Annotated in this window: 47 protein-coding genes and 1 pseudogene (2 of these 48 cut by a window edge); 24 read left to right on the top strand and 24 right to left on the bottom strand. The window is 63.8% G+C overall.

The genetic code is table 11. The features are described from left to right. The 6 genes from AC07X9_RS00825 to AC07X9_RS00800 form a co-directional block, all read left to right on the top strand. A protein-coding gene (locus AC07X9_RS00825; protein WP_017181799.1) for an acyl-homoserine-lactone synthase crosses the window boundary here: on the top strand, positions 1–327 show its 3' portion. The gene continues 288 nt to the left of window position 1, outside the view; only the last 327 of its 615 coding nucleotides appear in the window; the start codon falls outside the window, past its left edge; it ends in the stop codon at positions 325–327. A 13-nt stretch (positions 328–340) separates the two neighbouring features. Further along, positions 341–1,222, top strand: coding sequence for a phytanoyl-CoA dioxygenase family protein (locus AC07X9_RS00820; RefSeq protein ID WP_017181798.1), 882 nt, complete (start codon positions 341–343; stop codon positions 1,220–1,222). After that, positions 1,219–1,827: a GntR family transcriptional regulator gene (locus tag AC07X9_RS00815; RefSeq protein WP_017181797.1), complete on the top strand. Its 609-nt coding sequence runs from the start codon at positions 1,219–1,221 to the stop codon at positions 1,825–1,827. The genes AC07X9_RS00820 and AC07X9_RS00815 overlap by 4 nt, the downstream gene beginning before the upstream one ends. A gap of 122 nt (positions 1,828–1,949) precedes the next feature. Further along, positions 1,950–2,069 (top strand): benenodin family lasso peptide, encoded by a 120-nt coding sequence (locus AC07X9_RS00810; RefSeq protein ID WP_017181796.1) that lies wholly within the window; start codon positions 1,950–1,952, stop codon positions 2,067–2,069. A gap of 49 nt (positions 2,070–2,118) precedes the next feature. Continuing rightward, positions 2,119–2,781, top strand: a complete 663-nt coding sequence (locus AC07X9_RS00805; protein ID WP_017181795.1) for a lasso peptide biosynthesis B2 protein — start codon at positions 2,119–2,121, stop codon at positions 2,779–2,781. Continuing rightward, a complete protein-coding gene (locus AC07X9_RS00800; RefSeq protein ID WP_017181794.1) occupies positions 2,781–4,526 on the top strand; it encodes an asparagine synthase-related protein in 1,746 nt (581 codons plus the stop codon). Before AC07X9_RS00805 ends, AC07X9_RS00800 begins: the two co-directional genes overlap by 1 nt. Here AC07X9_RS00800 and AC07X9_RS00795 read toward each other — a convergent pair. The 7 genes from AC07X9_RS00795 to AC07X9_RS00765 form a co-directional block, all read right to left on the bottom strand. Further along, on the bottom strand, positions 4,472–6,598 hold the full coding sequence (locus AC07X9_RS00795) for an Atxe2 family lasso peptide isopeptidase (RefSeq protein ID WP_254908023.1): 2,127 nt from the start codon (positions 6,596–6,598) through the stop codon (positions 4,472–4,474). The two genes, AC07X9_RS00800 and AC07X9_RS00795, sit on opposite strands and share 55 nt — an antisense overlap. A 41-nt stretch (positions 6,599–6,639) precedes the next feature. Continuing rightward, complete coding sequence (locus tag AC07X9_RS00790) at positions 6,640–9,201, bottom strand: TonB-dependent receptor (protein WP_017181792.1); 2,562 nt, start codon at positions 9,199–9,201, stop codon at positions 6,640–6,642. Between the two features lie 74 nt (positions 9,202–9,275). After that, the gene (locus tag AC07X9_RS00785) at positions 9,276–10,289 is read right to left on the bottom strand and encodes a FecR family protein (RefSeq protein ID WP_086485414.1); all 1,014 of its coding nucleotides are present in this window, start codon (positions 10,287–10,289) and stop codon (positions 9,276–9,278) included. Then, positions 10,282–10,860 (bottom strand): RNA polymerase sigma factor, encoded by a 579-nt coding sequence (locus AC07X9_RS00780; RefSeq protein ID WP_037514088.1) that lies wholly within the window; start codon positions 10,858–10,860, stop codon positions 10,282–10,284. The genes AC07X9_RS00785 and AC07X9_RS00780 overlap by 8 nt, the downstream gene beginning before the upstream one ends. Positions 10,861–11,311: 451 nt before the next feature. After that, positions 11,312–12,820, bottom strand: a complete 1,509-nt coding sequence (locus AC07X9_RS00775; RefSeq protein ID WP_241763586.1) for an aldehyde dehydrogenase family protein — start codon at positions 12,818–12,820, stop codon at positions 11,312–11,314. A 68-nt stretch (positions 12,821–12,888) separates the two neighbouring features. After that, on the bottom strand, positions 12,889–15,252 hold the full coding sequence (locus AC07X9_RS00770; RefSeq protein ID WP_017181788.1) for a TonB-dependent receptor: 2,364 nt from the start codon (positions 15,250–15,252) through the stop codon (positions 12,889–12,891). A gap of 90 nt (positions 15,253–15,342) precedes the next feature. Further along, on the bottom strand, positions 15,343–16,644 hold the full coding sequence (locus tag AC07X9_RS00765) for a cytochrome P450 (RefSeq protein WP_086485413.1): 1,302 nt from the start codon (positions 16,642–16,644) through the stop codon (positions 15,343–15,345). A gap of 221 nt (positions 16,645–16,865) precedes the next feature. On the opposite strand from AC07X9_RS00765, the gene AC07X9_RS00760 reads away from it, so the two are divergent. Then, positions 16,866–17,969 (top strand): NAD(P)-dependent alcohol dehydrogenase, encoded by a 1,104-nt coding sequence (locus AC07X9_RS00760; protein ID WP_017181786.1) that lies wholly within the window; start codon positions 16,866–16,868, stop codon positions 17,967–17,969. On the opposite strand, the gene AC07X9_RS00755 is transcribed toward AC07X9_RS00760, so the two are convergent. From AC07X9_RS00755 to AC07X9_RS00740, 4 genes are all read right to left on the bottom strand, one after another. Beyond that, on the bottom strand, positions 17,944–18,687 hold the full coding sequence (locus AC07X9_RS00755; RefSeq protein ID WP_051034284.1) for a MerR family transcriptional regulator: 744 nt from the start codon (positions 18,685–18,687) through the stop codon (positions 17,944–17,946). The genes AC07X9_RS00760 and AC07X9_RS00755 overlap by 26 nt on opposite strands. Positions 18,688–18,758: 71 nt before the next feature. Beyond that, the gene (locus AC07X9_RS00750; protein WP_017181784.1) at positions 18,759–19,802 is read right to left on the bottom strand and encodes a Rieske 2Fe-2S domain-containing protein; all 1,044 of its coding nucleotides are present in this window, start codon (positions 19,800–19,802) and stop codon (positions 18,759–18,761) included. A 145-nt stretch (positions 19,803–19,947) separates the two neighbouring features. Then, positions 19,948–20,727, bottom strand: coding sequence for an SDR family NAD(P)-dependent oxidoreductase (locus AC07X9_RS00745; RefSeq protein ID WP_051034287.1), 780 nt, complete (start codon positions 20,725–20,727; stop codon positions 19,948–19,950). 59 nt (positions 20,728–20,786) lie between these two features. Further along, on the bottom strand, positions 20,787–23,039 hold the full coding sequence (locus tag AC07X9_RS00740; RefSeq protein WP_017181782.1) for a TonB-dependent receptor: 2,253 nt from the start codon (positions 23,037–23,039) through the stop codon (positions 20,787–20,789). Between the two features lie 220 nt (positions 23,040–23,259). Between AC07X9_RS00740 and AC07X9_RS00735 the strand changes: the two genes are divergently transcribed. The 6 genes from AC07X9_RS00735 to AC07X9_RS00710 all read left to right on the top strand — a co-directional run bounded on the left by AC07X9_RS00735 (position 23,260) and on the right by AC07X9_RS00710 (position 30,438). Further along, positions 23,260–24,573 (top strand): Rieske 2Fe-2S domain-containing protein, encoded by a 1,314-nt coding sequence (locus tag AC07X9_RS00735; RefSeq protein ID WP_037514097.1) that lies wholly within the window; start codon positions 23,260–23,262, stop codon positions 24,571–24,573. Between the two features lie 147 nt (positions 24,574–24,720). Then, entirely contained in the window at positions 24,721–25,653 is a 933-nt protein-coding gene (locus AC07X9_RS00730; RefSeq protein ID WP_017181780.1) for a PDR/VanB family oxidoreductase, read from the top strand. 133 nt (positions 25,654–25,786) lie between these two features. Further along, positions 25,787–27,085 carry an MFS transporter gene (locus tag AC07X9_RS00725; protein ID WP_198430255.1) on the top strand — a complete coding sequence of 433 codons (1,299 nt, stop codon included), beginning with the start codon at positions 25,787–25,789 and terminating at the stop codon, positions 27,083–27,085. Then, positions 27,082–28,710, top strand: a complete 1,629-nt coding sequence (locus AC07X9_RS00720) for a GMC family oxidoreductase (RefSeq protein WP_086485412.1) — start codon at positions 27,082–27,084, stop codon at positions 28,708–28,710. Before AC07X9_RS00725 ends, AC07X9_RS00720 begins: the two co-directional genes overlap by 4 nt. An 11-nt stretch (positions 28,711–28,721) precedes the next feature. Next, positions 28,722–30,209, top strand: a complete 1,488-nt coding sequence (locus AC07X9_RS00715; protein WP_017181777.1) for an aldehyde dehydrogenase family protein — start codon at positions 28,722–28,724, stop codon at positions 30,207–30,209. 10 nt (positions 30,210–30,219) lie between these two features. Next, the gene (locus AC07X9_RS00710; RefSeq protein WP_017181776.1) at positions 30,220–30,438 is read left to right on the top strand and encodes a hypothetical protein; all 219 of its coding nucleotides are present in this window, start codon (positions 30,220–30,222) and stop codon (positions 30,436–30,438) included. A gap of 2 nt (positions 30,439–30,440) precedes the next feature. Here AC07X9_RS00710 and AC07X9_RS00705 read toward each other — a convergent pair whose 3' ends face one another. Beyond that, complete coding sequence (locus AC07X9_RS00705; protein WP_017181775.1) at positions 30,441–31,673, bottom strand: LysR family transcriptional regulator; 1,233 nt, start codon at positions 31,671–31,673, stop codon at positions 30,441–30,443. 203 nt (positions 31,674–31,876) lie between these two features. Between AC07X9_RS00705 and AC07X9_RS00700 the strand changes: the two genes are divergently transcribed. The 3 genes and pseudogenes from AC07X9_RS00700 to AC07X9_RS00690 all read left to right on the top strand — a co-directional run. After that, the gene (locus tag AC07X9_RS00700) at positions 31,877–33,016 is read left to right on the top strand and encodes an acyl-CoA dehydrogenase family protein (RefSeq protein WP_017181774.1); all 1,140 of its coding nucleotides are present in this window, start codon (positions 31,877–31,879) and stop codon (positions 33,014–33,016) included. Positions 33,017–33,622: 606 nt separating this feature from the next. After that, complete coding sequence (locus AC07X9_RS00695; protein ID WP_140159548.1) at positions 33,623–34,096, top strand: hypothetical protein; 474 nt, start codon at positions 33,623–33,625, stop codon at positions 34,094–34,096. A 447-nt stretch (positions 34,097–34,543) separates the two neighbouring features. After that, positions 34,544–35,320 (top strand): annotated as a pseudogene (locus tag AC07X9_RS00690) (IS110 family RNA-guided transposase); the annotation flags it as partial. A 364-nt stretch (positions 35,321–35,684) separates the two neighbouring features. Here AC07X9_RS00690 and AC07X9_RS00685 read toward each other — a convergent pair. The 5 genes from AC07X9_RS00685 to AC07X9_RS00665 form a co-directional block, all read right to left on the bottom strand. Beyond that, positions 35,685–36,083, bottom strand: a complete 399-nt coding sequence (locus AC07X9_RS00685) for a VOC family protein (RefSeq protein ID WP_086485411.1) — start codon at positions 36,081–36,083, stop codon at positions 35,685–35,687. 177 nt (positions 36,084–36,260) lie between these two features. After that, positions 36,261–36,989: an IS21-like element helper ATPase IstB gene (gene istB / locus AC07X9_RS00680; protein WP_031304487.1), complete on the bottom strand. Its 729-nt coding sequence runs from the start codon at positions 36,987–36,989 to the stop codon at positions 36,261–36,263. Beyond that, complete coding sequence (gene istA / locus AC07X9_RS00675; protein WP_021238707.1) at positions 36,976–38,490, bottom strand: IS21 family transposase; 1,515 nt, start codon at positions 38,488–38,490, stop codon at positions 36,976–36,978. The genes istB and istA overlap by 14 nt, the downstream gene beginning before the upstream one ends. 585 nt (positions 38,491–39,075) lie before the next feature. Then, on the bottom strand, positions 39,076–40,263 hold the full coding sequence (locus tag AC07X9_RS00670; RefSeq protein ID WP_017182734.1) for a CaiB/BaiF CoA transferase family protein: 1,188 nt from the start codon (positions 40,261–40,263) through the stop codon (positions 39,076–39,078). A 69-nt stretch (positions 40,264–40,332) separates the two neighbouring features. Beyond that, positions 40,333–41,067, bottom strand: coding sequence for a FadR/GntR family transcriptional regulator (locus AC07X9_RS00665; protein WP_017182735.1), 735 nt, complete (start codon positions 41,065–41,067; stop codon positions 40,333–40,335). A 130-nt stretch (positions 41,068–41,197) separates the two neighbouring features. Between AC07X9_RS00665 and AC07X9_RS00660 the strand changes: the two genes are divergently transcribed. The 4 genes from AC07X9_RS00660 to AC07X9_RS00645 all read left to right on the top strand — a co-directional run bounded on the left by AC07X9_RS00660 (position 41,198) and on the right by AC07X9_RS00645 (position 44,582). Further along, a complete protein-coding gene (locus tag AC07X9_RS00660; RefSeq protein ID WP_017182736.1) occupies positions 41,198–41,947 on the top strand; it encodes an electron transfer flavoprotein subunit beta/FixA family protein in 750 nt (249 codons plus the stop codon). Continuing rightward, on the top strand, positions 41,944–42,873 hold the full coding sequence (locus AC07X9_RS00655) for an electron transfer flavoprotein subunit alpha/FixB family protein (RefSeq protein ID WP_017182737.1): 930 nt from the start codon (positions 41,944–41,946) through the stop codon (positions 42,871–42,873). Before AC07X9_RS00660 ends, AC07X9_RS00655 begins: the two co-directional genes overlap by 4 nt. Before the next feature lie 385 nt (positions 42,874–43,258). Beyond that, on the top strand, positions 43,259–43,933 hold the full coding sequence (locus AC07X9_RS00650; protein WP_017182738.1) for a glutathione S-transferase family protein: 675 nt from the start codon (positions 43,259–43,261) through the stop codon (positions 43,931–43,933). A 4-nt stretch (positions 43,934–43,937) separates the two neighbouring features. Further along, entirely contained in the window at positions 43,938–44,582 is a 645-nt protein-coding gene (locus tag AC07X9_RS00645; RefSeq protein ID WP_017182739.1) for a hypothetical protein, read from the top strand. Between the two features lie 68 nt (positions 44,583–44,650). On the opposite strand, the gene ndk is transcribed toward AC07X9_RS00645, so the two are convergent. The 3 genes from ndk to AC07X9_RS00630 form a co-directional block, all read right to left on the bottom strand. After that, on the bottom strand, positions 44,651–45,073 hold the full coding sequence (gene ndk / locus AC07X9_RS00640; protein ID WP_006953431.1) for a nucleoside-diphosphate kinase: 423 nt from the start codon (positions 45,071–45,073) through the stop codon (positions 44,651–44,653). 89 nt (positions 45,074–45,162) lie between these two features. Then, the gene (locus tag AC07X9_RS00635) at positions 45,163–45,600 is read right to left on the bottom strand and encodes a DNA polymerase III subunit chi (protein ID WP_017182740.1); all 438 of its coding nucleotides are present in this window, start codon (positions 45,598–45,600) and stop codon (positions 45,163–45,165) included. A 147-nt stretch (positions 45,601–45,747) separates the two neighbouring features. Beyond that, positions 45,748–47,193 carry a leucyl aminopeptidase gene (locus AC07X9_RS00630; RefSeq protein ID WP_017182741.1) on the bottom strand — a complete coding sequence of 482 codons (1,446 nt, stop codon included), beginning with the start codon at positions 47,191–47,193 and terminating at the stop codon, positions 45,748–45,750. A 268-nt stretch (positions 47,194–47,461) separates the two neighbouring features. Here AC07X9_RS00630 and AC07X9_RS00625 point away from each other — a divergent pair, with 268 nt between their 5' ends. The 4 genes from AC07X9_RS00625 (at position 47,462) to rsmA (ending at position 52,979) form a co-directional block, all read left to right on the top strand. Continuing rightward, positions 47,462–49,642: an LPS-assembly protein LptD gene (locus AC07X9_RS00625; RefSeq protein WP_420876372.1), complete on the top strand. Its 2,181-nt coding sequence runs from the start codon at positions 47,462–47,464 to the stop codon at positions 49,640–49,642. An 86-nt stretch (positions 49,643–49,728) separates the two neighbouring features. Continuing rightward, a complete protein-coding gene (locus AC07X9_RS00620) occupies positions 49,729–51,114 on the top strand; it encodes a peptidylprolyl isomerase (RefSeq protein ID WP_086485409.1) in 1,386 nt (461 codons plus the stop codon). Further along, positions 51,092–52,132, top strand: coding sequence for a 4-hydroxythreonine-4-phosphate dehydrogenase PdxA (gene pdxA / locus AC07X9_RS00615; RefSeq protein WP_017184737.1), 1,041 nt, complete (start codon positions 51,092–51,094; stop codon positions 52,130–52,132). Before AC07X9_RS00620 ends, pdxA begins: the two co-directional genes overlap by 23 nt. Then, complete coding sequence (rsmA, locus tag AC07X9_RS00610; RefSeq protein ID WP_017184736.1) at positions 52,122–52,979, top strand: 16S rRNA (adenine(1518)-N(6)/adenine(1519)-N(6))-dimethyltransferase RsmA; 858 nt, start codon at positions 52,122–52,124, stop codon at positions 52,977–52,979. Before pdxA ends, rsmA begins: the two co-directional genes overlap by 11 nt. Positions 52,980–53,199: 220 nt before the next feature. Here rsmA and AC07X9_RS00605 read toward each other — a convergent pair whose 3' ends face one another. From AC07X9_RS00605 to ftsH, 4 genes are all read right to left on the bottom strand, one after another. Then, the gene (locus AC07X9_RS00605; protein WP_026002692.1) at positions 53,200–53,721 is read right to left on the bottom strand and encodes a tetratricopeptide repeat protein; all 522 of its coding nucleotides are present in this window, start codon (positions 53,719–53,721) and stop codon (positions 53,200–53,202) included. A 91-nt stretch (positions 53,722–53,812) separates the two neighbouring features. Continuing rightward, positions 53,813–54,988, bottom strand: coding sequence for an RsmB/NOP family class I SAM-dependent RNA methyltransferase (locus tag AC07X9_RS00600; RefSeq protein WP_086485408.1), 1,176 nt, complete (start codon positions 54,986–54,988; stop codon positions 53,813–53,815). Between the two features lie 105 nt (positions 54,989–55,093). After that, entirely contained in the window at positions 55,094–56,551 is a 1,458-nt protein-coding gene (guaB, locus tag AC07X9_RS00595) for an IMP dehydrogenase (protein WP_017181109.1), read from the bottom strand. A 181-nt stretch (positions 56,552–56,732) separates the two neighbouring features. After that, positions 56,733–57,671, bottom strand: partial view of an ATP-dependent zinc metalloprotease FtsH gene (gene ftsH / locus AC07X9_RS00590; protein ID WP_026002053.1) — the 3' portion only. 1,011 nt of this gene lie beyond the right edge of the window; the window shows 939 of its 1,950 coding nt (coding positions 1,012–1,950); its start codon lies off the right edge, out of view; it ends in the stop codon at positions 56,733–56,735.

Below are 57,671 nucleotides of genomic sequence, written 5' to 3'. Positions count from 1 at the left end.
GACATCCATGAGATCACCCGCTTCTGCCTGGATCGCCGCCTGCGGGCGGCGGAGCGGCGGCAGGTCCGCGATACGCTGGTGACCGCCCTCGTCGATCATGCCCTGGCACATGGCATCACGGCCTATAGCGCCATTGCCGAGATCGGCTGGTTGCAACAGATCCTTGCCTTTGGCTGGCGCTGCACGCCGCTCGGCCTGCCGCGCATGATCAACGGGACCATGCTCGGCGCGTTGCGCATCGACATTGCGTCGGACACAAAGGCGTTGCTTGCCGAGCGCGGCATTGTTGCGTCGCCGTTGCGTATCCACCAGCGCGTCGCAGCCTGAGGGAGACGCCGCCATGACCGTCTCCATCACTCTCTCCCAAGCGATCGCGCGCCACGCGACCGAACTTAAGACGCACGGCTATTGCCTCGTCCCGGATGCCCTGCCGGCTGCGGCCATCGCGGCGCTCGACGACGATCTGGCCGGGGATTTCGCCCGCACCCCTTTTGGCCAAGGCCATTTCTATGGCGAAACCACGAAGCGCTTCGGTCGGCTCCTGATCAGGTCAGACCATGCCAAGGCGCTGGTCCAGCATGCACTGATACTCGGCATTGTCGAAACGATCCTGGCGCCCTGGTGCGACTGCATCCAGCTGAACACGACCCAGGCGATCGCCATCCATCCCGGTGCTCCAGCTCAGTTGCCCCACCGGGATCAAGATATGTGGCGCGGACCGGTCGGCGAGGTCGAATATCTCGTCAATGTGATGTGGCCGCTGACGCCGTTCACGCCGGACAATGGCGCGACCCTAATATGGCCGCGCAGTCATGGTGCCAGTGCGCTGGACGCCGAACCGCCAGAGGCACCGTTGCCTGCCGAAATGGCGCCAGGCGCGGCGCTTCTCCTGCTGGGCTCCACCCTGCACGGCGCGGGCGCAAATATCACCGGCGCGGTCCGGCGCGGCCTTGTCGTGGGCTATGCGCTCGGCTGGCTCAAGCCTTATGAAAATCCCTGGCTGGCTTATCCCCCGGCGATCGCCCGGACCTTTCCGCCCGCATTGGCAGGGCTGGTCGGCTATCGCCAGCACCGGCCCAATCTCGGCAATTATGAGGGCCAATGTCCCTCCGTTCTTCTGGGCGACCATGGCGGCGCGCCGCTGGGCGCGATCGATGCACTGCGTCCAGACCAGCAGGCGGTGGTCGATGCCCATGCGCATGATCAACAGGCGGCATCATGAATGCGGGCCCGACCGTCGAACGGGTCCATGACGCGCTGCGCCAGCGCATCATGCGCCGCGACTATCGGCCCGGCGACCGTTTGGACCCGGCGGTCCTCGCCGCGCCGCTGTCGTCGAGCGTGACGCCGGTCCGCGACGCGCTCCATCTGCTGACCGGGGAAGGCTTGGTCGAAACGCGCACGAGCGGCGGCTTTTATATTCCCGCCCTGGACGAACCGGCCCTGAAGGATCGCTACGACTGGTCGGCCCAATTGCTGGTGCTTGCGATCCGCGCATGGCCGGGCGTGAGGACCGCGATCATGCCGACCGCCATGGAGGAACTGCCATCGATCGCCGATCGCACCGGCGCGATCTTCCTGGCGATCGCCAGCCGGTCGGCCAATGGCGAGCATGGTCGCGCCATCGACCGGCTCAATGCGCGCCTCCATGCTGTCCGCTCGGTCGAGATGCACATACTCGAGGATATCGAGGCGGAACTCGCGGCGATTGTGTCCGCCACCGGCCTTGGCGAGCGCGACCGGCTGCGACGCCTGATCTTGGTCTATCATCGCCGTCGGCGTCGGGCCGCCGCCGCCATCGTCCGGGCGGTCTATCGGGCCGAATGACCCCGTCGTCCAACCTGCCAGCCAAACAATATCGATATAGAATCGGTATAAAATTCGGATAGCGAAACGGGCTTCCTACACTGCCGGGGCTGCATGTCGCAGCATGACAGAAGGAGTCCATCATGGAACGCGAAGACACTCTGATCGACCTCGGGACCGCAAGCATCGAGACCAAGGGACCGGGCGGCATCGCCGGCGATGTCGGCCTGAACCAGGAACTCACCGGCCTGTCGGACGATTGATGCGGTGGCGCGCGGCTTCGGCCGCGCGCCATTGTGTCGGGCATCTCCCATGGCTGGCTATAGGCTCCGCACCGGCTTGAGCTTCTGCCGGATCGACAATCGAACGCTGTTTCTCGACCTCCCGGCGGACCGCTATTTCGGCCTGGGCGGGCCGTTCGACACAGCGTTCCAGGCGCTGCTCGACACGGGCGCTGCCGATCCCGCGCTGGCGACACTGGTCGAGAGGGGCCTGATCATACCCTGTCCAGAAGGCGGGCTTCCGGGCCCGTGCCCTACCACATCCCCAGGGCCAATCCTGCCACCGCCATCAGAGCCCCCCGCCCGCCCCTCGCTACTGGCCATAGCCATGGCGCTGGTCGCTCGGGTGCATTGGACCTTGCGCGTACGCTATTGCCCACTCGCCGCCAACATCGACCGGCTTGCCCGGCGCAAGGACGCCCCTGCCTTGAGGCCGCGACCGACATCGGCGGCGATCGCACGGCTGGCCGAGGCGCACCGCCGCGCAGGGCTGATCCTGTCCGCGCGCGACCAGTGTCTCCCCACATCCATGGCGCTGATGGCCACCCTGACCGCGCGAGGCGCCAACCCCACCCTGGTGCTGGGCGTCAAGCTCGATCCGTTTCAGGCGCATTGCTGGGTCGAATTGGCAGGCACCGTCCTCAACGACGCGCCCGACCATGTGCGGCCCTTCACCCCGATCAGGCGGGTGTGATGGAAGCCTATCTCATCCTTGCCAGCAGCATGGCGGACCCGGCATCGATCCCGGCCTGGATCAGGGCGGCGATCGCCGACCGGCCAGACCTTGAAATCGTGATCGACGAAGCCGGGCTGCTGGTCGCGACGACGCCGGGCCTCACGCGGGCCAAAATGGCGTGCGAGGGCGAATGGGTGCTGGGGGATATCTTCCAGCGGGGGACCAGCGACCGCGCGCATTTCAAAAGCGGCACGACGACATCGGCGTCCATGCGCCCGCAGGAACTCATGCGGCGCTATTGGGGCCATTATGTCGCAATCCTGCGCGACGGTCCCGCCACCCTGGAGATCGCGCGCGCGCCATTCGGCCGCCTGCCCTGCCTCTACACGCAACGCGATGGCCTGATCCTGATCGCGTCCGACCTCGCGCTTCTCACCTTGGCGGGGTGGATTCCGACCGGCCTCGACTGGAGCGCGATCGCCCATCGGCTGGCGTTCCAGAATATCGCCTCGCCGACGACCTGCCTGTCGGGCGTGACGGACCTGCGGGGCGGCGCCTGCCTGCGGATCGGCGATGGCGCCCTCACGGTGACACAGGCCTGGACGCCGTGGGACCATGGTGGCCGCCGCCATTGGACCGATGATCGCGACGAGGCGGCCGATGCCCTCCGCCGGGCGGTCACGGCGGCCGTCCGCGCGAGCCGTGGCGATGCCGAGCGCGCGCTCCTCATGCTTTCGGGCGGTCTCGATTCTTCGATACTGGCCGCGACGCTCGCCAGCCAGGGCGGCGCCTTCGCATGCTTCAACCTGTCCAGTCAGGGCGGGGTCGGCGACGAACGATCCTATGCCCGCGCGGTGGCGAGCCATCTCGGCGCCTCGATCCTCGAAGCGGAATGGGACGTCGGGCTGGTCGATTTCAGCCGCTCGCATGCGGTGGGATTGCCCAACCCCGTGGGCCGCAGCTTCATGCAGGGCACCAATGCGCTCCTGGCGCAAGCGATTGCGACATCCGGCGCCGATCTGTCGATCGATGGCGGCGCGGGCGACAACGTCTTCTGTGCATTGCAGTCGGTCGCCCCGGTAACCGATGCGCTAGTGCGCGGCGGGCGGCTGCACGAGGCCTGGACGGTAGCGCTCTCGATCGCCTCGCTCGCGCAGGTCGGTGCGGCGACGGTTTTTACACAAGCGATCAAACGGGCCTTCCGATGCTCGCCCGCCTATCGCTGGCATGGCGAAACCCAATATCTGGCGTCGGCGATGGTCAGCGACCAGGCGATCATCGCCGGGCATCCCTGGTTGCAGGCGCCAAAGGGGGCTGAGACCGGGACGGCCGCGCACATCGCGCTGATCGTCGCCGCCCAGACATGGGCCGAAGCCAGCGACCTGCACAGTCCGGTGCGCCATGCCTCGCCACTGGCCACGCAACCGGTCGTGGAGGCGTGCCTGCGCGTCCCGAGCTGGTGGTGGTTCGAGAACGGGCGCAATCGCGTGATCGCCCGCAAGGCCTATGCCGCTCGATTGCCAGCCGATATCATCGAACGCCGATCGAAAGGCTCCCCCGACGGCTATATCGCCGCCTTGTACACCGCCAATCGAACCACCATCCGCGCGATGCTGCTCGACGGCCGATTGCGCGCGGCGGGCATGCTCGACGTGCCCGCGCTCGAACGCGCGCTCGGCGAACCCGGCCCGCTGCGGGGCACCGCTTATCACCGGCTCATGCGCCTTGCCGATGTCGAGGCCTGGATCGCGGGCCGGTCCTGACCGCCGCCAGCCCTCCCCTGCTCTTGGCGGAGCCTTTGCCACCGCGCATATTGCGCCGCCTTGCGCGGGTCCGAGTCGACCGTGTCGCGCAGCCAATAGTCGAACCAGTCGAGATTGCGTTCATAGATGGCGAGCCGATGGGCGGGCTGCCATTTATTATGATATTCGTCCGGAAACACATAGAGGTCGACCGGCTTGCCCTGCTCGCGCAGCGCGGCATAGACGTCGATCGCGGTGAGATATTCCCGGTCCGCCAGTTGCATGAGCAAGGGCGTGTCGATCGACGCCGCATTCTGGATCAGCGACCCGGGCGCCCAGAAGCGACGGTCGTCGGCGGTCGCCGCAGGCCACCCCTGCCCGCGCATGCTCCGGGCAAAGGCAGGGCCGAATGTCGCATTGACCATCCAGGGCTCAAGGCAGCAGGTGCTGACAGCTGCCGCAGCGAAGCGACGGCTGTTGATCAGCGCGAAGCCGACCGTACTGGACCCGTCGCTCAATCCGGTAATGCCGATGCGCGCCGGATCGGCGACGCCCATGTCGATGACGCGCTGCACCCCGACCATCACGGCCGAGTGCAGGCTGCGCCGCTCGGCCCAATTCGCTGTATTGGCGGCGTTCAGCCGGTCCGGGTCGGTGGCGTTCGCATCGGCCTCGGCGACGAAAGGCGGACGATGCAGGCTAAGCACGGCAAAGCCACGCGCGGCAAAGACATGGATCGGATATTCATTGCCCGTCGCCCCGCGCAGGAAGCCACTGCTCCAATAGGTCGTGACGATGAGCGGATGGCGCATACCCGGCCTGTGGCCAGGCGGCAGGACCAGGTCGCCGCGCACCGCGAGCCCGCGATCGTTCCGCCAGCGGAGCCGCTGGACCTTGCCGAAACGGATCGCGCCAAAATCCGGATTGGGCACATAGAGCGTCTCGGACTTGCCCGTCCGTGGATCGATCCGCACGATGTGGCGTGGCACGGTCGCGCTCTCCGCCAGGCAGACGAGTTGCGCCTGCGCCAGGACGCAGCCATCAAGCACCCCGCTCGTGCGCAGGATCGCACGCGGCTGGCCCGCCCCGGGCTGCCAGCGATACAGGACAAGATCGCCCAGGTCCCAGCCTTCGCGCCGCAGGAACAAGAGCGGACCGCCTTGCGGCATCCACCACAGGCCGGTCAATTTGCCGCGGCAGGCCGCGACGGTGCAGGCGACAGGATCACCCGACGCCAGGCTTGCCTGTAGCCGAAGGGGGCTGAGGATATTCTCGCTACTATGCGCTGTCCAGGCGCGGCGGCCATCGCCTGACTCGGCGGCAGGCAGCGGCGCGGGCGTGTTCAGCCGGTCGGGCGGCAGCTCCACAGAGTCATCGCCACGGACCGGGCGCACGGCGAGGCTCGCGATATCGACCGCATAGTGGGACAGGGGCGTCGTGGCGACCGGCAACGGGACCGGGCTCATGGCCGGCACGAAGCGGTCATCATAGGGATAGCCCGTGAGCGCCGCATTGGCATCTGCGGCCCGCTCGGCTAGCTGTCCGGTCCGGGCCGCGTACAGGAGCGTTTTGCCGTCGGCCCGCCAGACGAACTGCTCGATATCGACGGGAGACTGGGTGAGCGGATGCGCCATGCCGCCCTCCGCACGGGCGGCCCAGAGCTGCGTCACGCCCTGGTCCCGCCGCAGATAGGCGATTGAGCGGCCATCGGGGGACCAGGACGGCGTTATCACCGCAGGATAGCCGATGGGCGTGATCAGTCCCCGCACATTGCCAGACGCCAGGATCATTTCGCCGCCCTGGTCGATAAGGCGCGGTCGGGCGCCGACGACGAGGTCCATCACTGCGAGCCCGACGCAGATGCTGTTCGAGGCCGGATCGGGCCGGCTGATGTTGAAGGCGATACGGGTCTGGTCGGGGGCGACGGCTAGCGGGCTGGGTCCGCCGAGCAGCGCGCCGTCGGGTCGACCGATGTCGCGCAGGCGCGCAAGATCGAGAGACGTGATCGATCGCTTCGGCCCCGTCGGCTGTGCCGCACCCGGCAACAGGTCGGCGCAGCGCGCCCACCCCGGTGACGAAAGCGCGAGCATCATCACGCACGCGCCGAAAAGGCCCGTCTTCCCAAGCGCCACCCTTACCATCTCTTGACGAGCTCGAACGCCACGAAGCGCCCCACCGGGGAATAGTTGGTCGAGTCATAGGGTGTGTCATAATAGAGGCTGGTCGCGATCACTGCGGGCGCGACGTTGAACAGATTCTGGATCGAGAGACCCACTTCGACGCCGCCCAGCGGCCCATGGCCGCCTTCGATCCGGTAGCGTGCGCTGACATCGGCTATGGTCATCCCGCGGACCCGCCCGGCAGAGGCCGTGCGCTGATCATCGACCCCGCCAATATGGCTGAGCGTGACCGCCAGGCCCAGGCCGCCCTTGTCCCAGCTGGCCGTCCCGCGCCCGCGCCAGTGCGGCGGATTGAACAGGGTGCCGGCCAGTTGCTGGACCGGCTGGCCCGCCGATATCTGCTGCTCGCTGTCCAGATAGGTCGCGCTGGCCGACAGGTTTAATCGCCCATCTGCGAGCGCTGTCTGATAGCGCGCCTGCACGTCGATCCCGCTGATACTCTGGCGGCCGGCATTGACGTTGCTATTGTCGATGATCGCCACGACCCTTGAAGGATCATAGGCCGACGACGTGGCATTGAGAAACTGGTCGGCGCCCGCGACCAGAGCGGCCAGCTGCGCGGCGGTCGGCGACAGCGTGACCTGTCCGCTATTGGACGGATTGCTGAGCGCTTGCGAGGCGATGGGGATCGGCGTCACGATCCGGTTGACATAGCGCGTCGAAAAATAGCTGACTTCGAGCGACGCGCCGGGCCATGCGGGCGGATGCAGCGCCAGCGTGCCGGACCAGCTGCGCGCCCGCTCCGGCTTGAGGTCGCTGTTGCCGCCGGTGAGATAGAGCGCCGTCGATACCGCCGGATAGCCGGTCCCGCCAAAGGTGGTGACGGGATAGAGCAGCGCCTGCTGGATAGAATAGAGCTGGATGAAGCTCGGCGCGCGGAACGACTTCCCCCAGCTGGCCTTGAGATCGAGGACATCATTGGGCGCATAGATGACGCCCAGCTTGGGCGTGACGATATCGCCGATCTGGCGGTAGCGCTCATAGCGCAGCGCCGCGCTCAGGTTCAGCCGGTGCACCAGCAGCTGGCCCATGTCCGGACCGACGAGCGGCAGATTGAGTTCGCCAAAGGCGTAGCGACTGTCCTGCGACGGTCGGGCATTGTTGATATTGCCCACGCCCCGGAAAATCTCGAAATCATTGGCGCGGATGCCCGCCCCGACCGCGAGTTTCGCAGGGCCCCCCGGCAGCGCGAACAAGGGGCCATCGGCAGCGACTTCACCCGTGACGGTCTGGTTGTTGTAGCGGCCGGAGGCGGTGCTGGCGAACTGGTTGTTGCGGAAGGTGTCGCCCTGAAAATAGGTGAGTCCCTTGCCGAACGTCCCTGACAGGCTGAGCTGCCAGGGGCCAAGCGCCAGGCGCGCGGCGCTGGCGAGGGCGAGCATATTGGAGTCGAAAGTCTGCCGCGTGCGACTGAGGGTCAGGTCCCCGGCCGCGTTGAGCGGATAGGTGAAGGCCCCCTCACGATCATTATAGAGCGCATCCGCCTCGATCGTCAGAATGTCCGTGATATCCTGGTGGACGCTGGCGACGATCGCGTGCCGCTGGCTGGCCGGCAGGATGGTCACGTTGGGCCGCACCTGCGCATAATCGCGTTGATTGGTCAGCAGCGCGGTGTTGCGATTATATTCATAGGCCACGAACCCGCCGCCGCCCTGCCAACGCCTGCCGGCAAGAATGGAGTAGCGCTGCTCGACATCGCCGCCGTCGGTCGCGCCAGCAAGCCGCGCCCGGGTTTCGACGCCATCATAATCGCGCTTGAGCATGACGTTGACGACGCCACCGACCGCGTCGGATCCATAGATGGCCGAGGCGCCGTCGGCGACGATCTCGATCCGATCGACCGCCGCCAGCGGGATGGCGGAAATATCGACGCCCTGTCGCGCCGAATCATAGGGCACGCGCCGACCATTCAAGATGGTAAGCGTCGCATCGCTGCCCAAGCCGCGCAGATTGACGGTCGATCCACCACCGACATTGCCGCCCGTGCTGGAGGGGACATTGAAACCGACGCCCGGATTTTGTCCGCCGCCAAAGCTCTGCGGCAGGCTGCGCGCCACCTCGCCCAGATCCGCCAGGCCGCTGTCCCGGATCGTCTTTTCGCTCAGGATCGTCACGGGCGAGGCGCCCGGCGCCCCGCGAATCCGACTGCCCGTGACAATGATCCCCGGACCATCGCTTGCCGCTCGCCTGTTGTCACGCCCGCCGTCGGCGCGAACGACATAGCCGCCATCGACCCGGTCGAACGTCAGCCCTGCCCCCTGGAGCAGCCGGCGCAGCGTGTCCTCAACCGTGAAGCGACCCTGGACCGCTGGCGCGGGGCTATCACCAATCACATCCGCGTCGGCGAGAATGGTGTGGCGAGACTGCAGCGCCAGCGCCTTCAGCGCACTGCCCAGCGGTTGCGCTGGCAGGTCGATTGCCATCTTTTCGGTCGGCGCACTCGCCATCGCCGTGCCCGTCATCACGGCGACCGTAGCGATCGCTGAAAAAAGCCGTATGTCCCCAAATATCGTCATTATCGTCTGTCTCCCCCCAGGCCGCTAAAGGGCGGGTTGTGCGGGAGACGACCGCAGCGAAATGCACCCGACAGTTATTTTCGGGCGGCAGGTGATTTTTTGCGTGAGGGCTGCAGAATGAGACGATCGGGATGCGAGGCATCGACGACAAGGCCGAACATGGTCGCGATCGCCTGTGCGAACTGCTGGGGATCCCGCGCGCGGAAGGCGCCGGTCACGGAGAGACGGGCGAGACCCGGATCGCCCAGTTGCACCTGCCTGTGATTATAGCGGTTGATGGCGGCGACCGCGCTGCCGAGCGGCGTCTTGTCGAGCGCGACCATGCCCGACACCCAGCGGGCTTCGGCCAAGGAGCGCGCGCGCGGCACGGCGTCCGCGCCCATGCTGCTCGCTTTGCCGGCTACCAGTGATTGCGTCGCAACGCCGCCGTCCCTGCCCTCCTTCTGCAATGCGATGTCGCCCTCGATCGCCGCCACGGTCGGCTCCGCACCGACCACGCTGACATCGAACACGGTCTGGTGCGCCACGATCTCGCCGCCCGAAACGGCGACGGTGAACGACCGGCGATCTTGCGCCACGCTGAAACGGGCTCGGCCCTCCGCCAGTTCGAGCCGACGGCGATCCGGCGTGAAATGGACACGAACAAGGGTGGAGGTATCTAGCGTCAGGGTCGAGCCATCCGCTAACCGAACGGTGCGAATCTCGCCGACCGCGGTCCGATAGGTAGCCGCGTCGGCCGCTGAGACGAGGTCGAAGGGGCCGGCATGCCGGACCATGGTGAGCGTCCCCACCCCCAGGATCGCGGCAACACCCAAGCTCACGGCCCCCACATGCGTACTGTGGCGCATCAGAAACGGCGCGCGAACGAGCTTGCGGCTTCGCCCCACCTTGCTATCGGCTAGCAGTTCGCTATCGCGCCAGGCGCGCGCTGCCTCGTCATAAGCTGCCCGATGCCGGGGATCGGCGTCCAGCCAGGCAAGGAAGGCCTTTTCGCCATCCGGATCGGTGCCCGCCTGCCGACGGGCCAGCCATGCCCCAGCCGCATCGTGCACGCTGCGCGGGATCGAGGGCCGCTCCGCGTCAGTCATGATCGCGCAAGTGCCTGCCCAGTTGCTTGATCGCGCGACTCATCTGCTTTTCGACGCCCCTTATGCTCAGCCCGGTCTGCTCGGCAATTTCAGCATAACTATAGCCGTCGAGACGGCATGCGAGAAAAATCTGCCGGGTCAGCGGCTTGAGCCGTAGCACCGCCGCCTCGATCCGCGCCAGCCGATCGCGCGCTTCGAGCGCCGCGATCGGATCGGCATCGGCCACCGGCGCCTCCTCGATCGACATGTGAAGGTGCAGGCTGGTCCGCTCGGCGGCCCGCGCATCGTCTCGGACAAGGTTGCGGGCGGCCTGGCGGAGATAGGCGCCAGGCGACGCGATCGCGGCGGATTGATCGTCGGTCTTCCCCGCCATGCGCGCAAAGACCTGCTGGACGATGTCCTCGGCCCGGTCATCGGCAGTCCGGCGCGCCAGAAATCGCAGCAGGGCCGGACGCTCGGCCCGATACAGCGCGCCCAGCAGGTATCGCGGGCTTTCGACCCGATCATGATCAGGCGGCAGCGGGTCTCGTTCGTCCAATGGCAAGCGCGCGGCGCCTAGCGCGGTCGACATCTCGGCCCACAACCTGCACCACTATGCGCTGCATTCTCCATCGGCATGGCCTCCGTGCAAAGGGCGAGGCGGTGCCGGCAAGAGCCGGGTGTAGAGAACATGCTTGAGACATGCGCCGACGCCTTTGGCCGCAAGCGGCTTGGACATGCGCGTCGGCCACCCGGCCGCGTCGATGGCGGGTCCATTTTCCCCAAGCGAGGTTCTCAAGCCTCGGCGCCGCCTTCGCGACGCGGAACAAGACTAACATCATGATTCGGAGAAGCAATACCGATGGGACGATTTGCAAAGCGCGCGTGTATTGACAGCGGGAGATCGACCACGATCCCGCCTGTAATAATTTCCCTGTTTCCCAGACAGCGCCAGACGTTCTTTGCCCTCATGGGTCGTCTACGACGATCACGCTTAAAACGATCATCCTCGTCCCGCCACAACCATCATTCGCGGCGCGGCTTCAATCTGCCAAAAGTGCTGTCACGGTCTTTGTCTCCGTGTAATGGAGGACACCTTCTTCGCCAACCTCCCGGCCCCAGCCTGATTCCTTGACCCCGCCAAAGGGGGCGGAGGGATCGTTCATCCCGTGCGTATTGATCCAGACCGTGCCGGCCTGAAGCCGTCTTGCGGTCAGATGAGCGCGGGACAGGTCGCGGGTCCAGATATTGGCAGCCAGGCCGTAGCGGGTGTCATTGGCTTGCCTGACCACGTCATCGATATCGTCAAAGGGGGTCGCAACCAGTACCGGGCCAAAAATCTCCTCCCGCACGATGCTGGCATCAGCATCGGGATTGGCGAAGATCGTCGGCTCGACGAAATAGCCGTCCCGGTCCCCGGTCCCGCCACCTGTGACAAGGTCCGCGCCGGTCGCCTTGCCTTGCGCGATAAAGTCCAGCACGCGCCCCTGCTGCACCTTCGATACCAGCGGTCCGAGCATCGTGTCAGGATCGCGCCCATGGCCAAGTTTGAAGCTCTTAGCGACCTGCGCGATACCGTCGATCACCTTGTCGAACACCGACCGTTCGACATAGAGGCGCGAGGCGGCCAAGCAAACCTGGCCCGAATTGAAGAAAATGGCGAGCGCCGCGCCGATCGCCGCCTTGTCGAGATCAGCATCGGCGAAGATGAGCGAGGGCGACTTGCCGCCCAGTTCCAGCGTGACGCGCTTGAGGTCTTTCGCACAGGTCTGGACGATCCGCTTGCCGACGCGGGTCGATCCGGTAAAGGCGATCTTGTCGATGCCGGGATGCTCAACCAGCGCCTGCCCAGCTTCATGCCCATAGCCGGTGACGATGTTCAGCACACCGTCAGGCAGCCCCGCCTCCAGCGCCAGTTCCGCGAGGCGCAGCGCGGTCAGTGGGGTGACTTCGGACGGCTTCAGCACAATGGTGCAGCCCGCCGCCAGCGCCGACGCGATCTTCCAGGCCGCCATCGCCAGCGGATAATTCCACGGCACGATTTGGCCGACAACACCGATCGGCTCGCGCACCGAGTAACTGTGATATTGGCGGCCATCGCCGGAAATGGGGTTCACCTGCCCATAAATCTTAGATGCCCAGCCCGCCATGTAGCGAAAAATATCGACGGCGGCGGGCACGTCCACCGCCAGCGCATGATGCACCGCCTTGCCATTGTCATAGCTTTCGAGCAGCGCCAGTTCCTGCGAATGATCCTCGATCTTGCGCGCGATCGCCTCGATGATCCGGCCGCGATCGAGCGGGCGCATCCGGCTCCAGGCGGCTGATTCGAACGCGGTCCGCGCTGCCCTGACGGCGCGATCGACATCGGCGGCCGTTCCTGCGGGAACAGCGGCGAACACCTTGCCGGTAGCCGGGTCTTCCACATCGATGACGCGGCCGTCCGCGGCCGCTTCCCATGATTGGCCGATCAACATTTTTTGCTGTGGAAGGCGGACCTTGAAACCGGCGTCACCATGTAATCCAGCGGCGATCAAAACGGGTGCAGTCATGGAACATGTCTCCGGGGATCAAGAAAGAGCCGCGCCCGCCTTTCATGGCGCGGCCCAGGGGGAGCAGGTCAGAAGCGCGCCGACAGGGTCGCGCCGAATGTGCGTGGTCGTCCGGCAAAACGGACCGTCGTGTCCGTGATCCGCGTGGCGTTGGACCAGTAGTAGGTATTGCCCAGGTTCCGCACAAAGGCGCTGATCTTGTAGCGCTTGTCGGCAAAGGACAGGCCAGCGCGCAGGTCGATCAGCGTATAATCCTCGATCGTCAGGCCACCTTGCGCGCTCAGGTCCGCCGATGGCGTGGCGCGGGCGTTGCCCAGCACAGCCTTGGTATCGCTCTGGAAATTCAGATTGGCACCGACGAAAGCCTCGACATCGTCACTGAGCGCCCAGTCATATTGGGCATCGGTCACGATCTGAAATTTGGGCGTGTAGGGAAAGGCCGATCCACCAAAGTCAAGCTCGCTGCCATAGCTGTCATAGTTGACGAAACTGCCCTTGATCCGTGTGTCGAGATAGGTCGCGCCGATGCTGACGCGCAGGCCATCGGTCGGCGCGAGGTCGAGTTGAATTTCCGCACCTTTTACCCGGCTTTTCGGGACATTGACCAACGCTTCGAGAGGGCCGAACACATTGGGACTTGCGATCACGCGGCCCTTCAACTGCTTGTCGCTATAGTCGTAATAGAAGAGTGCGCCGTTGATCTGGGCGGTGTTCTCCAGCAAGGTCAGTTTCGCGCCGAGTTCATAAGCGGTCACGGATTCCTGCGTGACGGGATTGAACTGGTTGGCATCGCTGGCCGACAGCAGCGGAAAGCTACCCGATTTGTAGCCTTTGCTGACGGAAGCGTAGAGCAGCACGTCCCTGCTCGGCTTGTAATCGACACCCGCACGCCAGGATATATTATCCTCGTCCAGCGACTTGCGCACCTCGCCCACGGTCAGCGTCGATCCGTCGATCGTGACGCAGCCATTGGTGGGAATATCGATGGGCGCCAGCCCTGCGCCGCCGCGAATGAAGTTGATCAGATTTTCGATCCCCAGCCCCAACGCATTGCCGCGATCGGCCGTGCAACCGGCAAAATCGATATTGGTCTTGGTATAACGCACCCCACCATGCAGGGTGATGCTGTCACTGATGTCATAGTCCAGATTGGCGAACACCGCTTTGTTCACGAATTTCTGGCGCGCATATTGGCTGTAGACGAAAAAGGGGACGCCAAGGCCGGCGTCGACGAAATTATAGGCCGATGTCGATTGGTCATAGGGACCGGCATCATCCTGCTGATAGGTTTTTTCGCGCGCATAATTGGCACCCAGAATATAGGTCAGGCCGCCAGTCCGCCCTTGCAGACGCAATTCCTGCGACAGTGCCGTGATCTTTCCGGTGGTGTTGTAGAAATAGTCACGCAGGGCGACGCCGTCCGGGTCGATATCCTGGTCATTATGATATTCCGACCAGCTGCTGATCGAGGTCAGGCTCACATCGTCGGTCAGATCGATATCCCCCCGAAACGAGGCCTGATAGAACCAGTCGTCACGCTGGGGCTTTTGTTCCGGCGTCCAGTCGGCATCACGATTGTTACGCGGCGCGATAGGATAGGTGGCCAGAGGCCCCAGCCGCGCGGGATTGCCCAGCGGCACCACGCCGATCAGTTGCGCAGCCTGCCCATCGCTCTTGTCGATGAAACCGTTGAGGTTAAGCGAAAAGCGTGCGCTGTCGGACGGCTCGAAGTCGATCAGGATGCGGCCCGTGGTGAAGTTGCGATCACCGAGCTTTTCATCGCGCGTGTAGCTGCGTTGCCATGCCCCGCCCTGCTCGGTCCGCACCGCCACGCGTGCGGACAGCGTATCGCTGATCGGCCCGCTGATGAAGCCGCCACCCGACACCTGTCCGAAACTGTCCAGACCCGCGTCAAGACCGGCTTTGAAGGTCGATGTCGGCTTGGCGGCGATATAGTTGATTGCACCGCCCGTCGCGTTCGATCCGAACAGCGTGCCCTGCGGCCCTTTCAGCACTTCCACGCGCTCCAGATCGAGCGTCGCGCCGCGCGTCATGATGGAAAAGGGGATCGGCACCTGATCCTGATAGATGCTGACCGTCGGCTTGGCGGCCAGGCTGGTGTCGTAAAAGCCGATACCCCGCAATGTGTAGACTGGCGTTGCGAACGCGCTCTCGGTATAGTTGAACCCCGGCACAATCTTTACCAGATCCGCGACATTGGTGATGCCCTGGTTCGCCAGCTTCTCGCCGGATGCCGCGGTGATCGACAGCGGCACATCATTGATCGCCTGCTCGCGCTTCTGTGCCGTCACGACGATGTCGCCAAGGCCCGAGGATGTCGCCTGTGGCGCAGCTTCGGTCTGGCCCCAGGCCTGAGCATGCAATGCAACGGCCGATACGGTGGCGGCCAGCGTGATAAACCTCTTGGTCATGTTCAGACTCCTCCCATTTATCGCCCGGATGTTCCCATCCTGGGCCTGTGCGCCGGTCCCGCTTTGGCGGTGATCCAGCGGCGATGTGCGTCAGTTCTTCGTGAAGCGGATCGGCAGCGCCTTGTACCCGCCGACGAAGTTCGTCTCGACCATGCGGGGATCGCCCGCCATTTCGACCGAGCTGAGATGCGGCAGCAATTCCTCGAACAGGATGCGCATCTCCAGCTTGGCGAGATGCTGGCCCAGGCACATATGCGGACCAAAGCCGAAGGCGATGTGCGGATTGGGCGAGCGGGTGATGTCGAAGCGGTCAGCGTCGTCAAACACCGCCTCGTCGCGATTGCCCGACGGGTAACAGATCATCAGCCGTTCCATCGCGCGAATATCCATGCCGCGCACCTGCGTGTCGGCGGTGGCATTGCGCATGAAATGCTTGACCGGACTGGTCCAGCGGATCGCCTCATCCACGAGGCCAGGGATCAGCGACGGGTCCGCCTTCACCTTGGCCCAATTTTCGGGATAGACCATCATCCCGTGCAGCCCACCGGCGGTCGAGGACGACGTCGTGTCATGGCCCGCGGTGGCGATCGCGACATAATAGCCGTTCGCCTCATCGCGCGGGATCGGCGCGCCGTTGATCCGCGAATTGGCGATCAGCGACAACAGGTCATCGGTCGGCCTTTCCCGGCGGTCGGCACTCAATTTGTCGAAATAGGTGTAGAAATCCTCGATCGAGGCTGCCCATTGCTTTGCCGCGACCACCGGGTCCGCCGCCATTTCGGGCCGCTGTTCTTCGGGATCATGCACGCCGAAAAATTCCTGCGTCAGCTTGAGCATCCGCGGTTCGTCTTCGGGTGGCACGCCGAACAGCGTCATGATGACGCGCAACGGATAGTGCAGCGCGAAATCGCGGACGAAATCGCATTCGCCGTCAAAACTCAGCAGATTGTCCACCGACTGGCGCGCCAGCACTCGGATCTGATCCTCCAGCTTGCTGATCTTGCCGGGCAGAAACCAGTTGGACGTCAGCGTGCGGTAGGACGCATGTTCGGGCGGGTCCATATAGGTCAGCGACGACAAGATGCGGATCGACCCGCCGTTAATGTCCCGCGTGAAGGCGTCCGATGCCTGATCGACCAGGATCGGGTTGTGATCGGCATTGTGGAACAGCTTGCCGTTGCGTTCCACTTCCTTGATGTCGGCATGTTTGGTGACGACCCAGACCGGGTCATAGCCAGGCACCTGTGCGATACCCAGCGGCATATGTGCGCGCAGCCAGCGAAAAGCGCCATAGATCGTCGCGTCGTCCGTATAGCTTTTAGGCGCGATCACGATTCGCGCAATGTCGTCGGGGATGATGGGACGCACGTCGGCATCCAGCGAAGTCGCCATGAAACTAACCTCTCCTACACGCTGCCCTAAGAACGCTTGCGTATTACGTATTGTCATTACGTAACTATGGACAAGCGCATTCGTCAATCGTAAAAAGAGGTCGGACCATTCAGCCTTTCAGGGACGGAAATCGCAGAAAATACGCGGCTTTACGGCGCAAATCATCCGTTCCCATTCCCGAAACTGAATGACGAACCCAAAGATTGAATAGGAGAAGACCCATGGAAGTGAAGGCAGCTGTCGCCCGGATAGCGGGTGGTCACTTTACGCTAGAGCAGCTCACCCTGTCCGATATGCGCGCCGACGAAGTGCTGTTGCGGATCGTCGCGACGGGCCTGTGCCATACCGATATCGTCGTGCGCGATCAGTTGCTGCCGACGCCCCTGCCCGCTGTGCTGGGCCATGAAGGTGCAGGCATCGTCGAGGCAATCGGCGCGGATGTCACCTCACTCGTGCCGGGTGATCGCGTCGTGATGGGCTTTGCCGCCTGCCGCCAATGCCCCCAATGTGTTGCGGGGCACCCAGCCTATTGCCGCGATTTTTCCGCACTCAACTTCGGTGGCTGCCGGGCGGACGGCTCGACCTGCCTGCATGACGGCGTAGCGCCGGTCAGCAGTCACTTCTTCGGCCAATCCTCCTTCGCCAGCCACGCCATCGCGGCCGCCCATAATCTGGTGAAGGTACCGGACGAAGCACCGCTCGAACTGCTTGGCCCGCTGGGCTGCGGTATCATGACCGGGGCAGGCGCGGTGATGAAGGCGCTCAAACTTCAGACTGGCGAGACCATCCTGATCACTGGCGGCGGCCCCGTCGGTCTGAGCGCCGTCATGGCGGCGAAGGCTTCGGGCGCAGGGGAGATCATCGTCGCCGATCCTTTGGCAACACGCCGCGCCATGGCGCTCGACCTGGGCGCGACCCATGTCATCGACGTGACCGCGAGCGACACCGCCGAACAGTTGCGCAAGCTGTTGCCCCAAGGCGTCGATTGCGTGCTGGACACGTCGGGCGCGGTCCCGGCGATCGACGCCGGCGTGGCCTCTCTTGCCCCTCTGGGGCGTCTTGCCATCGTCGGTGTGCCCAAGGCGCTGGATGCGGCGATCAGCCTCAACATCCTGACCCTCCTGTCGCTTGGCATCTCGATCTGCGGCGTGACCGAAGGCAATGCCGACCCGCAGACGTTCCTGCCCGAACTGATCGCGCTGAATGCCAAAGGGCTGTTCCCATTCGAGAAGCTGATAACGACCTACAGGCTGGAAGACATCAACCAAGCGATCGAGGACCAGCATGATGGCCGCTGCGTCAAGGCTGTACTGACGATGGCGTGACCTTGCCCGCCGGGCGATCCGTTTCCTTGCCGGCGCGGATCGCCTCGACATGGCGGAAGAAAGCGCGCTGCCGCATCAGGCCGAAGAAATCGAGCATGAGCGGAAGCGCATGTTCGACCATGGTGGCTGCCTCAGCCACATCGATATGCCCGTCGACCCGCTCCATGAAGGTCGACGCTTCCCAGCGTCCGACGAAATCCGCTGCCTCTGTGTAGAAACCCAGAATGTCGGGCGTATAATCAAGCCGCTGATCGAACCCGGCCTTGCGCATGTCGCCCCAGATACGCACCAGCTGCGCGCAGGTGATGCTCAGCGCCTCGCCCTGATCCGTTTCGATGATATCCAATATGCCGATCTTCGCCAGCGTACGGGCATCCTCCGCCGCATGCGGATGGCGTTCCAGCAGCGACGCGATCGTCACCGGCGGCCCGTCCACGCCGACGCGATGCGCGACCAGTTGCTCCAGCTGGTCGAACGCGCTGGCCTCGACCCGGCCTTCGGTGCCCTCGCCGCCGATGATCGCCTTAATCTGTGCCAGTGTCAGCCGGTTCTCACGCTGGAGCCGACGCACAGACAGGATCGCCTGGACATGCTCCTCCCCATAATCGGCAACCGTCTTGCGCGGCCGCTCCGGCTCCGGGATCAATCCTTCGCGCAGATAGACGCGGATTGTCTCCCGATGAACCCCTGTCCGATCCTCCAGTTCGCGCATCTTCATGATGGCGCTACAGCATGGCGCACCGGACAGGGCAAGCCGCTATGTTACTTATATACGCAAGGCTTGGTGGTTCAGGCAGCGACCTTGCCGCCATCCTCCGCTTCCTGCATGGCGCTGAGCAGTCGGCGCGCTTGGTTGACCGCGCCATCGCTGGCGATGCCCACAAATGCCCGTTCCGGTTCGTCGTCGATCCGGCGCTGCTGCGCTTCCAGCGTCACCTCATCCTCGGTGATGGTATCGAAAAACTGGTCGAACAGCACGTCCGGCACACCGCTTTCCTTTGGCGCGGTGGTGCAGATAGTCCACAGATAATGGCTGGTCGTTTCCGTTTCCGGCGTGATGAAATGGTTGTTGGCCAGCATGAAGCCATTGTCGCGTTTGCCTTCATAGGCACCGGTGCCAGCATCACAGCCCCCCGCGTTGACGCGGCACGTCATGCCGATGCCCGGCTCGAACCGCACTTCCTGCCAGCGATCGACCCGGCCTTTGAACCCACCAGCATCGATATAGGATTTGGGCGGGATCGAATTGGGCATCTTGCGCAGCAACGTCACCTTGCGACCGTCGAACTCGACCTTGGTATCGGCATTATAATGCTGCTCCGGGTTCCCGCCGATCGTGCGCGCATGGATATAAGGCACATGGGTCAGGTCCATGATATTGTCGATGATCAGCTGCCAATTGGCCTTCACCGGGAAATTATAGGGCCGCCACGTCCAGGCCGGATCATCATGTTCCGGGCTGTCGACGATGATCGACGGATCGGCCAGCGCCGGTTCGCCCATCCAGATCCAGATCAGATGATCCTTTTCCACCACCGGATAATGGCGGACATTGGCGGCGGCAGGAATACGCGCCTGGTTGGGGATGCGGGTGCAGGTGCCTTTGCCGTCAAATTCCACGCCATGATAGCAGCAGCGGATGACGTCGCCATCGACATGGCCCGAAGAGAGCGGCATCGCCCGATGGCTGCACCGGTCCTCCAGCGCGGCGATCTCGCCGCTTTCGGTGCGGAACAGCACGACCGCCTTGTTCAGATATTTGCGCCCAAGCGTCTTGCCGGCTTCGATATCGGCGGCGAAAGCGGCCACATACCATGCGTTGTAAATGAACATGCTGCTCTCCATTATCCGGCCGGGCCGTTCACGGCTCCGGCGCTACCCTATTGTTGGTGGTGATTATGGATAGCCCGCGCAGAACCGCCAATCGCAATCCCATAACGCCATAAGAAAAGCGGGAAACAAAGACGGTAAAGCGGGATCACCGCAAATATAGCCCCCCATTCATGTCCAGCGTGGCGCCCACGAAGAACCCACCGCGATCCGAAGCCAGCAGTGCGGTCGCCGCCGCAATCTCGCCCACCTCCATGAAGCGGCCGACCGGCACCTCGCCCTCGACCTGTACGATCTGTTCCGCCGACAGTCGCGCCTTGGCCGTGTCGATCGGTCCCGGCGCGATGGCGTTCACGGTCACGCCGGTCCCGGCCAGATAGCGGGCGAAATATTTGGTCAGCATGATCGCCCCGGCCTTGGACGCGGCATAATGGGGGGAGGCCACCGTCCCGCCATTCTGCCCGGCGAGCGACGTGATATTGACGATCCGGCCATAGCCATTCTCGCGCATATGGTCGGAAAATATCTGGCAGCTCAGGAATACGCTGCGCATGTTGATCTGCACGATCGCGTCGAACTCTTCGGGGCTGATGTCCTGCGTCGGCGTGCGCTTGGCGAAGCCGGCATTGTTCACCACGATGTCGACCTTGCCCCACAGGCCCGCCATCTGATCCCGCGCAGCGAGGAAATGCGCCTTCTCCCGCACGTCCAGCGTCAAGGCGATCGCCGTCTCGCCCGACTTATCGAGCGAGGCCGCGACCGCCTGCGCCACAGCGCTGTCCACATCGCTGACGGCCACGCGACCGCCCCCGGCATGGATTTCGCGCGCCACGGCCTCGCCCACACCACGGCCGCCGCCGGTCACCAGCGCGGTGCGGCCTGCAAAGGAAAAGCTGCCATTGGCAGGCAGCGTGAAATGATCGCTCATGATATCGTCCTGCAATGAAATGGCGGGGAAGGCCGCACCCTCCCCGCCCATGCCGTTCGTCAGCGGCGGATCGACAGCGTCAGGCCATAGGTCCGCGGCGCGTTGGTAAAGATCTTCCAATAAGTCGTGCCATTGCCCGGTACGGCCAGGAAGGCGGTGATGTCGTCCGCATTCACGATCTGATAATTGTTGGTCAGGTTCTTGCCCCACAGGCCGATCTGGAAACGGCCATCGGCTGTTTCATAATTCAGGCGGGCATTGAGTGTCCGCCCCCGCGTGTCGCGATGCAGATTGTCATATAGCCGCAGCGTATTGGCGTCGTCGGTCGAAATACGGGTGGAGAAGTTGAAATCCGCCTGCGGCGTCAACGTCGCGCCATTGCTCAACCGCCCGGTATAGGCCGCGCCGACGGTGAAGCTGTCACGCGGCGCGAACTTGGCCGGATTGCCCGAATAATCGAGGTTCACCAGCGGATCGCGCAGGTCGGTATATTTGCCCACCAGATGCGTATAATTGGCGGTCAGACGCAGGTCTTCGACCGGGCGAATGACGGATTCGACCTCCATGCCCTTCATCTTGAGCGTGCCATTATAGGTATGGGCAATACCGCCCGCGCCAGAGAAATTCTGGAGATTCTTGGTCGTCTGGTGGAACAGCGCGACGTTTAGATCCAGCTTATTATTGAAAAGACGCGACTTTGCTCCGATTTCATAATTTTCGGCATTTTCCGGCTCCAGCGGGATGGTCGGGTCGCGATAGGCATTGTCGACGAAGCCGCCCGATTTGAAGCCCTTGGCATAGGTCGCATACATGTTGATCTGTTCGGTCGGCTCGAACTTGACCGTGAAGCGCGGCGTGAAGGCATCCCAGGTGCGGCCGCCCGATGCGCGCACTTCACCAGGAAAACCGAAACCGGGAATGGCCCCTGCATCCGTGGTCGAAAACGCACGATAATCGATCTTCTTGCGATCCGACGTATAGCGACCGCCCGCGACCACAGCCAGATTGTCGGTGATTTCGAATGTCGCTTCGCCGAACACGGCCAAGCTGCGGACATTGCCGTCCTGAACGCGCGTGATGTTGGTGACGTCGGGATTCCGGCGGATGCTGCCGGGCACGGCCGATCCGGGCAGCGGGCTGTAGAAGAAGATGTTCGTCGTCGAAACATCGGCCGACAGGAAATAGGCACCCACGACATAGGAGAAACGGCCCGGTGCCGATGCGAAGCGCACTTCCTGCGTAAAGCTGCGGTTTTTGACAACCTGGCGGCGGTCGAACACCGGCACGACCGTCCCCACCGGCACGTCGTCGTTGATCGCGCGGCTGTCGTTCATGCGATAGCCGGTGATCGACGTCAGCGTGCCGCCGAGCAGGTCGAGGTCACCGCGCAGATAGCCCCCGCGCAACCGCTGGCGATAGGGTGACGATACGAAGTCGTTATTCGTCCATTCGTCGTCGGTATAGGCACCGAACGTATCGGGGATGAGCTGATTGCCGCCAATTCCGAGCTGGATCGCGCCGCCATTGCCTTTGGTATAGCTATAGTCACCTGACAGGACGACCTGCAGCGTATCGGTCGGCTGGAACAGAAGCTTGCCGCGCGCCGAATAGCTGTCATATTTGCCATAACGCCCCGACTGATTGGGCGTGTCGATCAGGCCATCGCTATGTTCGGTGCTGAACGCGAAGCGTCCGGCGATCTTGTCCTCTACCAGCGCGCCGTTCAGCATCCCTTCGGTCCGCACGAAGCCGCCATTGCCGCCACTGATCTGGGCGAAATAATCATCGTTGAATTCAGGATTGTTGGTGACCACCGCAATCGCGCCGCCCACCACGTTGCGCCCGAACAATGTCCCCTGCGGGCCGCGCAGCACTTCGACGCGGTTGGTGTCATAGAAGTTGGCGTTCAGGTCGTTGTTGAACACATAATAGACGTCGTCCATGAAATAGGCGACCGGCGTGTCCAGCGTAGCGGTGCGGAATGTCGACACATTGCCACGGATCGCGACGATCGACAGCGACTTGTCGGCGGTGTTTATGGTGATGCCCGGCATCTGCTGCGTCAGCGCGGCGGGGCTGTAGACCTGCGCCTCGCGCAGCAATTCGCCGCCGAACGCCGCAATGGAAAAAGGCACTTCGCGCACCGTCGATTCGCGCCGTTCGGCGGTGACGACGATGTCCTCGGGGAAGATCGCCTGCTGGGGCGCTGCGTCCTGCGGCACTGGCTGATCGGCCTGCGCAAAGGCCGAAACGCTCGTCATGGCGGCGATGATCGCGCCCATGGCGCAGGATGTTTTGAAGCTGAAAGGCATTCCCGGACTCTCCCTTGACAACACGGCTTGATGCCGTCTGCCAACCGTGAAGCAGCAAAAACAAAAGAGGCGCAATAGTATCGTCCCGGTTATTGAATGGTCCGACCACATTCCGATTGGGGCGTGGCCTGGAGTGGCTCTAGTCAGTGATCAGGGAATGGCGCTGGCTTCGATTCACGCGGCGCTGCCAATGAAAAGCAAGGAAGAGGCTGAAAAACTCATGCAGTCCACAGATAGCGCCGACATGACCAGGGTAGGACCGGGCACGGTCATGGGCACAATGATGCGCCAATATTGGCTGCCCGCCGTCCTGTCGTCCGAAGTGAAGGCCGATGGCGATCCGGTCCGCCTGATGATCCTGTGCGAAAAGCTGATCGCCTTTCGCGACAGCTCAGGCCGCGTAGGCATCATGGACCATCGCTGCCCACATCGCTGCGCGTCGCTGTTCATCGGCCGCAACGAAGAAAACGGCATACGCTGCGTCTATCATGGCTGGAAGTTCGACGTCGACGGCAAGTGCGTCGACATGCCGTCCGTCCCCGCCCGCATGGACTTCAAGGACAAGGTCCATGCCAAAGCGTATAAGACGCACGAAGCCAATGGCCTGATCTGGGTTTATATGGGCGAAAACCAGTCCGCGCCGCCGCCCTTGCCGGAAATCGAAGCAACGATGCACCCGGACGCGGAAATCTGGTGCCTGCAGCGCGACTGCAACTGGCTTCAGGCGCTGGAGGGCGACATCGACACCAGCCATGTCGGCTTCCTGCATGTCGGATCGATCGAGGCGGACGATCTGGATGAGGATCATCCGATGCGTCCCACCGTCCTCAACCGCGCGCCCGACTATGAAGTGGCGCAGGCCGACTGGGGCGTCATGTATGGAGGCTATCGCCCGAATGATGATGGCCAGATGAGCTGGCGCGTCGCCCACTTTATGTTCCCCTTCTGGACGCAGACGCCCAACAATCGCTTCGCCACCCGCGCCATTGCCCGCGCCTGGGTGCCGATGGACGACGAACATTCGATGCTGTTCGACATCACCTGCGGCGTGGACGCGGGCAACCCGGCCTATACCTCGACGCTCAAGGACGGCACGCCCTTGTTCGCGCCGCTGGAATATGCGCCGACGACCACCGACTGGTTTGGCCGCTGGCGCTCGCCCGATAGCGAGAAGAATGACTGGGCGATCGACCGTGAATCCCAGCGCAACGGCACCCAGTTCACCGGCATCCCCAACATCACGATGCAGGATCAGGCGGTGACCGAAAGCATGGGACCGATCACCGACCACAGCTTTGAAAATCTGGCGCCGACCGACCAGATGATCGCCCGCGTGCGCCGCCGCGTGCTGCTGGCCGCCCGTGCGCTCGCCAACAAGGGCACGCTGCCGCCGGGCATCGAAGACCCCAGCATCTTCTATCGCGCGCGCGCAGGCTCCTTCCTGCACGACCCCAGCGACACGCTCGCCAACGCCTATGAATCGGCACTAGCCAAGGCGGTACGCTGGCCCGACAAGGTCGAAGCGGCTGAGTGACACATATATAAGGGCCGGGGCGATCCATGCCCCGGTGCCTCAGACAAGGATGACAGAGGTGACGACACGCATTGCGGTTTGTCCGGTTCGCCGATCCATGGCGCCCCGGCCCTGCCAAGAGACGCATCGCACCGGACGGAGAGGGTGATGCGCGCACGATTGAAGAATATCCGCTGGGAAGCCGAAGGCATCAACAGCTACATCCTCGAACCGGTCGATGGCGGGCTGATGCCGCCCTTCGATCCCGGCGCACATATCGACGTGCAGCTTTCCCCCGGCTTGGCGCGCAGCTATTCGTTGGTCAATGATCCCGCCATTCGCGGCTATTATGAAATCGCCGTCCATCATGCGATCGACGGTCGCGGCGGATCGCGCCACATCCATGAAAAATGGCAGGTCGGCCAGATCCTCGACATCTCGGAACCGAAAAACAATTTTCCGATGGTGGAGGATGCCAGCCACACCGTGATGATCGGTGGCGGGATCGGCATTACGCCGATGTTGCCCATGATCGCGCGTCTCGAAAAACTTGGGCGTAGCTGGGAACTCCATTATGTCGCCGCCTCGCCTGAGCGCGCCGCCTATGTCGATCGCCTGTCTGATTATGACCAGGTGGAAATCGCCTATGACGGCATTCCCGGCGGCCGCCGCCTGGACCTCAAGGCCATCTGCGCGGCTGCGCCTGCCGACGCGCATCTCTATTGCTGCGGTCCGGGCGGGATGCTCGATGCTTTCGTGGCGATCAATTGCGACCGGCCCAAGGACCACGCCCATATCGAATATTTCTCGGCCGAAACCGAAATGGCGACCGAGGGCGGCTACACGCTGGAACTGGCCAAAAGCGGCAAGACCATCGCGGTGGAAGAAGGCGAAACGATGCTCGACGCGCTGCTCAGCGCCGGTGTCAATGTCGGCTTCGCCTGTTCCGAAGGGATTTGCGGCACCTGCGAGGTCAAGGTGCTGGACGGCATTCCCGACCACCGCGACCATTTCCTGTCGGACGACGACAAAGCCGCCAACAGGTCGATCATGGTCTGCTGTTCGGGGTCGAAAAGTGCGAACCTGGTCCTCGACATCTGATAGCGATATTCCGGTTTTTCAATTGCCTGTCGGTAAATGAATAGAGCGGCCACGCATGGCCCAGGGTAAGGAGAAGGTGTTGGCGGTCGTCCCAATGAAAGGCAGCAGTAAAGGGATGCTGGATGACATACCCATGTCGTCCTACCAGATCTGGTCCGTGCTGATGATCGCCGCGACCGTCATTCTCGACGGCCTCGACAATCAGATGCTTGGCCTCGCCGCGCCCTCCTTGCTCCAGGAATGGGGCATCGACCGAACGGCATTGGGGTCCGTGTTCGCGCTGGGCTTTGTCGGCATGGCCATCGGCACGCTGACATCGGGCTGGGTAGGCGACCGTTTCGGACGGCGCGGCGCGCTCATCATCGGTGTCGCCATCTTCGGCTTCGCGACCCTGCTTACCGGCTTTTCCACGGCATTGTGGCAGGTTGCCGCGCTCAAGACGCTGGCGGGCGTGGGCCTTGGCGGCGTTCCCGGCACCGCCAGCGCCATGATCGCCGAATTCACCCCCGTCCGCTGGCGCAGCGTCGCCGTCACCTTCGGCGTGGTGTGCGTGTCGATCGGCGGGATATTGGGCGGGGTCGCGGCCGCGCTGATCCTGCCGGGCCTTGGCTGGCGCTGGCTCTTCTATATCGGCGGCAGCGTGACGATGATCTTCGTCGCGTGGCTCTGGTTCGTCCTGCCCGAATCCCCCCGCTATCTGGCGGAACGGCCCGATCGCGCCGCTGAACTCGACCGCATCTTGCGCCGCATCGGGCACCCTGATCCCGCCTCTGTCGCCCACATCCCGCTCGCCGCCGGGGAAGCACCCCGGTACGAACCGATGCGCAACCTGTTCGGCACGGCCCTGTTGCGCGACACGCTGGCGCTGTCGGTGGCGATGTTCTCCGGCATGTTCATGATCTATCTCATGTTCAACTGGGCGCCGACCATGCTGACCAGCGCGGGCTTCGGCCTCCAGACCGCCAGCCTTGGCCTCACCAGTTTCAACATCGGCGGCACCATCGGCGCGATGATCGCATCGCTCGCCATCATCCGCTTCGGATCGCGTCCGGTGCTGATCCTGATGGCGATCGTCGGGGCGGCCGTTTGCGCCACCCTCGCCCTGCTCCCCATCAGCGGCGCGCGGAACGAAGGCGCTGTCCTTGCCTGCCTCGGCGCGCTCGGCCTGTTCGCCAGCGCCGCGCAATCGGCCATGTTCGCAGTCGGCGCGCACGCTTTCCCCACCGGCCTGCGCGCCCGTGGCCTGGGCCTGATGGGCGCTGCGGGCCGCATCGGTGCGATCGTCAGCGCGGTGGCGGGCGCGCTCCTCATCGACTGGGGCAATCTCGGCTTCTTCGGCGCGCTCGCCGCCCTGATGCTGGTCAACGCCCTGGGCTTCATCGCCGTGCGGGGCCATGTGCCCGCGCTAGGCCGCAAGGACGCACTATCATGAGCGACAGCTTCGACTATATCGTGATCGGCTCCGGCTCGGCGGGCAGCCTGATGGCCAATCGCCTGTCGGCCGACCCGGCCAATCGCGTCGCCCTGATCGAAGCGGGGCCGTCCGACAAAAAATGGCCGGTCAATCTCAAGACCGCGATGCCGGTCGGCAATATCTTCCTGCTGCCGCACGCAAAATATAACTGGAAACAGGCGCTGACCGGCAACGCCGCCGTCAACAACCGCACGATCAACTTCCCGCGCGGCAAGCTGTTCGGGGGATGCAGCGCCATCAATGGCGGCGTCTATATTCGCGGGCAAAGGGCCGACTATGACGCCTGGGCCGAGGCGGGCAATGACGGCTGGGCCTATGACGATGTCCTGCCCGCGTTCAAGGCAGTCGAAAATTACGCCGGTCCCGACACGCCCTGGCACGGCAAGGGCGGCGAACTGGACGTGCAGAAGCCCAAAAGCTGGAACCCGGTCAGCGCCGCTATCGTCGACGCGGCAGAACAGGCCGGGCATCGCCGCAATGATGATTTCGCCAGCGATCGGCAGGACGGCTTTGGCCGCTACGACCTCAACCAACGCAACGGCACCCGCCTGTCGAGCGCCCGCGCCTTCCTCCACCCCGTGCTGGATCGCGCCAACCTGACCGTCATGGCGGACACCATGGTCCGCCGCATCCTGTTCGACCGGGGTCGCGCGGTAGGGCTGGAGATCGAGACGGGCGGCGCGCGCAGCGCCATCGCCGCCCGGCGGGAAATCATCCTGTGCGCGGGTGCGACCAATTCGCCGCAACTGCTGATGCTGTCAGGCATCGGGCCGCAGGATCATCTGCGCGAGATGGGCATCGACCTGGTCCACCATTTGCCCGGCGTCGGCGCGCATTTGCAGGACCATCCCACCGTCCATGTCGCGATGGAGAACCCGTCGGCGGAATCCTATGCCGTATCGGCCAAGGTTCTGCCCCGCATCCTGGCCAGCCCGTTCAAATATCTGCTGAAACGCGAAGGGATGCTGGCGTCCAATGTCGCGGAGGCCGGCGGTTTCCTTTGCACCGACGGAACGGGTCGCCCGGACATCCAGATCACCTTCCTCGCCGGGCTGAAGCTCGACGCCCGTTCGGTCCCCCGCCGCCACGGCTATATGGGGCTCATTCAGTTGCTGCGTCCCAAAAGCAGCGGGTCGGTCCGCTTGGCCAGCAACCGGCCGGAGGACAAGCCGGTCATTGATCCCAATTTCTTTGCCGATCCCTATGACATGCAGACGCTGATCGCCGGGTTTCGCGCCTGTCGCCATATCTTCGCCCAGCCCGCGCTCGCCGCCATGACCGGCGCAGAAATCGAACCGGGCGCGCAGCATCAAAGCGACGCCGAGATCGACGCCGCCCTGCGCAAGATCGTCAACACTGCCTATCATCCGACCGGCACCTGCAAGATGGGGCCGGACAGCGACCCGATGGCCGTCGTGGACAGTCGCCTGCGCGTGCGCGGCGTATCCGGCCTGCGCGTCGTCGATGCATCGGTCATGCCCGACATCATCAGCGGCAACACCTCCGCCCCCACCATGATGATCGCCCAGCGCGCGGCACAGTTCATCCTGCAAGACGCCGTCACATCCAACATCGCCGCCTGAAAGAAGCTCCCATGACCCAACTCATCATCCCCCCGCGCCCCGCCTTGCTCGACACCCCGCATCAGGACATGCTGATCGGCGGCCAGCGCGTCCCCGCTTTGTCGGGGCAGCGTTTCGAGACCCGCAACCCCGCCACCGGCGATCTGTTGGCTACCGTTGCGCAGGGCGGGGCGGAGGATGTCGACCGCGCGGTCAAATCGGCCCGCGCCGCGTTCGAGGGGCCATGGCGGCGCATGAAGCCGGTGGAGCGCCAGCGCATCATGCTGCGCCTCGCCGATCTGGTGGAGCAGCATTTCGAGGAACTGGCGATGCTCGACACGCTGGACCTTGGCGCACCCTATAGCCGCACGATCATGGGCAAAGCCCGCGCAGGCGCATTGCTGCGCTATTATGCGGGGCAGGCAACGCTGATCGCGGGCGACACGATCGACAATAGCGCGATGGGCGACGTCCTCTCCCATACGCTCAAGGAACCGATCGGCGTGGTCGCAGCAATCAACCCATGGAATGGCCCGATCGGCATGTCGGTGTGGAAGGCGGGGCCGGTACTCGCTACCGGCTGCACCCTCGTCATGAAGCCCGCTGAACAGACGCCCCTTTCCGCGCTGCGCTTTGGCGAACTATGCCTGGAAGCGGGCGTACCGGACGGCGTCATCAACATCGTCACGGGCCTTGGCGATGCAGGCGCGGCGCTCTCCAGCCACCCGGACGTCGACAAGATCGCCTTCACTGGCTCCACCGGCGTCGGTGAAAAAATCCTGCACGCCGCCGCCGGAACGATGAAGCGCGTAACGGTGGAACTGGGCGGCAAGTCGCCCAACATCGTCTTTGCCGACGCTGATCTCGACAAGGCCGTCCCTGCAGCCGCCATGGCCGTGTTCGCCAATGCCGGGCAGATTTGCAGCGCGGGCACGCGCCTGTTCGTGCAAAGCACAATCCACGACGAATTCATGGAGCGTCTGGCCGCCTTCACGAAGACGATCAAGGTCGGCGACCCCCTGGACCCGACCACCCAGATGGGGCCGGTCGTTTCCCTGCCCCAAATGGACAAGATCCTCGGCTTCATCGCCAGCGCCAACACGCAAGGCGCCCGCCCGCTGACCGGCGGCAATCGCATGAGCGGCGCGGGCTATGATGCAGGCTATTTCATCGAACCCACCATCTTCACCCATGTCGCCGACGACATGACGATCGCGCGGGAAGAGATTTTCGGCCCGGTGCTCTCCGCCTTCACATTCGAGCACGTAGAGGAGGTTCTAACCCGCGCCAACGCCACCGAATTTGGCCTGGGAGGCGGCGTATGGACCCGCGACCTGGCCACCGCGCACCGCATGGCGCGCGGCATCCGCGCCGGGTCCGTCTGGGTCAATTGCTACCAGATGCTCGACCCCGCCGTCCCCTTCGGCGGCTATCGCATGAGCGGCTTTGGCCGCGAGTCCGGCGCGCACCATATCGAGGATTATCTGGAAACGAAGGCGGTCTGGATCAACCTGGACTGAGGCGCGCATCGTGCAGCAGGACAACAGCAATGGCGTGCATCTGGAGGAGGAGATGATCCTCCAGATGCAAAGGCTGGTGACTGGCCGCACCGACGAAGCGCTTAACGCCCGCTTCGGCATCAGTTACAATACATGGCGCAAATTGCTCGCCGGACAGCCGATCCGCCCTTCGCTTGCTGATCGTCTGAAGGGCCGCATCGCCGCGCTTGAAGCCAGCAACCCGCGATAGCCTCACACCCAGCCCGATTCTCGCAAGTCCGGCGGCGCGCCCGCCACCCGCTCGCCCTTGGCCGCCTCGCCCAGCATTTCCAGAAAGCGCCGCTGCGTCGCGGTCGGGCGCCAGCTGCGCCGCGTCGTGATCCCCACTACGCGCTTGCTGTCCTCCAGCGGCGGACCGACCTGGGTCAGCAGCCCGCTGCGGATCTGCAACGCCACCTGATCGGGCGACAGCAGGGTCAGGAAATCCCCCTCCGTCAACAACCGCCCGATGATCATCACCGATCCGCACTCGACCGGCGTCGCTGGCACCTTGCCCGCCCCGAACAGCTTTTCCCATTGTTCGCGCAACGGCGAATTGGCGGGCGCGACGATCCAGGGATAGCTGGCCAGTTGCTCCATCGTCGGCTTGTCAACCTTGGCCAGCGGATGCTGGCTCCCCGCCGCAATCACCAGCCGATCCTCCGACAAGGGCAACTGATAAAGATCGGCAATCTCGAACGGCCGCAACGCGCCGACCACCATGTCGATCACCCCGTCGCGCAGCGGCTCCACCAGCTCGCGCCAGCTTCCCTCCAGCACCTTGAACGCCGCGCGCGGATCGCTCCGCGCCATCCGCGCCATGGCGGCGGGGACCAGATAAGGCCGCGCCAATGGCAGCGCCCCGAACGCGATCAGCTCGCTCCCGCTCCCGCTATCGCGCCCGATGTCCGCCAGCGCCGCGACGATCTCCGCCACCGCCAGCCTTGTCCCGCGCGCCAGCCTTTTCCCCGCCGGATTGAGCCACACCGCCCGCCCCCGCCGTTCGACCAGCTTCCCGCCGATCATCTGCTCCAGATCGCCGACCGCGCGATGCACCGCCGTCTGCGACAGAGTGCTACCATGCGCCGCCGCCGCGAAACTCCCTGCCTCCGCCAACGCCAGAAAGGCGCGCAACTGCGTCATCGTCATTAGCCGCTCAGGATAATGGAACACGCCCGACAAGCCCTTGGCCGCCTGCGACAGATGATCGAGCGCCGCGCGCGCCCGCTCGATCACGATCTCGCCCATGGGCGTTGGCACCATCCCGCCCGACCGACGCTCAAAAAAGGTGTAGCCGAACTGCCGCTCCAGCTTGGCCAGCCCCTGCGTCAGCGCCGGTTGCGACAGGCTGACCACATCGGCGGCGGCGGTAATGCTGCCATGTTCGCGGATCGCCAGCAGCGCGCGCAGGTGGCGCAGATTGAGGTCGAACGGATCGGTCGCCATGCCGCTTACTCTTGTTACCCTGCGCCCGCGCGCTGTGGCGTCATCGGGCGACCGCAGCCTTACCGGACAACTGCCCCAAAGGACAGCGGCCCCTTGCCCAAATCAGCCGAAATTCTAATGGACTGACCATTACTGTAATGGTAGGACCATTAGCGAGAGGCGCGCGCGGCCGCCCGACGGATTCGGATAAAAAGGAGGCACCCATGGACTTTGAACTGCCCGACGACATCAAGGAATTTTGCGACGTCACCCGCGCCATCGTGCGCGACCTGCTGCCTTATGAAACGGAATTTCAGGCCACCGGCAAAGTGCCGCCGATCGTGCGGCAAACGCTGGTCGATAATGGCTATTTCGGCCTGTCGCTGCCGGAAGAATATGGCGGCCTGGGCCTCGGCGCACTCGCGCAGGCGGCAGTGCAGATAGAACTCGCCCGCCTTCCCCCCCAATTCTGGACCGAATTGCGCCCGCTCATGGGTCCGGGCGCGCGCAACATCGTCTATCATGCCTCGGAAGCGCAAAAGCAGCAGTTGATCCCCGGCATGGTGTCAGGCGAAATCCCGATCGCCTTTGCCCTCACCGAACCCAATAGCGGCTCCGATCCGGGCTCGATGCGCACCACCGCCACCCGCAATGCCGACGGCTGGGTCATCAACGGCTCCAAAACCTATATTTCCAACGGCAAGAACGCCAAATATGTGATCGTCTATGCCTATACCGACAAGGCCGCCGGGCCACGCGGCGGCATTTCCGCCTTCCTAATGCCCGCCGACACGCCCGGCTTTGCCGTCACTGGCACGATCGAACTAATGGGCACCGCAACGCCGGGCGTCTATGAACTGACCTTCGACGAATGCCAATTGCCCGCCGACGCCCTGCTCGGCGAAGAAGGGCGCGGCTTCCACTATGCGCTCGAAGGCCTGAACGAGGGCCGCATGAATGTCGGCGCGACCGCCGTCGGCATGGGCGAATATGCGCTGGAACTGGCGATTGAGGAATCGAAACAGCGCCCCGCCTTTGGCGGCGTCATCTCCGATTTTCAGGCGATCCGCCACTATATCGCCACCATGGCGACGGACATGCGCGCTGCACGCCTGATCCTGCTCGACGCCTGCTGGCGCTACGACCAGGGTGAGAAAAAACGTGAGCTGGCGTCCATGGCCAAATTGTTCGCCACCGAAGCCGGCAGCCGCACGGTCGACACGGCAGTCCAGATTTTCGGTGGATCAGGCTATTGCCGGGGCTTTGCGATCGAGCGCCTGTACCGCGACATTCGGATTACGCGGATTTACGAGGGGTCGTCGGAGATTCAACGCAATACGATTGCGCGGGAGTTGTTGCGGTAAAGAGGGTGTGGGCGGGAGGGCTGTAGGGCGTCTCCCGCCTAATGGCTGGTATGCGCCACTTGTCGCCGTCCAGCGGCTCTTTTCTATTTCCTGGAAGCGGTCATTCGTTCAGGTTCAGGCGTTGGAAAAGCAGACGGTCGGCCGTCGACCACTTGCGGACATTCGCCTTTTGGATTGAACTGTCACCATGAGGACTGTCCCCACTGTGTTTGTCGCTTTTGCGATCGCCGCTTGTTCAAGCCCCTCGGATCAGCCTGAGGTCGCCGCAGTTCGGTATGCCGAAGACCATTTTGGTCGAAAATCTTTCGATCCAGATGGAAAAGGATACAATATCAACGTAATCGATTGTGGAAACCTGTGGTGCGTCAGCTTGCATCCTGCGTTTGATCCGAAAACTTTTTCTCTCCGTTACGCTGGTGGTGGGATTGAGATGGAACTACGCAAAAGTGACTCAAAGGTGGTTTCGGTTTCGCGAACCCAATGATCGCCTACTTCCTAGACGGACTTAGCGCCCGCTTCCCACCGGTCATGGGCGGCGCAGATATCCGAATCGCTGTGCCCTTCCGATGACCGGCCTGTCCGGTTTCGAGCGGGAAAGCTGACGGGGTGGAACCGACCATTTTTTGTCGTTGGTTTGGTGGATTGGGATCACCAATTGCGGACAAAACCTTACACTGCAATGGTGTGTTTTACGGCCTCAGGCTGCCGAACCCGTTTGCCTATCTTAGCGAGGTTTCAATGGTTAGATTGATCCTTATCATAGCATTTTGTATCACTCCACTCTTCGCCAGTGCAAGAGAAGCGAGCCCTGTGATCCGAATTAGCTTTGCGGAGGACTGGGTGAAAAAGCCCCCAGAAATAGTAAAGGGAAGCGGCAGTTGGCGGAATTTTGCCACCAATAACACAGGGGAGTCAGCGCTATCTGAAGCAATGCTGCGCTGCGGCCAAAAGCGGTTCCAGTGGGACGCAATAGGTTTCGGCCATGGCAATTCAATGCTTATCAATAATGAAGTTGGGGCGGTGGCGCGGATCAAATGTGCGGCTGCTCTAGTGCCTTTCTCTTTGGTCATCGAACGGTAAGCTGACGGGTAGCAGGCGGTTATAGTTGATCTTGAAAAGCCGAAAGCGGACCGTCCCCTCTCCACCCATCGTGGGCGTCCCCGATCTCAGGATCGATGCGTCCCGCTGATGACCGGCCTTTCCGGTTTTGGGCGGGAAAGCCGACTGGGCAGAAGCGACCAATAGCGGACCTGCCGCTTTGCATGTATTGATGTCCGTATGCAGCCTGAAGCAAACGACAAATCCCGCCTCTGTCTGAATTTCGCAGCCGATGGCCTAACAGCGTATTGTAATCGAGAAGCGCTGATCGACTTACGTAATCAGCTTGATTGGCTCATAGCATCGCCTCCAGAAGACAATTATCATTGCCATGTTCTGACGACGCTTGAGAATGACGCCAGTAGGTTCGACGGAATACGGCCCCGAAACGCTGGCGTCACTTTTTCCGAGGGTGTTGAGACCATGAAAGATGCGGACATCGAGGAGGCAATCTGCGAAGCGGTTACACGTCAGACGATGCGGTTCGTGCCCATCAAGTCGCGCGAGCAGCAGGCGGCATTGTCACTGCACCGCGTGCGCCAGCTGTTGATCAAACAGCGCACGCAGCTGGTCAACATGATGCGCAGCGTGCTTGCCGAGCTGGGCACCACCATCCCAGTAGGGATCGTGAAGGCACTGCAGATGGCGCGGGAGATCGTCGACGGGGAGTCCGAGCTCGACTTGCCGCCCGAAGCGGCGAACGTCGTCGCAATGCTGGCAGGACAACTGCTCCAGCTTCACGCTCAGTTGCGCAAGCTCGATCTGCGTCTCGCCGCTCTGCAGCGGAGCGACGACAGGGCAAGGCGCCTGGCGACGATCCCTGGTATCGGGCCGATCGGCGCGACCGCACTCGCCGCGTCGGTGACCGATCCAAGCCAGTTCTCGTCAGGGCGCCAATTCGCCGCCTGGCTAGGGCTGACCCCGCGACAGAGTTCGAGTGGCGGCAAGGAACGCTTGGGGCGCATTACCAAGATGGGCGACCGATATCTGCGGCAGCTCCTGGTTGTCGGCGCAACCGCGCTCGTCCGATACGCCAAGCAGAAACCCAGCACGGTCGATCCGCGCTTCGTCGCGTTGCTCGCCAGAAAGCCCGCGCGTGTCGCCTCGGTCGCCATCGCCAACAAGATGGCGCGGATCGCATGGGCAGTCATGGCGCGCGGCGGCGTCTTCGAAGGCGGGCATGCGCCGATGCTGGCTGCGGCATAGATTAAGAGCTTAGCTGAGGAGATCAGCTTCACGAGGTTGTGAGAGCGAAGGATGTGATGGCAAAACCGGTCGGACCGGGAACAAGGACAACCCAGGGAATGTCATAGGCGTAATAGCCTGCAAAGCCGATCGGACCTTGTTCGCGGACACCATCAGGGCCAGCAGTCTACACCGACTGCATCAACAGGCCGGACAGACGACTGCACCCGACGGAACGTCAGATCATCACTTTATGCTTGCAACGCGGGAGCCATCCACAGACGACATTCCGAAATCGGCCAAAATGGAACGGGAAGAGAGCGACCAGCTGCCCCACCAAATCATTGGCGGGCAGCTGAATCAGGCTAAACGATGCCAAGCAGCGTCATTTGGGGAAGTGGATGCCGCATAGCTTGTTTCCATCTGGATCGCGGAAGTACGCGAGTACGATCGTACCCATAGACGCTGTTTCGCGAGGACCGGGCGCTACCTCGATCGACATGCCACCATTGGCAACTGCAGCATCATGAAACTGCTTCACCTGCTCTGACGAATTACATGAAAAAGCAATGGTGCTGCCGTTCGCGACAGTTGCCGGTTCGTCATTGATCGGCTGGGTGACAATGAAATTGGCCCCATTCCCGCTGTTGTAGATCAGGCGCGTGTGGCCACTGTCGGCCACGTTGATCGTCGCCTCCCCAACTCCGAGGGTACCAAGCACCGTGTCGTAAAAGCGCTTCGCCCGGTCGATGTCGTTCGCCCCCACCATCGTGTGAAAAAGCATGTCAAACGGCGTTCAAAAGGGACCCCCGATCGGCGTCGAAGAGGGACCCCCTTTTCAGATAATATGATGCTGGTTTGTTGAAGATGGCCTTGCGCTGCGTGCGGCGGAGGGCGGGCGTAGCCCGACCGGAGGCGCGCGCAGCGCAAGATAGATTTTTGAAGGCGCCGAAGGTGGCTGTCAGCTGCGGTTTTTGAAGCGCCAGCTGTCGTTGCCCGTCTCGACGATATCGCAGTGGTGGGTGACGCGGTCGAGCAGCGCCGTGGTCATCTTGGGATCGCCGAACACGGTCGGCCATTCGCCGAAGGCGAGGTTCGTGGTGATGATGACGCTGGTCCGCTCATAAAGCTTGCTGATGAGGTGGAACAGCAACTGCCCTCCCGAGCGGGCGAACGGCAGATAACCGAGCTCGTCGAGAACGATCAGGTCGAGCCGCGACAGCTGCGCCGCCAGGGTCCCGCCTTTGCCGATCCGGGTCTCCTCTTCGAGGCGTGTCACCAGATCGACGGTGTTGAAGTAGCGGGCGCGAGCGCCCCTTCGCACGACATTGGCGGTGATCGCGATGGCGAGGTGGGTCTTGCCTGTCCCCGTGCCGCCGACCAGCACGATATTGCGGCGAGGCGGGAGGAAGGAGCCATCGTGAAGGGAGCGGATCATCTCCTCATTGATCGGTGTGCCCTCGAAGCTGAACCGCTCCAGGTCCTTCACCACGGGCAGCCTCGCAGCCGTCATCCGATAGCGGATGGAGGCTGCATCCCGGTGGGTCGCCTCAGCACGGAGCAGGTCGGTCAGTATCTCCATGGTGGTGCGCTTGCGCTGGAGGCCGGTGGTGACCGCCTCGTCGAACGCCGCCGCCATGCCCTTGAGTCCGAGGCCGCGCATCGTGTCGATCATATCATGCCGCTGCATCATAGCCTCGCAGCAGATCATAGCGGGCACAGTCGGCGAGCGGAGGATGCTGCAGCATCCGGTCTTCCGAAGTGACGATGCTGTGGGGTGTCGCCGGCTCGCGGCGCCGGGAGAGGATGTTGAGGATCAGCTCGTCGCTGGCCGTTCCGTTCGCCAACGCTTCGCGCACGGCAGCCTCTACCGGCTCCAGGCCATCGGTGAGCACCGCCGAGAGGACCCGCACGAACCTGCGATCGGCCTCGTCCCCGGTGCCGAGCCTTCGCCGTAATCGGTGCAGGGCGGGCGGCAGATCCCAGTCCTGGAACGGTGCGCCGTTACGCAGCGCGCCGGGCTTGTGCGCGAGGACCGGCAGATAATGCCAGGGATCGTATATCGTGCGGTTCCGACCGAAGTGGCGCTCATGCTCCCCGACGATCGCATCGCCGCAGCGTATGACGATGCGATCGGCATAGGAGCGCACCTGAACGGTCCGGCGTGCGGCCGTCGACATGACCGAGTAGCGGTTGCGATCGAAGCTGATGAGGCAGGTGCCGGTGACGGCATGCTCGCTCTCATGGAAGCCGTCGAACGGTGCCAGGATCGGCTGCAGGGCCGGTCGCTCCATATCCAGCGCCTCGGCGACGGTAATATCCCCGCGTTCGGGATGGGCATGATGCTCGGCCCAGCGCCGGCACTCGGCCTCCAGCCACCCGTTGAGCTCGGCCAGGCTGGCGAACCGGAGCCGCGGCTGGAAGAAGCGGCCTCGGATTGTCTGGACCTGCTGCTCGACCTGGCCCTTCTCCCATCCCGCCGCCGGCGAGCAGGCGGTCGGCTCGACCATGTAATGATCGGTCATGATCAGGAAGCGGCGGTTGAACACACGCTCCTTGCCGGTGAACACGGCCGTCACCGCCGTCTTCATATTATCGTAGATACCGCGTCGCGGCACACCGCCGAAGAACGCGAACGCCCGGGCATGGGCATCGAACAGCATCTCCTGGCCCTCGCGCGGATAGGCCCGGACATAGGGTGCGCGCGAGTCGCAGAGACGCATATGCGCCACCTTCACCCGCATCGGCTTGCCGGCGATCTCCACATCCTCGTGGCTCCAGTCGAACTGGTAGGCCTCACCCGGCTGGAAGGTCATCGGGATGAACGCCGGTGCGCCTTCGCCAGCATCCTTCCGCCGCGCAGCACGCCAGCGCGCCGCATAGCGGCGCACCGCATCATAGGATCCATCGAACCCCTCGCGCACCAGCAGGTCATGGATACGCGTCATCCGTAGCCGATCGCGGCGGCCGCGACCTTCGTTCTCCTCAAGCAGCGCATCGAGACGATCCTGATAAGGACCGATCCGCGGCAGCGGCTGGACTTTGCGCTGATAGTTGAACGCCGCCTCCGGCGACCGGATCGCTTTGCGGACGACCTTCCGCGACAAACGAAGGTCACGAGCGATCGCCTTGATCGCCTTACCCGCTGCATGCTCACGCCGAATCCGAACCACTGTCTCCACGATCAACATCCCGTTCTCGCCAACTGATCAAAACCAGTCGGCCGACTAAATCCCCGGGATGAAGGGGTCCTTTTTGCACGCCGATCACCCCACGAAGGGGGTGCCTATTGCACGCTGATCCTCAGAAAAAGCATGCATCTTCTCCTACTAGGGCTGCGCCATGATTGAACACTGCCCGCGCTCGGCCATAGCAGGATCAAACGCGCGGTCACGCTTGGATCGTTGGGCTGACGTTGGCATGCTTGAATCGATAGGGACAGAAGTCTTACCTTGGTCGATGGGCGACAGGCAGCCACTTCCGTTCATGATCGTGTCGCCTGCCCTAAGGGGGACCGGCGGCTATCCCTTCCTACCCGCCGGTAAGGCGACATTCCGAAATCGGCCATCCTCCCACTGTCCTACATCCCGACCTCATGCCATAATCCACCCAGGCTCTTTCCAACCGTCCGTCTCCACCCCGCGCGCCGTCCGCACAGGGACACGCATTAACTTCGCAAAAAATCTCCTATTGCGAAATTCACGCCACCATTCCGCATCCACGCAAATGCGTAGCCCACGACGGTGTGAACTTCGGACCTTTTACAAACGCGCGTGTCAGCCCAGATCGCCGCTGGCCCGCAACGCCGCGACAACCTCCGCGCTCAAGCCCAGCCCGGCCAGCACCGTCGCGCCATCCTCGCCCAGTCGCGCGACATAATCCCGTGCCTCGACCCGCGATCCGCTCATGCGGAAAGGCGGATTGGGCACTTTGAACGTACCCGCGCCGTCATGCACCTGTGCGAACGCGCCGCGCGCCGCGAGTTGCGGGTCGTCCAGCAACTCGCCAATCTCGCGATAGCGGGCGCATGGCACGCCATGGCGCGACAGGATCGCCTCGGCCTCCGCCGCGCTGCGCTCTATCGTCCACGCCTCGGTCAGCGCCAGCAACGTTGCCCAATTGGCATTGCGATCCGCATTGGTCAGGAAGCGCGGATCGTCGCGCCATTCGGGATGACCTACGGCGTCCGACAATTGCTCGAAATTGCGCGGACTGGTCGGCGCGACCATGATGAAACCGTCATTGGTCTTGAGCGGCGTATAGAGCGGCCGCCGCGCGTCGCCCGGAAATTGCGCCTCCTGCGTCTCGAACACGAGCATGCCGACCATCGCTTCCAGCATCGACAGGTCGATATGCTGCCCCTGCCCCGTCCGCTCCCGCTGATAGAGCGCGGCCTGGATCGCGCCGAACGCATGGGTGCCGCCCAGCACGTCAGCGATGAAAATGCCGCTGGTCGCGGGCCGATCCGCCCCGTCCTGATAGCGCAGGTTCACCATGTCGAAACCGCTGGCCGCATGGATGACCGGCGCATAGGCCGGGAACAGCGCCTTCGGCCCGGTCTGGCCATAGCCGGAGATGGAGCAATAGATGAGCCGCGGATTGATCGCCGCCAGCGTCGCAAAGTCGAGGCCGAAGCGCGCCATGACGCCGGGCCGGAAGTTCTCCACCAGCACGTCGCAGGTGGCGACGAGCTGTTTCATGAGCGCGATGATCTCGGGCGATTTGAGGTTGCAGGCGATCGACTGCTTGCCCGCGTTCAGATTGCCGAAATAGGCGCTATGCCCGTCTCGCTTGGGCGGCCGCGCACGGACCTGATCGCCCTCAAGCGACTCCACCTTGATGACCTCCGCGCCAAGGTCTGCGAGCATCCGGGTGGCGAAAGGCCCGGCCATGACGCTGGTGAAATCCAGTACCCGCACGCCGTCCAGCGCGCCCGCCATCACAATCTTGCCATCATCCGCCATGCCGCACCTACCTATGGATCCATATATTTAATGGTCCTACCTATTGCATGGCAAAGATGGCGCGGTCAATCAGCCCTTGGCGGCGGCCTTGCTGTTCTTGCGGACATGGCGATGCACCCGTTCCAGATGCTTGCGCATTTCCGCAACGGCCGCTTCCTCATCCTTCGCCCGCAAATGCCGCACCAGCTTGAACCGAGATTCGATCAATGACTGCTGCAACGTCTCATAGTCCGGCCCCCGCACAAATTCGTGCAGGATCGCCGATAGCGAATCGACGAAGATGCCAAAGATGCGGTTCTTGGTCGCGCGGGCCAGCACCGCATAATATTCCACCGCACAGGCATAGCGCGCCTCCACGCTGGTTTCCCGCTTCGTCCGTTCGGCAATCGCCTCCAGTTCCGCCAGGTCGGTTTCCGTGGCGCGCGCGCACGCCAGACGGACGATGATGTCCTGCAACGCCAGCCGCGCCTCGGTCAGTTCGCCCAGCGAAATATCACCCAGATGGACATAATCCTGCATCGCCTGCACGATCCGGTCCGGCTCGGCCGTCTGCACGAACGCCCCTCCCTTCGCGCCCTTCACATTGCGGATGATTCCCGCGACCTCCAGGCTGCGTAGCGCTTCCCGCAACGCGCTGCGACTGACCTGAAACTCAACCGCCAATTCCCGTTCGGCAGGCAGCTTGTCCCCCGCCTTGAGCGTCCCCGCCGCCAATTGCTCCCGTATCTGTTCACAGATCACCTCGAACGCGCGGCGCGTCTTGATGGGAGCGAAACTGGGCTTGGGGGACGGGGACGATGCCATAGAGTGCGCTCCGATAGAGATGCGCAAATCTATAGCCGACGCCGAGAAAGGCGCAATGGCCGGACCGAACGGGATTGACAGACGCCTATCATCCCTTATTGGTCGGACCATTGACAAGATGGAGCAAGCCATGAAGATCCTTGTGCCCGTGAAGCGGGTCATTGATTATAATGTGAAGCCGCGCGTGAAGGCGGACGGCACGGGCGTCGATCTGGCGAACGTCAAGATGAGCATGAACCCGTTTGACGAGATCGCGGTCGAAGAAGCCATCCGCCTGAAGGAAAAGGGCGTGGCGACCGAGGTGATCGCCGTGTCGATCGGCGTCGCCAAGGCGCAGGAAACGCTGCGGACGAGCCTTGCGATGGGCGCGGACCGGGCGATCCTGATCCAGACCGATGAAGAGGTCGAGCCGCTGGCCGTCGCGAAGCTGCTCGCCAAGGTACAGGAAGAGGAAGGCGCTGGCCTGATCATCCTGGGCAAGCAGGCGATCGATGATGACAGCAACCAGACCGGCCAGATGCTGGCGGCGCTGCTGAACCTGCCGCAGGGCACGTTCGCGTCGAAGGTCGAGGTCGAGGGCAACAGTGTGTCGGTGACGCGCGAAGTCGATGGCGGGCTGGAGACGGTGAAGCTGTCGACGCCGGCGATCATCACCACTGACCTGCGTCTCAACGAGCCGCGCTATGCGTCGCTGCCCAACATCATGAAGGCGAAATCCAAGCCGCTCGCGCAGAAGACGCCTGCCGATTATGGCGTAGATATCGGCGCACGGCTGGAGACGCTCAAGGTGGTCGAACCGCCCAAGCGCACCGCCGGCGTCAAGGTCGCCGATGTCGATGAACTGGTTGCCAAGCTCAAGGCCATGGGAGTTGCCGCATGAAGACGCTTGTCTGGGTTGAACATGAGGGCGGCGCGGTCAAGGACGCGACGCTTTCGGCCATCACCGCCGCTGCGAAGCTGGGCGAAGTGCATCTGCTGGTTGCTGGCGAAGGCGTCGATGGCGTTGCCGCTGCCGCCGCGCAGATTGCGGGCGTGGGCAAGGTGCATGTCGCTGACGACGCCGTCTATGGTCATGCGCTTGCCGAGAATATCGCGCCGCTGGTCGTGGAACTGATGGGGCATCATGATGCTTTCATCGCGCCCGCCACCAGCAACGGCAAGAATATCGCGCCGCGCGTTGCGGCTCTGCTCGACGTGATGCAGATCAGCGATATCCTGTCGGTCGAAGGCGAGGACACGTTCACGCGGCCGATCTATGCGGGCAATGCGATCGCCACGGTCAAGAGCAAGGATGCCAAGAAGGTCATCACCGTTCGCGGCACCGCGTTCGAGAAGGCGGCTCGTGAGGGTGGTTCGGGCACGGTGGAAGCGGTGGCCTCGACTGGGGACAAGGGGCTGTCGTCCTTTGTCGGGGCGGAGATCGCCAAGCTTGAGCGGCCGGAACTGACCAGCGCCAAGATCATCGTGTCGGGTGGTCGGGCGCTCAAGGATGGGCCGACGTTCGAGGAAGTCATCTATCCGCTGGCCGACAAGCTGGGCGCTGCGGTCGGAGCCAGCCGGGCGGCGGTCGATGCGGGCTATGTGCCCAACGACTATCAGGTCGGGCAGACCGGCAAGATCGTAGCGCCGGAAGTCTATGTTGCGGTCGGCATTTCCGGGGCGATCCAGCATCTTGCCGGAATGAAGGACAGCAAGACCATCATCGCCATCAACAAGGATGAGGATGCACCGATCTTCCAGATGGCGGACATCGGCCTCGTGGGTGATCTGTTCAAGATCGTGCCGGAATTGACCGATAAGCTGTAAGCGCGACGCCATCGCATAGGAAAGGGCGCGGGATAAAGATGCCGCGTCCTTTTTACGTCTGTCGTCGGCTGCATTGTCGCAAAGAAGATGATCTGTCGCGCGACGATGAGCGGCGGGCATTCACTGCTACCTCGCTCCATTCATGGTCCGTTCCCTTGTGCCTAGCTTTGCGGTAAGTAATTGGGAACCCAATGTGATTCCCGATTCCAGCAAGAACGAACTGGGGCCTTTCTGGGGGCCTTATTAACCATCTTATTTTCATTACATATTTGAAAATAAAAACAGAAACATCGTGGATTGGATTCCGGCTCGGCTCCAAAATCCTGTTTCGTCGCCGCTGTCCCGCCCCTCGACTTCTGCGCGCCGCTCCGGCTAAAGCGGGGGCATGATGAAGCTGTTTATCGGGAACAAAGCCTATTCGAGCTGGTCGCTGCGCGGCTGGCTGGCGTGCAAGCTGTCCGGCCTGCCCTTTGAAGAGGCGGTCGTCCCCCTCTATGACGAAGCGTGGGAAAAGCGGCGCGAAGGCGACGAATTCGCCCCCTCCTCCGGCAAGGTGCCGATCCTGTGGGACGGCGATGATATTGTCGTGTGGGACAGCCTGGCGATTGTCGAATATCTCAATGAAAAAACCGGGAACGAGAAATTCTGGCCCACCGATCCCGCCGCGCGCGCCATGGCCCGGTCGATGGCGGCCGAAATGCACTCCAGCTTCGCCGCGCTCCGCCGCGAGCATAGCATGAACATCCGTCAGATTTATGATGCGGTGCCGCCGTCCGAAGCGGTCAAGCAGGATCTGGCGCGACTGATGCAGCTCTGGGCGCAGGCCCGCGCCCGCCATGGCGGCGAAGGCGACTTCCTGTTCGGCCCGTTCGGGGCGACCGACGTCATGTTCGCGCCGGTGGTCACGCGCCTCATCACCTATCAACTGCCCGTGGCCCGCTTTGCCGAAGCCTATATGCACGCCATCATCGCCCACCCCTGGATGCAGGAGTGGATTGGCGGCGCACAGGCCGAAGATTGGGTCATCGACCGGTTCGAGGTGCCGCCGCAGGTGGCCTGAAACGATGAGCGACGCACCCGACACGCCTCAGGAAGCCCGTGCACAGGAAGCTGCCGCGATCCGTCGCCGCTGGATCAGCCTGGGTGAAATGCTGGCGGTCTTGGCGGTGGGTATTTCCGCGCTGACCCTTTATCTCAACTGGTCGGACAAGCGCGACGCGCGCGCGGACAAGGCCAGCGAAAGCCGTCAGGCTTCGGCCCGCGCTGCCAAGCTGGTGCTGGAGGCCAAGGCGGACGGGGACGACCGGCTGGTGCTGAAGCCTGCCGCGCCCGACCAGATCGTGCAGAGCCAGACGCTCATCTTCCCTGCTGCGCTGGGCGTTGCGCCGGTATCCACGACAGGCGAACCGCGGATCGAGGCCGACTGGTTCGATAACGCGCTCAAAAAGGCCAGGGCGAAGGCCAAGCTGCCCGACAACAGCGTGGGCGATGAAAAGCTGCCGGTCGTCATCACCACGCGCTTCGTCGTCAATGGCGAAGCGCGGGAGGATAGCGCGATCTATGACATCGGCTATGGCATAGCGGGCCGCTGGCTATCGGGGCATGACGTGACGTTGCGCGGCCTCTCTCTGGTGACGCGCAATGTCGGCAAGGCGCCTGTGGCCGCAATCGACACCCGCTGGTCCACGCTGGTGGCGGCCCGCAAATAGCAGAGCCATGAAAAAGCCCGGCCCTTCACCGAAGGACCGGGCTTTTTCAGACCGATGGGATCGCGGCGTTAGCCGACGATTTCTTCCGGCTTGAAGAAGAAGGCGATTTCGGTCGCGGCATTTTCTTCGCTGTCCGAACCATGGACCGAATTGGCTTCGATCGATTCGGCCAGTTCCTTGCGGATCGTGCCAGCGTCGGCATTGGCCGGGTTGGTCGCGCCCATGATGTCGCGGTTGCGCTGCACGGCGTTTTCGCCTTCCAGCACCTGCACGACGACCGGGCCGGAAATCATGAAGGCGACGAGGTCAGCGAAGAAGGGGCGTTCCTTGTGGACGCCGTAAAAGCCTTCGGCCTGTTCGCGGCTCATGCGGATGCGCTTCGATGCGACGACGCGCAGACCGGCTTCCTCCAGCATCTTGGTGACAGCGCCGGTCAGGTTGCGACGGGTCGCGTCGGGCTTGATGATCGAAAAAGTGCGCGTGACGGCCATGGCCCTCGATACTCCGAATGGTTGGAAATGCTGCGCGCGCCTTTAGACGGGGCCGGGCCGGGCCGCAAGGGGCTTCGCCTAAGCCCCGGCTATGCCATTTGCAGCCACTTGCGTCCGTCCTGCTTGAAATAGCGGGATTCGATCCCGTCGCGCTTGGCCAATGCCCGCCAGCTCGCCCGCGCCGCCTCGATCGTGCTGTCGTCGAAGAAGTGGAAAACCCGGTCGAAATCGAGCGCCTGTTCGCGCCACAACCCATCGGCCAGCGCGACATGACGCGCGCCATTGGCGGCATCGCAGGACGCGCCGAGCAGGATCGGCTGATGCCCCTCCCCCGCTTCGCCCGCATGGCCATGCGCCAGGAAACTGTCGGGCGGGCCATTCCACAGCCCGGCGGAAATCCGCTCCAGCCAGTCCGGCTCCTGCGCCACTACCAGCAGGCGCGCACCCATCGCCAGGATGCGCGCGGCGATAGCCGGCAGCACCTGATCGACGGGATCACGGCTCAACTGATAGAAATCGACCTGCATGGCCTTAAAATCCTAACTCCGTTCGCCCTGAGCTTGTCGAAGCCTGTCCTGAGCGCCTGCCTTGGCAGGCAGTCGAAGGGGGGCGTTCTTCTTTTCGAAGAAGGACAAGGCTTCGACAGGCTCAGCCCGAACGGGCGTGGGGGCATCTTACCGTTCGAACTTGTCCGCGACAAACTGGTCGAGCAGCCGCACGCCATAGCCGGTCGCGCCCTTGTCGAACGTCGCACCGGGCTTGTCGGACCAGACCATGCCTGCAATGTCGAGATGCGCCCATTTGACGCCATCGTCGATGAACCGCTTGATGAACTGCGCGGCGGTGATCGACCCGGCATAGCGGCCACCGATATTCTTCATATCGGCGATCGGGCTGTCGATCAGCTTGTTGTAAGCGTCGGACAGCGGGAAGCGCCAAAGCGGTTCGCCAGCCGTCTTGCCCGCCGCGGTCAGATCGTCCGACAGGCCGTCATCGTTGGAGAAAAGCCCGGCATATTGATCGCCCAGCGATACCAGGATCGCGCCCGTCAGCGTCGCCAGATCAACCACCGTATCGGGCTTGTAGTTTTTCTGCGCCCAGGTCAGCGCGTCGCACAGCACCAGCCGCCCTTCGGCGTCGGTGTTGATCACCTCGATCGTCTGACCCGACATGGATGTCACAATGTCGCCGGGGCGCTGCGCATTGCCGTCGGGCATATTTTCGACCAGCCCGCAAATGCCCACGACATGCGCCTTGGCCTTGCGCCCGGCCAGCGCCTTGATCGCGCCGGCGACGGCGCCCGCGCCGCCCATGTCCCACTTCATATCTTCCATACCAGCGGCGGGCTTGATGGATATGCCGCCCGTGTCGAACGTCACGCCCTTGCCGACGAGCACCAGCGGCGTTTCCACCGCGCCGTCAGTGCCGTCCCATTCCAGCGCCAGCAACCGCGCGTCGCGCGCCGAACCCTGCGCCACGCCCAGCAGCGCGCCCATGCCCAATGCCTCCATGGCCGGGCGGTCCAGCACGCTGATCTTCACGCCCAGTTCGGCCAGATGCTGGCAACGCTCGACGAAGCTTTCGGGATAGATGATATTGGCCGGTTCCGACACGAGTTCGCGGGTCAGCGCGACACCCGCCGCGACGGCGGCATGCCGCTCCCACGCCGCGCCAGCGTCGGCCGACACGATCGTCACCGTCGTCAGCGTCGGCTTGGCCTTTTCCGGCTGGCGGGTGCGATATGTGTCGATCCGCCAGCCGCGCAGCAGCGCGCCCAGCGCCAGCCGCGCCGCGCCAGCGCCACTCGCGCCGCCGACAAATTCGACCGCTGCATGGGTCGCCCCGCTGGTCAGCAGGCGGGCGGTCAATGCGCCACCGGCGCGCTCCAGGTCCGCGTCATTCCCCGTCCCCGTGCCCAGCAGCACGATGCGCAGCACCTTGCCGCCCTCGTCCGCAAAACTCTCGAACGTCGTGCCCACTTCCCCGGTAAAGCGCGCAGCCGCAGCGCCCGCCACCAGCGTCGCGGATGCGGCGACCGGCAGGCGGTCGGGCGTGCCCTTGGGCATGGCCAGGACCAGAGTGTCGGCATCGGGACGGGTCGGGCTGATCGCGATATCCATCAAGGGACCTTTTCTGCATGGGGCTGTAAGACGTAATCTTTGCCAAATAGTGCGGCTTGCCCCGTCTGGCAAAGGCGTTCGACCGATTTTGCCCGAAAAGAGCGCAGCAGGGCGATTGCGGCGCGCGCCAAGCAATGCGATAGGCAGGCGCTGATACCGCCCCTTGATGAGGCCCGACCTTTTGGCTATCCTCCCTGCATCCCTTACATTGCGTCCTGCCCTGCTGGTCGGTTGCGCCCTGACGTCCCTCGCCATCGCCAGCCCGGCCATGGCGCAGCAGTTGAACGAACCGCAGGCGCCGATCAGCGCGCCGGACGCGCCGGTACCGGCCAGCGACGACCAGATCGGCTTTTCCGCCGACGCGCTGGAATATGACAGCAATAGCGACATCGTCACGGCCAGCGGCGCGGTCCAGTTGCTGCGCGACGGCAATCGCCTGCGCGCCGACAAGGTCGTGTGGAATCGCAACAGCGGCAAGGTGGAAGCGATCGGCAACGTTTCCGTGACTGATCCCGACGGCAATATCGCCTATGGCGACCGCTTCGACGTGACCGATACGCTCAAGGACGGCCTGGTCGACAACATCTTGCTGGTGCTACAGTCGGGCGGTCGCCTGGCGGCGGCCACCGGCACGCGCACCAACGGCCTCTACACGCTCAATCGCGCCGCCTATACTGGCTGCGCGGTGGAGGACAGCAAGGGCTGCCCCAAGGAACCGACATGGCAGATCAACGCGGTCAAGGTCGTCTATGACCCGACCCGCCAGAGGGTCACCTATACCAACGCCAATATCGAACTGTTCGGCCTGCCGCTCATTCCGCTGCCCGGCCTGTCCCATCCCGTCGGCGAAGGCGGCGGCAGCGGCCTGATGGTGCCCAATCTGCGCTATGACCGGAACAATGGTTTTGAAGTCGCGCTGCCCTATTATTTCAAGCTCGCGCCCAATCGCGACCTGACGGTCACGCCGCATGTCTATACCGACAGCCTGCCGATGCTCGAAACGACCTTCCGCCATCTCTATGATCGCGGCGCGTATCAGATCACCGGCTATGCGACGTATGGCAGCCGCGTCGCGACCGGCGACAGCAGCGTGGGCACCCCGCCCGCAGCGTCGCAAAAGGATTTCCGCGGCTATCTCGACGCCAGCGGCGCCCTGCAACTGACGCCGGAATGGAGCGTCGACGGATCGATTCGCGTCGCCAGCGACCGCACCTTCCTGCGCCGCTACGACATCAACCGCGACGACCGGCTGCGCTCGACCATCGGCGCGCAGCGAATCGGCCAGAACAGCTATTTCTCCTTGCGCGGCTGGGCGGTGCAGACCCTGCGCGCGGGCGATTCGCAGGGGCAGACGCCGATCGCGCTGCCGGTCATGGACTATCGCCTGCGCCTGAAAGACCCGCTGCTGGGCGGCGTGCTGCAATTGCAGGCCAATACGCTGGCGATCACGCGCACCCATGGTCAGGATACGCAGCGCGCCTTCTCGGCGGCCGAATGGAACCTGCGCACCCTGACCGGCATGGGTCAGGAAGTGACCTTCACCGGCTATCTGCGCGGCGACGTCTATCACAGCAGCGACAATGACCTGACGCCGACCGCCAGCTATGCGGGCGATCCGGGCTGGCAGGCGCGCGGCATCGCCGCTGCCGCGGTGGACATGCGCTGGCCGTTCATGGGCGAGGCGTTCGGCGGCGTGCAGCGGATTACCCCGCGCATCCAGATCGTCGCGGCGCCCAAACTCGCCAATCTGCGGCTACCCAATGAAGATGCCCGCGCCGTCGATCTGGAGGACAGCAACCTCTTCGCCCTCAATCGCTTCGCAGGCTATGACCGGTTCGAGGATTCGACCCGCATCACCTATGGGCTGGAATATAGCCTGTCCCTGCCCGACTTCTCGCTCCAGAGCATCGTCGGGCAAAGCTATCGGCTCAACAGCCGCACCAGCATCCTGCCCGACGGCACCGGCCTGTCGGACCGCACGTCCGACATCGTTGGCCGCACCACGATCCGCTACAAGGATTTCATCAGCTTCACCCACCGTTTCCGGCTGGACAAGGATCATCTGTCCGTCCGGCGCAACGAACTGGACGCGACCGTGGGCAGCAGGGATACCTACGCCATGGTCGGCTATCTGCGGCTCAACCGCAATGCGCTGGCGGGGCTGGAGGATTTGCAGGACCGCGAAGAATTGCGGCTGGGCGGGCGCGTTCAGTTCGCCCGCTTCTGGTCGGTGTTCGGCTCGACCGTGATCGACCTGACCGATGCAAAGGAAGATCCGCTCAGCATGGCCGATGGTTATGAGCCGGTCCGCCATCGCCTTGGCATCGCCTATGAGGATGATTGCCTCACCCTCGGCATCACCTGGCGGCGCGATTATCAGGCCAATGGTGACGCGCGAAAGGGCAATGCTTTCCAGCTTCGGCTAGCTTTCCGCAATATTGGCATATAAGGATCACCCTTCCCGCTTCCCTGTCAGGGCTGGTTCAGGCGGATTGGCGCATTCGTGCCAGACCGTATTGGAGATATTTGCCGACGATGCTGCCTGTCGTTTCCACGTCCACCCGCATGTTTCCGGCCGTTCGTTCGGCCCTGCGCACCCTGTTCCTGTCGACCGCGCTGCTTGGCGTGGGGGTGCAGGGCGTCACCGCGCAAACGGTCGATGATGGCGGCGACATCGCCAGCCAGCAGCTCAACCTGCCGCAGGACGTCACCGTTTTCGGCAAGAGCGACCCCAATGTCCGCAAGGCGACGGCGATCGTCAACGGTCGCATCATCACCGGCACGGACATTGACCAGCGCCTCGCGCTGATCATCACTGCCAATGGCGGCAAGGTGGCGCCGGAGGAAAAGGAGCGGCTGCGGGTGCAGGTGCTGCGCAACCTGATCGACGAAACGCTCCAGATTCAGGAAGCCGCCGCCAACGACATCAAGGTCGATCCGGCTGAAATCGAACAAAGCTATGAACGTGTCGCGGCCAATTTCCGCCAGTCGCCGACCCAGTTCGACGCCTATCTGCGCAGCCAGGGCAGTTCCTCGGCCAGCATCAAGCGCCAGATTGAAGGCGAACTGGCGTGGAGCCGCCTGCTGCGGCGCAATATCCAGCCGTTCGTCAACGTGTCGGAAGACGAAGTGAAATCGGTGGTCGACCGGCTGAACGCGGCCAAGGGCAGCGACGAATTCCGGATCGGCGAAATCTATCTGTCGGCGACCCCGGAAAATCGCGACCAGATCATCGCCAACGCCCGCAACATCATCGAACAAATCAAGCAGGGTGGCAGCTTTGCCGCCTATGCCCGGCAATTCTCCGAAGCATCGACCGCAGCGGTCGGTGGCGATCTGGGCTGGGTCCGCCCCGCCCAGCTGCCGCCCGAACTGGCGAATGCCGCCGTCGAAATGCAGGTCGGGCAGATTGCCGGGCCGATCGAGGTCGCTGGCGGCGTGTCGCTGATCTACGTGATGGACAAGCGCAAGGTGCTGACCGCCGATCCGCGCGATTCGCTGCTCAGCCTGAAACAGCTGTCGGTGCTGTTCCCGCAGGGCACGACCAAGGAGCAGGCGAGCGCCAAGGCCGCAAGCTTCGCCGCCGCCATCAAGGAGATCAAGGGCTGCGGGCAGGCCAATGAGGTCGGCGCAAAGATCGGCGCGGACGTGGTCGACAATGACAATGTGAAGCTGCGCGATCTGCCGCCCCAGCTGCAGGAGATTCTGCTGAACCTCCAGGTCGGCGAAGCCACGCCCCCGTTCGGCTCCATCACCGACGGCGTGCGCGTCCTGATCGTGTGCGGCCGCGATGATCCAGTGTCGGCCAATGCGCCCAATCCCGAACAGATCATGGCGCAGCTGGAAGAAGAGCGGGTCAACAAGCGTGCGCGCATCTATCTGCGCGATCTGCGTCGTGATGCGATCATCGAATATAACTGACACCGCGCCCCTGCCCGGCCAGTCGCCGCTGCCCTTTGCGGTTTCGCTCGGTGATCCCGCCGGGATCGGGCCGGAAATCGTCGCCAAAAGCTGGGTCATGCGCGACGCGCGTGGCCTGCCGCCCTTTTTCGCGGTGGGCGACGTCGCGGCGTTGCGCGCGGTCTGGCTCGGCCCGATCGCGCTGATCAGCGCGCCGGAAGATGCTGCCGCCGCCTTCGGGTCGGCGCTGCCCTGCCTTCAGGTCGGACAGGCGGGGGAGATTATTCCCGGCACCCCCAGCGTCGATGGCGCGCGCACCGCGTTTGAATCGCTCGAAGCCTCGGTCGGCCTCGCCCGGTCGGGATCGGCGGCGGGCATCGTCACCGCGCCCGTGGGCAAGGAACAGCTGTACGGCGTGGGCTTCACCCATCCGGGCCAGACCGAATTCGTCGCCGAACGTTGCGGCGTATCGCCCCATAATGCCGTGATGATGCTGGCCGGGCCATCGCTCAAGGTGGTGCCGGTCACGATCCATATTCCGCTGAGCGAAGTGCCGGCGGCGCTGACCATCGACCTGATCCGCGCCCGCGCGATCACGACGGCCAAGGGATTGCAAAAGAATTTCGGCATTGCCCGCCCCCGCCTCGCCGTCGCCGGGCTGAACCCTCATGCAGGGGAAGGCGGCGCGCTGGGGCGGGAGGAAATCGACATCATCCGCCCGGCCGTCGAATCGCTGCGTGACGAAGGCTTCGACATAGTCGGGCCGCTCGCCGCCGACGGCATGTTCCATGCCCGCGCGCGCGAAACCTATGACGCGGCGCTGTGCATGTATCATGATCAGGCGCTGATCCCTATCAAGACGCTGAATTTCGACGATGGCGTCAACATCACGCTCGGCCTGCCGATCGTGCGCACATCGCCCGACCATGGCACCGCCTTTGGCATTGCAGGCACCGACAGCGCCAATCCCGGCGCAATGATCGCGGCGCTGCGCATGGCCGCCGACGCCGCCCGTGCGCGCCTCGCCTATGCCGCCTGAAGCCAGGGTGAAGCTGCCGCCGCTGCGGGACGTGATCGCCACGCACGGGCTTCAGGCCAGCAAGGCGCTGGGGCAGAATTTCCTGCTCGACGAACAATTGCTCGACCGGATCGCCGCTATCCCCGGCGCGATCGACGGCCAGCCCGCGTTCGAGGTCGGCCCCGGCCCCGGCGGCCTAACCCGCGCCATATTGCGCGCGGGCGCACGCCTCGTCGCGGTGGAGCGTGACCGGCGTTGCCTGCCGGCATTGGCGGAACTGGACGCCGCCTTTCCGGGGCAGTTGCGCATCCTGTCGGGCGACGCGATGGAAATCGACGCCCGCGCGGAAGCGGGCGATGGCGCGCATATCATCGCCAACCTGCCCTATAATGTTGGCACCGCGCTGCTGATCGGCTGGCTGTCGGCTGACTGGTCGCCGCTCCCCTGGTGGTCCACGCTGACGCTGATGTTCCAGATGGAGGTCGCCGAACGCATCGTCGCCCAGCCCGGCACGGATCATTATGGCCGCCTCGCCATCCTGTCCCAATGGCGCAGCGACGCGCGCATCGCGATGAAGGTCCACCGCAGCGCCTTCACCCCGCCGCCCAAGGTCATGTCCGCCGTCGTTCACCTGACGCCCAAGGCCGCGCCGGACGGCGTGCAGCTAAAGCATCTCGAACGCCTGACCGCCGCCGCCTTTGGCCAGCGCCGCAAAATGCTGCGGCAAAGCCTCAAGGGCTTGCCCGGCGCGCTCGATGCCCTGGCAGAGGTCGGCATCGACCCGCAACGCCGCGCCGAAACGGTCAGCGTCGATGAATTTGTCGCGGTGGCAAGGGTGCTGGGGCGGCAGGCTCGCGCTGCGCCTTAGGCGCGATGATTTCACGGAGGTAGAGAATTGAACCTAAACGCCCCACACCGGGCGCACGGGAACCACTGTCCTACACGCCGCCCGCCCTGCTACTATCGCGCCGACCGGCTCTTTCTCACCGTCGACAGCCAAACGGATCGCACAACAATCTATCCCGGCCCGATAATAAAATATCGCGTTCACCGGGAAATATGCGAAGTTAAGCGTCGCAAATCCTATTTTACGGCGTCTCGGTCGGCACCGTTTTGGGCGCGGTCGGGACGGCATCCTTGGCCGTCAGGGCGACGGCAGGCGGGCCTTTCTGGATCGCGGCGGCCAGCTGGCTGACGGGCGCGCACTCACCCTTGCACAGCGTCTGCGCCTTGGCCAACACCTCCTTGGCCTTGGCCAGCGCGCCCTTTTCCACCATCGCCTCGCCCTGCCCCGCCAGCGCGACCACATCGGTCGGGTCCAGCAGCAGCGCTTCCTTGTAGAGGCGGATCGCCTTGCCCTGCAGCCCCTGCGCACGGGCGACCTGCGCCAGATCGATATAGGCGGCGCGGTTGCGCGGATCGACCGCCAGCGCGCTTTCCAGCGCATCGGTCGCACCGCTCAGATTGCCCGCCGCGAAGGCCGCGGCGCCCGCCTTCTGCCATTCTATCGATCGCGGCTCGATCTGCGCATCGGGCCGCTGGCTCAGCCCGACGCTGGACACAGTGGTCAGGACGATGGCAAGCGCGATCGAGGCGGGGGTAAAACGCATAAGAGTCTCCAGCCATGTTTCAGGCGTTGATTTTGTCCAAGTGTCGCCATTTTGCGGGCGCTTGTCCATGGCCTGTTTCACGCCGCCGCTTTCAGGCAGACCGGCGCAGGCGCGCAAAGAAAAAGCCGTCCGTCCCGTCATGCCCCGGCGTCAACAGCCAGCCGTCGCCATGGGCGCGGCCCAGCGGCATATCCAGCGCTTCCGCCGTCCATCCATCATGGCGGGCCAGAAAGCCATCCACCTGATCGCGTCCCTCCCGATCCGTCAGCGCACAGGTAGCATAGACCAGCGCGCCGCCCGGAGCCAGCAGGGGCGCGGCGAAATCCATGATGCGCGCCTGTTCCGCGACCAGCCGGTCAAGCCGCGCCTGCGTCAGCCGCCAGCGCGCCTCCGGATTGCGACGCCAGGTGCCGGTGCCCGAACAGGGCGCGTCGACCAGCACGACGTCGGCCTTGCCGTGCAGGCTGTCCAGCCCCCGCCCTTCATGCCCCTGATCGATCAGCAGCGTTTCGATGAAGGTCGCGCCAGCCCGCTCCGCCCGTGGACTGAGCCGCGCCAGCCGCGCGCGGATCGTATCGGCGGCGATCAGCATGCCCTGCCCCGCCATCGCGGCGGCCAGCGCCAATGTCTTGCCCCCTGCCCCGGCGCACAGGTCAACCACAGTCATGCCGGGCGCGGCGGCGCAGGCCAGCGCGATCATCTGGCTGCCGCCATCCTGCACTTCCACCAGACCCTGTTTCCATGGGTCGGCCTGTTCGACCGGGAAGCCTTCGGGCAGGCGCAGGCCATCGGGCAAGCCCGCGATCGGCTGCGCGTCGGGCAATTGCCGCGCGACCGTGGCAGGCGTCGCCTTCAGCCGGTTGACCCGCAGATCGACCGGCGCGCGGCCCAGCAGCGCCGCCTGCTCGACCGGCGCAGCGAGCAGCGGCGCAAGCCAGGCTGGCACCGCCCCGGCGCTGGCCCCGACCTCGCCCGGTTCGATCGGCATCGGCGCATGGGTCGATCCGTCGAACAGCGTGGCCAGATCGGGCCGCTCCATCGCAAGTCCGATCATCGCTTCGCGCCCGGTGTCGGGCCGTTCGCCCGCGCGGCGGATCGCATCATAGACATGATCACGCACCGCCCGCCGGTCGCGCGACCCGGCGTAGCGCCGCTCCTTGAAATAGCGCGCGATCAGCGTGTCGGCGGCAGGCCCGCCGTCCCGCGCCGACGCAATGATCGCGTCAAGCAATTCGATCGCGGCCTGAAGGCGGGCGGCGGGGGTCAAGACTCCCCTCCCTTTAGGGAGGGGTTGGGGGAGGGCATGTCGCAGTAATCGACGATCAGCACACGCCCTCCCCTAACCCCTCCCGCAAGCGGAAGGGGAATATCATCAGCGCGTCGGATAATTGGGCGCTTCACGCGTGATGGTGACGTCATGGACATGGCTTTCGGACAGCCCGGCATTGGTGATCTGCACGAAACGGGCGCGCTCCTGCAAGTCAGGAATGGTGCGGCTGCCGGTATAGCCCATCGCCGCCTTCACGCCGCCGACCAGCTGGTGGATCACATCCTTGGCCGGGCCCTTGAACGGCACCTGCCCCTCAATCCCTTCGGGGACCAGCTTCATCTGGTCCTTGATGTCCGCCTGGAAATAGCGGTCGGCGCTCCCCCGCGCCATGGCACCGACGCTGCCCATGCCGCGATAGCTCTTATAGGCCCGCCCCTGATAGAGGAAGGTTTCGCCCGGTGCCTCGGCGGTGCCTGCCAGCAGCGATCCGACCATGACGCAACCGGCGCCAGCCGCCAGCGCCTTGGCCACGTCGCCGCTCGTGCGCAACCCGCCATCGGCGATCACCGGCACGCCCAGCTTGGCGGCGGCTTCGGCCGAATCCATGATCGCGGTCAGCTGCGGCACGCCCACGCCCGCGACAACGCGCGTGGTGCAGATCGACCCCGGCCCGATGCCAACCTTCACGCAATCCGCGCCCGCGCCGATCAGCGCGCGCGTTGCCTCGGCAGTGGCGACATTGCCCGCGACCACCTGGACATGGTTGGACAGGCGCTTGACCGCTTCTACCGCAGCCGAAACCTGCTTGCTGTGGCCATGGGCGGTATCGATGACGATCAGGTCGCATTCCGCGTCGATCAGCGCCTCGCTGCGCTCCAGCCCCTTGTCGCCCACCGTGGTCGCCGCCGCGACGCGCAGGCGGCCTGACCCGTCCTTGGTCGCCTGTGGGTATGTCACGGCCTTTTCCATATCCTTGACCGTGATCAGGCCGATGCAGCGATAGGCGTCGTCCACCACCAGCAGCTTTTCGATCCGGCGCTGATGCAGAAGCCGCTTGGCTTCGTCCTGGCTGACACCGGCTGGAACGACGGCCAGATTGTCCTTGGTCATCAGTTCGCTGACCGGCTGGGCCGGATTTTCGGCGAAGCGGGTATCGCGGTGGGTCAATATGCCAACCAGCTTGCCCGATTCCTCCACCACCGGAATGCCGCTGATCCGATGTTTCTGCATCAGCATCTGCGCATCGGCCAGCGTGGCGCTGGGCAGGATGGTGATGGGGTTGACCACCATGCCGCTTTCGAACCGCTTGACGGCGCGCACTGCGTCCGCCTGTTCTTCCACGGTCATGTTCCGGTGCAGCACGCCGATGCCGCCCAACTGCGCCATGACGATCGCCATGTCGGCCTCCGTCACCGTGTCCATCGCCGACGACAGGATCGGGATGTTCAGCTTTATCTCGCGCGTGACATAGGTGGACGTGTCCGCCTGACTGGGCAGCACGTCGGATTCGCCGGGCTGCAACAGCACGTCGTCAAAGGTGAGGCCGAGGCGGATGTCCATGGAAAATGCCACTTTCTGATGCGAACCCTGGGGTTGGTTCCGGGGGATTTGTGGCGGCCCATGTAACCACTATGGGCGCGGACGGCCAGTCCCTTTGGCCCATTTTATTGCGCGGGTTGCGGGGACATGAAAAAGGGCGCGCAACCCGATGGTCGCGCGCCCCATTTCCTGTCCTTGCCGATCAGGCTCCGGCGGGAGACGGGTTTCCGAAAGGCCCCTTGCGCTTGCCTGCGCGCGGGATGGAAGACCCTGCCGCCGGAATGACCGACGGCTTGATCGTCGTGCCATCGTCGCGGGTGATCTCGCCCTTTTCCAGCAGCGCCTTGATCTCGTCGCCGCTCAGCGTTTCATATTCCAGCATGGCGTTGGCCAGCAGGTGCAGCTGGTCCTCATGACCGGTCAGCAATTCCTTGGCCCGATTATAGCCCTGCTCCACCAGCCCGCGAATTTCCTTGTCGATCAGCTTGGCGGTCTCGTCCGACATATGGACGCGGGCGCTCTGCGAATAGCCGAGGAAAGTCTCGCCCTGCTGCTCTTCATATTGCAGCGGACCCAGCTTGTCGGACATGCCCCACTGGGTGACCATGTCGCGCGCCAGCTTCGTCGCATATTGAATGTCGCCCGATGCGCCGCTCGACACCTTGTCATAGCCGAAGATGATCTCTTCGGCGACGCGGCCGCCCATGGCCACGGCCATGTTCGCATGCATCTTGTCGCGGTGATAGCTGTAGCTGTCGCGTTCGGGCAGGCGCATGACCATGCCCAATGCACGACCGCGCGGAATGATCGTCGCCTTGTGGATCGGGTCGGACGCAGGCTCATGGACCGACACGATGGCATGGCCGGCCTCATGATAGGCGGTCATCTTCTTTTCATCGTCGGTCATGACCATAGAGCGGCGTTCCGCGCCCATCATCACCTTGTCCTTGGCCGCCTCGAACTCGTCCATCGCGACCAGCCGCTTGCCACGCCGCGCCGCCATCAGCGCCGCCTCGTTCACCAGATTGGCAAGGTCCGCGCCGGAAAAGCCCGGCGTGCCGCGCGCGATCGTGCGCGGTTCGACGTCGGGCGCCAGCGGCACCTTCTTCATATGGACGGCAAGGATCTTCTCACGGCCTTC

The organism is Sphingobium sp. GW456-12-10-14-TSB1, assembly GCF_059424385.1.
The sequence above is the reverse complement of the archived record's forward strand: the minus strand, read 5'-3'. Positions and strand labels throughout refer to the sequence as shown.

What these genes read in the sequence shown, in the direction of transcription:
- AC07X9_RS00820 (WP_017181798.1), top strand. Translation starts at nt 341, where the DNA reads ATGACCGTCTCCATCACTCTCTCCCAAGCGATCGCGCGCCACGCGACC.
- AC07X9_RS00815 (WP_017181797.1), top strand. Translation starts at nt 1,219, where the DNA reads ATGAATGCGGGCCCGACCGTCGAACGGGTCCATGACGCGCTGCGCCAG.
- AC07X9_RS00810 (WP_017181796.1), top strand. Translation starts at nt 1,950, where the DNA reads ATGGAACGCGAAGACACTCTGATCGACCTCGGGACCGCAAGCATCGAG.
- AC07X9_RS00805 (WP_017181795.1), top strand. Translation starts at nt 2,119, where the DNA reads ATGGCTGGCTATAGGCTCCGCACCGGCTTGAGCTTCTGCCGGATCGAC.
- AC07X9_RS00800 (WP_017181794.1), top strand. Translation starts at nt 2,781, where the DNA reads ATGGAAGCCTATCTCATCCTTGCCAGCAGCATGGCGGACCCGGCATCG.
- AC07X9_RS00795 (WP_254908023.1), bottom strand. Translation starts at nt 6,598, where the DNA reads ATGATGCTCGCGCTTTCGTCACCGGGGTGGGCGCGCTGCGCCGACCTG.
- AC07X9_RS00790 (WP_017181792.1), bottom strand. Translation starts at nt 9,201, where the DNA reads ATGACGATATTTGGGGACATACGGCTTTTTTCAGCGATCGCTACGGTC.
- AC07X9_RS00785 (WP_086485414.1), bottom strand. Translation starts at nt 10,289, where the DNA reads ATGACTGACGCGGAGCGGCCCTCGATCCCGCGCAGCGTGCACGATGCG.
- AC07X9_RS00780 (WP_037514088.1), bottom strand. Translation starts at nt 10,860, where the DNA reads ATGTCGACCGCGCTAGGCGCCGCGCGCTTGCCATTGGACGAACGAGAC.
- AC07X9_RS00775 (WP_241763586.1), bottom strand. Translation starts at nt 12,820, where the DNA reads ATGACTGCACCCGTTTTGATCGCCGCTGGATTACATGGTGACGCCGGT.
- AC07X9_RS00770 (WP_017181788.1), bottom strand. Translation starts at nt 15,252, where the DNA reads ATGACCAAGAGGTTTATCACGCTGGCCGCCACCGTATCGGCCGTTGCA.
- AC07X9_RS00765 (WP_086485413.1), bottom strand. Translation starts at nt 16,644, where the DNA reads ATGGCGACTTCGCTGGATGCCGACGTGCGTCCCATCATCCCCGACGAC.
- AC07X9_RS00760 (WP_017181786.1), top strand. Translation starts at nt 16,866, where the DNA reads ATGGAAGTGAAGGCAGCTGTCGCCCGGATAGCGGGTGGTCACTTTACG.
- AC07X9_RS00755 (WP_051034284.1), bottom strand. Translation starts at nt 18,687, where the DNA reads ATGAAGATGCGCGAACTGGAGGATCGGACAGGGGTTCATCGGGAGACA.
- AC07X9_RS00750 (WP_017181784.1), bottom strand. Translation starts at nt 19,802, where the DNA reads ATGTTCATTTACAACGCATGGTATGTGGCCGCTTTCGCCGCCGATATC.
- AC07X9_RS00745 (WP_051034287.1), bottom strand. Translation starts at nt 20,727, where the DNA reads ATGAGCGATCATTTCACGCTGCCTGCCAATGGCAGCTTTTCCTTTGCA.
- AC07X9_RS00740 (WP_017181782.1), bottom strand. Translation starts at nt 23,039, where the DNA reads ATGCCTTTCAGCTTCAAAACATCCTGCGCCATGGGCGCGATCATCGCC.
- AC07X9_RS00735 (WP_037514097.1), top strand. Translation starts at nt 23,260, where the DNA reads ATGCAGTCCACAGATAGCGCCGACATGACCAGGGTAGGACCGGGCACG.
- AC07X9_RS00730 (WP_017181780.1), top strand. Translation starts at nt 24,721, where the DNA reads ATGCGCGCACGATTGAAGAATATCCGCTGGGAAGCCGAAGGCATCAAC.
- AC07X9_RS00725 (WP_198430255.1), top strand. Translation starts at nt 25,787, where the DNA reads ATGTCGTCCTACCAGATCTGGTCCGTGCTGATGATCGCCGCGACCGTC.
- AC07X9_RS00720 (WP_086485412.1), top strand. Translation starts at nt 27,082, where the DNA reads ATGAGCGACAGCTTCGACTATATCGTGATCGGCTCCGGCTCGGCGGGC.
- AC07X9_RS00715 (WP_017181777.1), top strand. Translation starts at nt 28,722, where the DNA reads ATGACCCAACTCATCATCCCCCCGCGCCCCGCCTTGCTCGACACCCCG.
- AC07X9_RS00705 (WP_017181775.1), bottom strand. Translation starts at nt 31,673, where the DNA reads ATGGCGACCGATCCGTTCGACCTCAATCTGCGCCACCTGCGCGCGCTG.
- AC07X9_RS00700 (WP_017181774.1), top strand. Translation starts at nt 31,877, where the DNA reads ATGGACTTTGAACTGCCCGACGACATCAAGGAATTTTGCGACGTCACC.
- AC07X9_RS00685 (WP_086485411.1), bottom strand. Translation starts at nt 36,083, where the DNA reads ATGCTTTTTCACACGATGGTGGGGGCGAACGACATCGACCGGGCGAAG.
- istB (WP_031304487.1), bottom strand. Translation starts at nt 36,989, where the DNA reads ATGCAGCGGCATGATATGATCGACACGATGCGCGGCCTCGGACTCAAG.
- istA (WP_021238707.1), bottom strand. Translation starts at nt 38,490, where the DNA reads ATGTTGATCGTGGAGACAGTGGTTCGGATTCGGCGTGAGCATGCAGCG.
- AC07X9_RS00670 (WP_017182734.1), bottom strand. Translation starts at nt 40,263, where the DNA reads ATGGCGGATGATGGCAAGATTGTGATGGCGGGCGCGCTGGACGGCGTG.
- AC07X9_RS00665 (WP_017182735.1), bottom strand. Translation starts at nt 41,067, where the DNA reads ATGGCATCGTCCCCGTCCCCCAAGCCCAGTTTCGCTCCCATCAAGACG.
- AC07X9_RS00660 (WP_017182736.1), top strand. Translation starts at nt 41,198, where the DNA reads ATGAAGATCCTTGTGCCCGTGAAGCGGGTCATTGATTATAATGTGAAG.
- AC07X9_RS00655 (WP_017182737.1), top strand. Translation starts at nt 41,944, where the DNA reads ATGAAGACGCTTGTCTGGGTTGAACATGAGGGCGGCGCGGTCAAGGAC.
- AC07X9_RS00650 (WP_017182738.1), top strand. Translation starts at nt 43,259, where the DNA reads ATGATGAAGCTGTTTATCGGGAACAAAGCCTATTCGAGCTGGTCGCTG.
- AC07X9_RS00645 (WP_017182739.1), top strand. Translation starts at nt 43,938, where the DNA reads ATGAGCGACGCACCCGACACGCCTCAGGAAGCCCGTGCACAGGAAGCT.
- ndk (WP_006953431.1), bottom strand. Translation starts at nt 45,073, where the DNA reads ATGGCCGTCACGCGCACTTTTTCGATCATCAAGCCCGACGCGACCCGT.
- AC07X9_RS00635 (WP_017182740.1), bottom strand. Translation starts at nt 45,600, where the DNA reads ATGCAGGTCGATTTCTATCAGTTGAGCCGTGATCCCGTCGATCAGGTG.
- AC07X9_RS00630 (WP_017182741.1), bottom strand. Translation starts at nt 47,193, where the DNA reads ATGGATATCGCGATCAGCCCGACCCGTCCCGATGCCGACACTCTGGTC.
- AC07X9_RS00625 (WP_420876372.1), top strand. Translation starts at nt 47,462, where the DNA reads ATGGCGCAGCAGTTGAACGAACCGCAGGCGCCGATCAGCGCGCCGGAC.
- AC07X9_RS00620 (WP_086485409.1), top strand. Translation starts at nt 49,729, where the DNA reads ATGCTGCCTGTCGTTTCCACGTCCACCCGCATGTTTCCGGCCGTTCGT.
- pdxA (WP_017184737.1), top strand. Translation starts at nt 51,092, where the DNA reads ATGCGATCATCGAATATAACTGACACCGCGCCCCTGCCCGGCCAGTCG.
- rsmA (WP_017184736.1), top strand. Translation starts at nt 52,122, where the DNA reads ATGCCGCCTGAAGCCAGGGTGAAGCTGCCGCCGCTGCGGGACGTGATC.
- AC07X9_RS00605 (WP_026002692.1), bottom strand. Translation starts at nt 53,721, where the DNA reads ATGCGTTTTACCCCCGCCTCGATCGCGCTTGCCATCGTCCTGACCACT.
- guaB (WP_017181109.1), bottom strand. Translation starts at nt 56,551, where the DNA reads ATGGACATCCGCCTCGGCCTCACCTTTGACGACGTGCTGTTGCAGCCC.